Raw genomic sequence first — 55,592 nt, forward strand, 5'->3', positions numbered from 1 at the left:
GTTGCGGATCTCCAGCGCATCGCCCACGGTCTTCAGCGGCAGCGAGTGCTCGGCCATGCCCGGAATCAGGTCCAGCCGCGCGCGGTTGCCGAAGGCCAGCACGAGGTGGTCGTAGGGCATGGTGCGCGGGCCGCTCAAGGTGTTGCAGGCCAGGGTCTTGCCCACGGTGTCCACGTCCGTCACGCGGCCCATGACGAAGCGGCGGCCGGGCCCCGGCGGCAGCATCTCGCGCAAGGGGGCCACCACCTGCTCCGGAAAGATGGATGCGCCCACGGCCTCGGGCAGCATCGGATTGAAGGTGGTGGTGCTCTCTTCCGAGATCAGCGTCAGGTCGGTGGATTCGCCCAGCTGGGCGTGCAGTGAACGCGCCAGGCTGGTGCCTGCGAAGCCGCCCCCCACGATGACGATGGACGTGCGACGGGTCATGTCGATGCTCCCTTTGGTGTGAATGCGCAGTGGTCGTTGGAACCCACCGATTGCTTACACCCCCTAGGGATGGACGTAAGGAGCAGGCGCCTTGCGCGACTGAGCCTGCATCCATCACTTCATTCAGGAGGACTCCATGTTCAAAGGCAAGACCGCACTCGTCACCGGCTCGACATCGGGCATCGGCCTGGGCATCGCCCAGCGCCTGGCGCGCGAAGGCGCCAACGTCATCCTCAACGGCTTCGGCGATGCGGACGAAATCGCCGCCCTGCGCCGAAGCATCGCGCAGGAGACCGGCGTGGACGTGCAGTACGACGGCGCCGACATGTCGCGCGCCGAGGCCATCGAGGCCATGATGGCCCGCGCCATCGACCGCTTCGGCGCCGTGGACCTGCTCATCAACAACGCGGGCATCCAGCACGTGGCTGCGGTGGATGAGTTCCCGCTGGACAAGTGGAACGCCATCCTCGCCATCAACCTGAGCGCGGCCTTCCACACCACGAGGCTGGCACTGCCGCTGATGCGCGAGCGCGGCTTCGGCCGCATCGTGAACGTGGCCTCGGCGCATGCACTGGTGGCCAGCCCGTTCAAGTCAGCCTACGTGGCGGCCAAGCATGGCATTGCGGGCTTCACCAAGGCCGTGGCGCTGGAAGCCGCCGAGCACGGGGTGACGGTGAATGCCGTGTGCCCCGGCTACGTGCTCACGCCCCTGGTGCAAAAGCAGATTCCCGACACGGCCCGTGCACGCGGCATCACCGAAGAGGAGGTGGTGCGCGACGTGCTGCTGCATGCACAGCCGACGAAGAAGTTCGTCACCGTCGAGCAGGTGGCGGCATTCACCGCATTCCTGTGCTCGGCAGACGCGGCGTCCATCACCGGCGCGGTGCTGCCCATCGAGGGCGGCTGGACGGCACACTGAACCAAGGGAGCGAACGACCATGAAAATCGACCACATCCTCGGCCTGCCATCCATGCCGCTGGCCTCGCCGTCCTACCCCAAGGGACCGTACCGCTTCGTCGACCGCGAATACCTCATCATCACCTACGAGTCCGACCCGCAGGCGATCCGCGATGCACTGCCCGAACCGCTGGAGCCCGACGGCAGCAACACCGTGCTCTACGAGTTCATCCGCATGCCAGACTCTGCGGGCTTTGGCGACTACACCGAATCGGGCATCGTCATTCCGGCGCTGCTCAAGGGCGAGCACGTCAACTTCACGGCGCAGATGTACCTGGACGATGAACCGCCCATTGCGGGCGGGCGCGAGATCTGGGGCTTTCCGAAGAAGCATGCCCACCCCAAGCTGGCCGTGGCGCAGGACACCCTGACCGGCACGCTGGACTACGCCGGCGTGCAAGTGGCCGTGGGCACCATGGGCTACAAGCACCAGCACCTGCTGTACGACGTGCGGGGCCGCAAGGCTTGCTCCTCTGCGTCCATCATCGAGAAGATGAGCAAGACCCAGGTCAACCTCAAGCTCATTCCCGACGTCGACGGCAGCCTGGCGATTGCGCAGCTGGTGGGGTACAGGCTCACCGACATCCAGGTGCAAGGCGCCTGGTCCGGTCCGGCGAGGCTGCACCTCGTGCCGCACGTGAACGCACCCGTGGCGGACCTGCCGGTGCGGCGCGTGCTCGGCGGGCTGCATTTCATCGCGGACCTCACCTTGCCGTATGGTGAGGTGCTGCACGACTATCGGAAAGACATGATGGACATCGACCAACCGATCGAACGCGCGGGGGTGGCGGCATGAATGCTGCACGCTATCGCGATGCCGTGGCCCGGTCCCGCAAGCCGTCGGCCATGCATGCAGACCTGCCCGGCCAAGTGGTGCTGGTGCTGCAAGGCGGCGGCGCCCTGGGCGCCTACCAGGTGGGCGTGTACGAGGCGCTGCATGAAGCAGGCATCGAGCCCGACTGGGTGATCGGCACGTCCATCGGCGCCATCAACGCGGCGCTGATCGTGGGCAATGAACCATCGCACCGGCTGGAGCGGCTGCATGCGTTCTGGGACCATGTGGAGCAGGCCAATGCGGCGACGGATCCGTTGGCATGGCTTGGCCTGGGACGCGTTGCGGCCAACCTCGCCACGCTGTCGCGCGGCATCCCGTCGTTCTTCACGCCCAGCCTGGCGGCATGGCGGGGCTCGCAGGCGCGCGTGGGCATCGACTCGGCGGCGTACTACAGCACCGAGCCGCTGAAGGAGACCCTGCATCAACTGGTGGACTTCGAGCTCGTCAACCAGGGCAAGGCACGGCTCACCGTGGGCGCGGTGAACGCGCTGAGCGGCGAGATGCGCTACTTCGACAGCAGCACGCAGCCGCTTCGCGTCGAGCACGTGATGGCGTCGGGCGCCCTGCCCCCGGCCTTCCCGGCGGTGCGCATCGACGGCGAGCCGTACTGGGACGGCGGCATCTACTCCAACACGCCCATCGAGGCCGTGCTGGACGACGTGCCGCGGCGTGACTCGGTCATCTTCGCGGTGAACGTGTGGCACCAGCAAGGGCCGGAACCGCAATCGATCTGGGAGGTGATGGGCCGGCAGAAGGACATCCAGTATGCGAGCCGGGCGGACAGCCACATCGCCAGGCAAAAGCAGATCCATCGGCTGCGGCACGTGATCCGCGAGTTGTGTGGGCAGATTCCGGCGGCCAAGCGCAATGAGGCGCAGGTCAAGGAGCTGATGTCATGGGGATGCGGGACCACGATGCACGTGGCGCATCTCGTGGCGCCGCGGGTGGATGGAGAGGATCACACCAAGGACATCGACTTCACGCCCAGCGGGATCCATGAGCGGTGGCGGGCGGGCTACCAGGACACGCTGAAGATGATTGCGGCCTCGCCGTGGAATGAGCCGGTGGACCCGATCGAGGGGGTGATCGTGCACACGATGGAGTCGATCGCCGGCGTTTGAATCAGAATCCGGCATTCCCATCGCACATCACCACCCCCATGCCCCGCCTCGACGACCCCCTGCACGACCGCGAAATCGGAGAGCGCGACAGCACGCTCGACACCACCCGCATCGACGACGTCCGCATCAGTGCCGTCCGTCCTCTCATGACGCCCGCGCTGCTGCAGGAGCGCGTGCCCGTGCGCGACGACACGCTGGCGCTCGTCGAAGCCAGCCGCGCGGCGATCGCGGACGTGCTGCACGGCCGCGACGACCGCCTCGTCGTGGTCGTCGGGCCTTGCTCGATCCACGACCATGACCAGGCCATCGAGTACGGACATCGGCTGAAGGCGGTGGCCGACGAGTTGCGGCAGGACCTGCTGATCGTCATGCGCGCCTACTTCGAGAAGCCGCGCACGACGGTGGGCTGGAAAGGTTCCATCAACGACCCGCACCTGGACGGCACCTTCGCGATCAACGAAGGGCTGGAGCGGGCCCGCCGACTGCTGCTGGACCTCACCACGCTGGGCCTGCCGGTGGGCACGGAATTCCTTGACCTTCTCAGCCCGCAGTTCATTGCCGACCTGATCGCCTGGGGCGCCATCGGGGCACGCACCACCGAGAGCCAGAGCCACCGCCAGCTGGCATCGGGCCTGAGCTGCCCGGTGGGGTTCAAGAACGGTACCGATGGCGGCGTCAAGGTCGCGTCCGATGCGATCCTGGCCGCGCGGGCGCCGCATGCCTTCATGGGCATGACGAAGATGGGCATGGCCGCCATCTTCGAAACGCGCGGCAATGACGACTGCCACATCATCCTGCGCGGCGGCAAGACGCCGAACTACGATGCCGCCCATGTGGCGGCGGCGTGCGACGTGCTGCGCAGCGCAGGCCTTCGCGAGCAGGTGATGATCGACCTGTCTCACGGGAACAGCAGCAAGGAGCACCGACGCCAGATCGAGGTCGCGCGCAACGTCGGCGAGCAGATCGCGGCGGGCGACCGGCGGATCACCGGAGTGATGATCGAAAGCCATCTCGAAGAAGGCCGGCAGGACCTGGTGCCGGGCGTGCCGCTGAAGCACGGCGTGTCCATCACCGATGCGTGCATTTCATTCGGGCAGACGGTGCCGGTGCTGCGGGAATTGGCACTGGCCGTGCAGAGGCGTCGGACGGGTCGCGCAGTGTGAGGGTCGGCCATCGCCTAAACAGCCCCCGCCATCAAGGAGCTTTCATGACGCCAAGAAAACCGGCACTGTTCCTCGTCGCTTCGTGCTTGCTGGCCCTGTCAAGCGTGTGCCTGGGGCAGGTTGCAAACCGCCCAACCATGGACAAGTCTCCTGCCATGAACGATTCCACGCTTCAGTTCGCGCAGCAAATGGATCGTGTCATGCAAAAGGCAACGCTCGACACCGTGCAGGACGAACTGGTGATGCTTTGCGGTCTTCTCCTGCAAGACGTATTGGCGGACCAGAAGTTGCGCAACGCGGATGTCACGGCCTACAAAGAGAGAACCCTGGCCGTTCTTTGTTCAGACCCGCAAGCCGGCTGCCAACAGGCCAAGACCCACATGGACGCGATCGTGGACTTGTACCGCCGACCCGCTGCGGATGATGATCAAAAGGTGCATGCAGCCGTGGTCGGCCTCATGTCAGAAGTCGTCTCCTGGCTCGACCGCCATCCGGCGGCCATTGCCTCCAACCCACGACCTGCCAGTTAAACATTGACCGAGCATTGATGCACGAACAACGGCTCACCATGAACAGGCACTGGTTGCCCCGTCCGTGACTCCCTGAGACACAAGCACGATGCAGCATGACCACAACAACGCCTTCCGCCTCGGCGCAGCAATGCTCTCCACTGTTGCAGGCTCGATCCTCGGGTTGCTGGTCGGCGCCGTCCTGCTCTATGCAGGACTGACGGATTCCTTGTCACTCCCGATCGCAGGGGGTGCCTTGGCGGGCGTGCTGGCCGGCGCGGCGCTGCCATCGGGCGCGATGGACTTTGTCGAAGCGCTGGTCCACTTCCTGATCGGCATTCTCTCTGCGGCCTCCCGCTCCGTTCTCGATGATGCGGACTCCAGCCTCTTCGAGGGCCAATCAGAGAACTCCGACTGGCTCCGTTGGGCGTTCGCCTTCGGGGCCATGTTCGCCGTCGTGACCTGGATACTTCTGAGAATCAGATAGCCATGCACCAAGCCGCGACCATGCGCCGTATCCGACGAGAAGACATCAGACGCGGCACGATTCGCGCCCGAGGTCGTTGACATAGCCAGGCAATCACATGAAGCACATCAATGGGACTGGCATGCATCACGAGTCGCGAAGACGAGCCCAGTTCTCTGCCGAATATCGCATCAGCCTTTCGGGAATCTCGTACTCAGGCAGCATCACCTTGGACGGGTGCAGACCGGCCGCGTTCAGGGGTCACATGAGCTGGACCCCTGGGACGATTTGGCCCGCTCGCGCCGTCGAGCGCGACGTGCGCGAGACGATTCAATATCTCGATGTCGAGAAGCTGCTGATAGGTGCGCCCGAATGACTGCGTGACAACTCAGACCGGCTGCCCAATCAGGTCATGCCCCTGCGTCCCCACGATCCGCGCCTTCGTGAACTCCCCCACCTTGAGCGTTTTCGAAGCCTTCTCCGGCGGCAGCAACTTCACCACGCCATCGATCTCGGGCGCATCGGCATAGGTGCGACCGACGCCGCCCTTGCGGCCGAGCGCGGGCGCTGAATCGACGAGCACTTGCATCGTCGCGCCCACACGCTCGCGCAGCTTGGCGGCAGACACCTCTTCGGCCACCTGCATGAACCGCGCACGACGCTCTTCCCGCACCTCGGCCGGCAGCATGCCGGGCAAGTCGTTCGCCGTCGCTCCTTCCACCGGCGAGTAGGCAAAACATCCCGCCCGGTCGATCCGCGCCTCGCGCATGAACTGCAGCAGGTGTTCGAACTCCGCTTCCGTCTCACCCGGGAAGCCGGCGATGAAGGTGCTGCGCACCACGATCTCCGGGCAGGCCTCGCGCCACCGGAGCAGGCGCTCCAGGTTCTTCTCGCCGTTGGCCGGCCGCTTCATGCGCTTGAGCACGTCCGGATGCGAATGCTGGAACGGCACGTCCAGGTAAGGCAGCACGCGGCCGGAGGCCATCATCGGCAAGATCTCGTCCACGTGCGGGTACGGGTACACGTAGTGCATGCGCACCCAGGCGCCGTGCTTCTCGGCCAGGTCACCCAGCTTCTCGGCCAGGTCGAACAGTCGCGTCTTGACGGGCTTGCCGTCCCAGAAGCCGGTGCGGTACTTCACGTCCACGCCGTAGGCGCTCGTGTCCTGGCTGATGACCAGCAGTTCCTTCACGCCCGCCTCGAACAGCCGCTGCGCCTCGCCCAGCACGTCGCCGATGGGCCGCGACACCAGGTCGCCGCGCATGCTGGGAATGATGCAGAACGAGCAGCGGTGGTTGCAGCCTTCGCTGATCTTCAGGTAGGCATAGTGCTTGGGCGTGAGCTTGATGCCCTGCGCTGGCACCAGGTCCACGAAGGGGTCGTGGGGCTTGGGCACGTGCAGGTGCACGGCGTCCATCACCTCGTTGGTGGCGTGCGGGCCGGTCACGGCGAGCACGCTGGGGTGCATCTGCTTGACGAGGTTGCCGCCGGCATCGCCCGCCTTGGCGCCCAGGCAGCCGGTGACGATCACCTTGCCGTTCTCGGCCAGCGCCTCGCCGATGGTGTCCAGGCTTTCCTTCACCGCGTCGTCGATGAAGCCGCATGTGTTGACGATGACGAGGTCCGCGCCCGCGAAGGTCTTGGACGTGTCGTAGCCCTCGGCGCGCAGCTGGGTGAGGATGAGTTCGGAGTCGGTCAGGGCCTTGGGGCAGCCCAGGGAGACGAAGCCGATCTTGGGGGCGGATGTGGCCGGGGACGGCTGGGCCACGGAGGTGTCTTGGGTCATAACCGGCGATTTTCGCCGATGCCGGGGCGGCTGGCCGGGCGCAGACCGTGAAATCCGGACAAGGACGACGTTTGGTCGTCCTTGCCGGGTTCGTTTAGAGAATTGGCACCCTGATCACGTGAAACACCTCCTTCAGCAGTGCGTCACAGACCTCCTCGGCCCTCTGCACGATGGCTGCGGCATCCGGATGCTGCATGGACTCCAGAGCCAGGGCTTCCGAAAGCGCGCCAGCACTGGACCCTTGCTCCACCAAATAGCCATGCTGAGGCTTCTGGCTGCACTTGCGGGACAGGATTTCCAGCACCTGAACGTAACGGCCTAGCGCTTCCTTCATGTGCACCATCACAGCCAGTGCCGCCACCGGCGACGCAGAAGCCAAACCCGACACACGTGCTACCACGTTGTCTATGCCCGCGTAGTTGTAGCCAACAACATGACAGTCGGCCACGAATTGGCTCAGCAGGTGGTCGTCCCTGACTTCAACCTCCATGCACTTCAAAGCGATGTTCCGCGCCTCTTCCGAACGGCACTCACCGGAGTGCTTGAGCCACTGCGGAAACTTGCCCTGGAACGCTTGCGCGAGCTTGGCAATGACTTTGCCGGCTTCATGGCTTGGTAACTCGCTTGCATCGATGTCCATGATGCATCTCCTCTCTTCTCTTTGATTTATTTACCAGGGCCTCACGACAGCCCCGATCCCTTCCGAGCAGAGCTCGGCGTGTCTCCACCCACGAATGGGCGGAAGGTCCACAAACCCGGAGGTTTCGCCGCCTGGCTCATCAGTGCGGACGCGCCGATTGGACCAGCGAGGCTCCCGCCTGGCCGTTCATATATGCCCACCGAGGCACGCCATTTCGGTCGCGCAAAAACGAAAAGGGCGCCGAGTGGCGCCCTTCGCACAAATGCGCCGACCTCAACGCTTGGGCGGCGTGAACCCCGGCATGCCCGGGAACAGGCTTTCCGCCTGCTTGGCCATCTGCTCTTGCATCTGCACGAACATCTGCTTGGATTGCTCCAGGTAGTTGCCCATCAACCCCTGGACGACGGGCGCCTGGCCGTTGAGGAACTGCGCCCACAGCTCAGGCGACATCACCTTTGGGTCGTACAGCCCTTTCGACTGCTCGGTCAGCTTGCTCTGGATGTCGGTGAAGGTCTGGAGGTTCTTCTCCAGGTACGAGCCCATCATGCCCTGCATGGCGTGGCCGTAGAAGCGGATGATCTGCGCCAGCATGGTCGTGTTGAACATGGGCACGCCGCCGGTTTCCTCCTCCAGGATGATCTGCAGCAGGATGCTGCGGGTGAGGTCTTCGGAGGTCTTGGCGTCGCGCACGACGAAGTCCTGGCCGTTGAGGACCATCTTCTTCACGTCGGCCAGCGTGATGTAGCTGCTGGTCTCGGTGTCGTACAGGCGGCGGTTGGGGTATTTCTTGAGGATGCGCGGGCCGCCGGATTCGGCTTCCCCGCCTTCGCCGGAGGTCTTGGCAGACGCTCGCCGGGACTGGACCATGAACGGGACTCCTTGTGCAGGTGCACAACGATTCTAGGAGCCAGCCGCGGCGCGGGCTCAAGGGGTTTTCCCAGCGGTGCGAGGGGCGCCCCTTCCAGGGCGTCTCCTAGCGCGCCGAAACCTGCCGGATGAAGGCGTCCACCGAGTCGGTGTAGGCGCCCGGCAAGCCCAGGCGTTCGTTGATCTCGCTGTGCGACAGGTCTTCCTTTTGCAGCTGCACCCGGCCACCCAGCCCGTTGGCCTTGTCCATGAAGGCCTGGGCCTGGGCACAGGAATCGGCGCGGCGGGCGGAACACACCAGCAGCATGGGCGGCGGCGCGGCCTTCAGGCGCCGGATGGGCGAGGCATCCACCCACAGCGCCCGGTCGGTGCCGAAGGTCTTGTCGAAGAGACGGAAATGGCGGGCTTCCATGATGGTCACCACGTCGAAGGCGGCGCCGTCCAGCGGCACGGTACCCAGCCAGGGCCTCGCGCCCTGCCGGGTGGCGATGGACGGATCCGCATTGAGCATGGACACGAGGTGCGCACCGGCCGAGTGGCCCATCAGCACCACCCGCGCCGGGTTCACGCCCCACGAAGCCGCCTGCCCCTGCACGAAGGCCAGCGCGCGGGCCACGTCGTCGGCCTGCTCCACCGGGTTGGCCACCGGCACCATGCGGTAGTTGATGGAGACGAAGACGTGCCCCTGCGGCACCCAGTGCGGCACCTTGTTGGTGGTGACACGGGCGTAGGCCTTGTCGCCGCGCGCCCATCCCCCGCCGTGCACCATGAAGATGAGCACCGCGTCAGGCGCCACCTTGGCCGGCCGGAAGAGGTCCAGCCGCTGGGCCGGGTCGCTGCCGTAGGCGATGTCGCGCTCCAGCGTGACGCCCGGCGGCAACGCGGCCTCGCCCGAGGCGTGCATGCCGTCGCCCATCTCGTCGTCCTGGTGCTGGGCCGCCTCGCGGCGCTGCTCGGCGCGTTCGCGCAGCTTGTCGCGGATGAGCCCGGCCTGCGACGGCAGGCTCCACGCGCAGACTGCGGTCACCACGGCAGCCAGCACCATCCGCACGGCGACAATCGATGTGTTCGTTCCCATGTCCCGCAAACTCCTTTCCGGGATTGTTGCCACACCCGAGCGCCTCGTGATGACCTTCACCTTCCAGAAACACTGGCTGCCGCAACTGGACCACATCGCCCGCCGCGCAGGCGAGGCGATCATGCAGATTTACCGGGGCGACATCCACGTGCAACGAAAGGCAGACGAATCGCCCGTCACGCAGGCCGACGTCCTGGCGGAGGAGATCATCCTGGAGGGCCTGGCTGCGCTGGCGCCGGAGATTCCCGTCGTCGCCGAGGAAGCCGTCGCCGCCGGCCGCGTACCCGACGTGTCGAAGGCCCGCAGCTTCTGGCTGGTCGACCCGCTGGACGGCACGCGCGAGTTCGTGAACCGCAACGGCGAGTTCACCGTCAACATCGCCTTCATCGAGGACGGCGAGCCGGTGGCCGGCGTGGTGTTCGCCCCGGCGATCGGCCGGGCGTTCTGCGGCTGGGTCGGCGAAGGCGCCAGCGTTCACGATGCCGCCGGCGAGCGCTCCATCCGCTGCCGGCCCGCACCGCCGCGGGGGCTGACCGTGCTGGCCAGCCGGTCCCACGGCGACAAGGCAGCACTCGCGGCCTTCCTCGCGGACCTGCCGGTGCACACCACGATGGAAGCGGGCTCCTCGCTGAAGCTGTGCCTGCTGGCCGAAGGCCGGGCCGATCTCTACCCCCGCTTCGGCCGAACCATGGAATGGGACATCGCCGCCGGCCAGGCGGTGCTGGCCGCGGCTGGCGGCAGCGTGCGGACGATGTCCGGCGCGGCCCTGCGCTACGGCAAGCCCGGGTTCGAAAACCCGGATTTCGTGGCGCGCGGCCTGCCCGGCTGATGCGGCGCCCAGGTGCGGTGCGAGGGAACGCCACCGCATCCCCTCGCGGTGATTGCCAGAACGCCCAGGCCGTGCAAAATCGCCGCTCTTGAACATCCGCCGGCGCGCCCTGTCCATCGGGCTGCGCCGGCCACGAACACCACGGCATCGCGGCAAGCACGCCAAGACGCCCAGCGGGAGGGGACCACGTGAAGAAGATCGCCAGCGCCGTGCTGGTGCGGCAGCTGCCGCGCGAGCGCACCTGCACGGTCGAGCTCATCGAACTCGACCTGCCGGCTCGCACGGGTGCAGACCCCGCGGCGCGCTGCATCGTCACCGTGCGGCAGGAGCTGCAGGAATCCTCGCTCACCGCCACGCCCTGCCTGCAGGCCGAGGCTGAACGGCGCATGCGGGACTTCATCCGCCGGCGGCTGGCAGCCGGCGAGCGGCTGATGCGCCATGAAGGCCTCGCCGGGCTGGACGCGCTCACGCCGCAAGCCCGCATCACCGCGCCCACGCCAGCCTCCACGCCGCAGCCGGTGCCGACCCCCATCACTGCCCTCGTGGCCCGCTTCCAGCCCGCCCGCTGGAAGCTCGAATCCGCCGAGCGCCGTGCACGTGCCGCCTGGCGCGTGGCCGAATGCAGCGACGCCTCGTCGCCCGCGAGCCCCGCCCAGCAGGCGCTGCGCAGCCTTGTACCGCGCCTGGTCGAACTGCTGGACAGCGGCAACGACCTGCTCGACCTGTGCCTGGCGGTCGCGATCGGCCGCCTGGGCGACCCGGGCGCCACCGAGGCCATGCAGGCGTTGTCGCAGCGCGGACGCAGCCCCGCCACCTGCCGCGCCGCACGCCAGGCCTGGCTCATGCTGCTCACGCCCGAGGCACGCGAAGCCCACGCCGACACGCTGCTGCCGAGCTGGGAAGCCGAGCTGGAGAGCGAGAAGTCCGGCGTCGATCTGGTCGACCAGATCGACGCCGGCCTGGAAGCCCGCTCCTCGGACTGGGCCTCGCTGCTGCTGGACTGGTACGACATCGCCTTCGTGCGGCCCGGCCCGCGCGCCGTGCTGCTGCGGCTGCTGAAGGCGCTGCCGCTGGAGGTGGGCACCTTCCAGGGCGTGCGCTACGTCTACAAGGCCGCGGAAATGCGCCGCGATGCGCAGGTGGTCGGCCTCTTGCACGCCCGCTTCGAGAACACCACGGCGATGCAGGGCGCCTCCGGGTCACGAGACTACCGCTCGCCCAAGACGGGCGGCTGGCTCAAGCGCGCCACCGGCGGCGCCCGCTCACCGGCCCGCGCCTTCGGCGGGCGCACGCGCGACTACCTGCGGCTTCGCGGCTGGCGCACCGTCCGCCGCCTGGCCGCCCTCTCGCATCCGCATGCGCCCGAGCTGGCGGTGGACATGCTGCTGGGCCTGGTGGACGACGAACAGCCGCCACCGCGCGAGGAGCAGCGCTGGGAGTACATCGACCGGCAATACCAGCGCTCGTCGCGCCTGCATCACCGTGGCGCGGGCTGGATGCTGCTGCCCAAGCTGCTGCTGGCGAACATGCCCGACCTGCACACCAGCGCCCGCGCCAAGCGCTGGTGGACGCTGCAGCCGCTGGACGCCTCGCGTCCCATGCCCGAGCGCACCGAAGCGCTGCGCGCGATGTGGGATGCGCATCCCGAAGCCTTGCTGCGCCTGGCCATGGAAAGCCGCAGCGCGCTCGTGAATGCCGTGGCAGCCCGCGCATTGCAGGACCATGCGAACTTCGTGCGCGAGCAGGACGCGGCCGTGCTCGAAGTCCTGCTGCAGCGCCCGTACGCACCGACGGCCGCGCTCGGCTTCGATGCCGCGCGCGCCCACGTCGAAGACACCACCGACACCGCCGTTCAGGTGCCATGGCTCAAGCTCATGTCGGCCAGCACGCATGCGGCCGCGCGCGACTACGCGCTGCTGCACATCGCGGGCGATCCGGCATCGTTCGCCAGGCATGCGGACCTCGTCGTCGCCCTGCTCTTCTCGGTGCACGAACGCGCGCGCAAGCAAGGCCACGGGCTGGCGCTGCTGGCTGCGCCCGATTCGTTGCTGAACGAATTGCTGGACGCGATGCTCGCCGCCGATGCGGCGGACCCGGGCCTGGCAGAAGGCGCGGCGCTGGCGGAGCAACTGCTGCAAGGCCCGCTTCAGCAGGCGGCGGCGTCATGGCAAGGCCTGGGCTCGCTGCTTCCTCTGCTGGACCACCCCGCCGTGCCGGTGCTGCGCCTGGCCGTGAGCTGGTTGCTGATGCACCCGGCCGGCGTGGCGCTGGTGCCGCCGGTGCTACTCACGAGGCTGCTCGGCGCGGAAGATGCAGACCGCCGTGCCTGCGGCGCGCGCATCCTCGCGGCCTTGTCGGACGACGTGCTGCGCCAGCAGGTCGAGTTGCTGTGCACCCTGGCCCTGAGCGGACATGCCGGCGTGCGCGCCGCCATCGCGCCTGCACTGCTGCGGCTGGCTTTGGCCGATGAACAGGTCGGCCGTGCCGTCGCCTCGCGCCTGCATGACGGCCTGTTCCAGACCGAGGCCGGCGAAGGACAGCACGACGACATCCTGCGTTGGCTCACTGCTGACCTGCAGGCCTACGCGCCCGCGCGGGATGCATCCGGCACATGGCGAGCCCTGCAAGCCCGCAGCGGCGGCGCCCAGCGCTACGGCGCCTGGGCGCTGGCGTCGCTGGCCATCACAGACTTCAGCCTGCGCCAGCTCGCCACGCTGGCACGCCATGCCGATGCCGGAGTGCGCCAGTGGTCCATGCAGGCGATCGACCAGACGCTGTCGGCCGCGCCCACGCCGAAGCAATCCGCCGACCTCCTGCCGCTGGCCGACGCCGCATTCGACGACACCCGCGCCTACACGCAACAGCTCTTCGGCGAACGCCTGCCCGACGACTCGCTGGACGTGGAGCTGCTCATCGCCTGGGTCGACCATCCGCAAGCGTGGGTGCAGGCCCTGGGCCGCAGCCGCCTCGTGCGCCGCATGAGTGCCGCCGATGCGAGCCTGTGCCTCACGCGGCTGAGCCAGCACCCCGGCACGCAGGTGCAGCTCTTCGTGACGCAGTGGCTGCTGGAGTTGCCCTCGGACGATGCGCCGCGCCTCGCGCAGCAGCTGCGTGCGCTGACGCCCTACTTCCTCACCGTGCTGAGCCAGGTGCATCGCGGCCGCGTGGCGAAGTCGCGCATCACCGACTTCCTGCGCGCACAGATCGCCGCGCCCGAGACCGCCGCCGTGGTGGCCGAGATCTTCGCGCGGCAGGTGGTCACCGCCAGCCTCACCGACAAGCCGCAGTACGTGGCGGGGCTGCGCGACATCGCGGCGCGGCACCCGCAGATCGAGCTGCCCTTCCTGGCCTGGAAGGCCCCTGCCCTGCACAGCGCCTGACCCACCATGCAATTCCGCTACAAGTACTACGGCAGCACCTCGGTGGACGACACGGCCGCCTCGCAGGCCTTCAGCTTCGCGCCCGACACGCTGCGTCCGCCCACGTATTTCGACGGCCTGCTGCGCCGCGATTCGCATGCGCACCTCATGTTCCGCGAAGCACTGTCGGCCCTGCACTCGGTGGTGGTGAGCGACCTGCGCTACCGCGGCCGCGACCAGACCGCCTACAAGCAGTGGCTGGAGGCCAACGAGAGCAGCCTGCTCGCGCAGTTCATGGCCCAGGCGCAGGCGCTCAAGGCCAAGGCCGGCGAGATCACCTCCGAGCTGAAGAAGCTGCGCGAGAAGAAATCCTCGGTGCTGGAGCCCTTCTACCTGGCACGTCGCAAGTACTTCGAGTGGCTGTACCAGGCCAACCGCGATGCGTGGTTCGTGCTCGACCCCGTCATCACCGTGCACCCGGACCGACTTCTGTTCGAGGCCTTCAGCCAGGACGAATCCAGCTACTGCGCGGTGAGCGTCAGGCACGACGTGTTCGACCGCACTGGCGAGATGGCCTGCGGCACGACCAACATCGACTACTCGGCGAGCCTGTACGACGAGTTCCAGAAGATCCGCGACTACAAGGCCACGAGCTTCAAGGTGGATCCGTCGGGCTTCACGGTGGCCACCGGTGACGACCCGGCCTTCCACGAAGAGAAGATCGACCTGCCCGACAGCTGGGTGCGCGGCTTCCTGCAGGTGTCCAGCGCGATGACGCTGCCCGCCACGGTGGTGGAGCTGCACCCGATGGACCTGCACAACCTGTGCAGCGCCTTGCGCCAGCGCAAGGAACGCGCCGGGCCGCGCTCGCTGCGCTTCGAGCTGCAGCCCGGCCAGCCGGCGCGCATCGTGCTGGAGCCGTGGCAGCTGGAGCTGACCGCGCGGCGCAGCGCCATCGTCGGCACGCCGCTGACCGAGCCGCGCACGGTGCGGCTGTGGGGCCGCCGGCGGCTGCTCACCCTTGAACGCCTCATCGCACTGGCCACCCGCGTGCGCGTGCACCTGCTGGGCTCGGGCATGCCCAGCTTTTGGGTGGTGGAGATGGGCGACGTCACCGTCACCCTGGGCCTGTCCGGCTGGACGGCCAACGACTGGTCCGCGGCCGGCCGCTTCGACCTGCTGCAGGCGCGGCATGACGTGAGCGATGCGACCAAGCGCGGCGTGGCGCAGGCCTTGCAATCCACCTGGCTTGCCACGCCGGCCGAGCTTGCCTCGCGCACCGGCCTGCCGCAGGCCGACGTGGATGCCGCGATGACGCTGTGGGTGCAGGCCGGCCGCGCGGTGTTCGACCTGCCCACCGGCCGCTACGCCTGGCGCGAGCTGTCGCGCGAGCCGCTGCCGCTGGACACGCTGCGCTTCGCGAGTCCTGAGGAGGAACAGGCGCTGGCGCTCATCCATGCCCGCGGCGTCCGGTTGAAGGACATCGTGCCGCAAGGCGAGCGCATCCGCATCAGCGGTACGGTGAAGGACCGTGGCCGCGAGCATGAGCCCGTGCTCGTGCTCAATGCCGATCAGCAGCTGCAGGACGGGCAATGCAGCTGCAACTTCTTCAGCCAGAACCGCCTGCGTCGCGGCCCCTGCGCCCACATGCTGGCGCTGCGGCAACTGGCACAGCCCCAGCTGGCAGAACAACAACAAGTCCGGGAGGCCGCATGACGAAAGCTGCGGTTACACTGAATTCGAGTGCAGCGCGTTGGCTCTTGCAATCCGGGCGGTGTTTCGCCGCCCTTGTTGACTGCCGTTCTACGCGCCACGGGTGCCGTCTTCACTGTGCCGGGCTGCCACCCATCGCGCAATGCCGATGTGGCTCGCTTCGAGCGCATTGGCGCGATGGGTGGCGCCCGGCGTCGAGTGGACAGCCCCCGTCCCTCAAGCCTTTCAGGCTCTTCGATGAGAAGCGCGCTGCACTCGATTCCTTCCCTCACCTGAGCCGACCTGCTGCTGGGAGCGTTGCATGAGCGCCGCGCGGCCGCCCGAAGGCGCTCGCACCGCAGCCCGCAGGGCGGAGGTCTCCCAATGAGCGAACGCGTACCGACCCGGGCGGAACTGCTTGCGCGCATTGCGCTGAGCAGCAAGGACGCGGTCGTCCTCTCCGAGATGCAGCGGCTGGGCTTCTGGCCCCAGAACGCCACGCAGCCGACCATCGAGGCCGCGCTCATCGAGCGCGAGGTCGAACTCCAGAAAGCGCTGAGCGAGCTGCAGGACGAGCTGCGCGTCAAGGGCGATCCGCAAGCCGCCTTGCAGGCCATGCGCAAGGAACGCATGGCCCGTGCACGCGAGCAGCGCGAAGCCAACGCCCAGGCGCGCGAACGGCAGCGCCACGAGCGCGCCATGCGCTGGCACGAAGCGCGCAAGACCGAGGCGGGCTACCTGGGCGACGGCGTGTCCGGCGGCTTGCAGGTGGATGCCGAAGCGGCAGCCGTCAAGGCGCGGCTCCAATCGCGCAACCTGCCCGCATTGAGCACGCCGCTCGAACTCGCGCAGGCCATGGGCCTCACCCTGCCCGAGCTGAAGTTCCTGTGCTTCCACCGCGAAGTGGCGCGCACCACGCACTACCGCCGCTTCAGCCTGCCCAAGAAGACCGGCGGCGTGCGCACCATCTCCGCCCCCATGCCGCGGCTCAAGCGCGCGCAGTACTGGGTGCTGGACAACCTGCTCGCCAAGGTGCCCTGCCACGACGCGGCGCACGGCTTCCTGCCGGGACGCAGCATCGTCACCAACGCCGCACCGCATTGCGCGAAGGCCGTGGTCATCAACCTCGACCTGAAGGACTTCTTCCCGAGCATCCATTTCCCGCGCATCAAGGGCGTGTTCCAGGGGCTGGGCTACGGCGAATCGGTGGCCAGCCTGCTGGCCCTGCTGTGCAGCGAAAACGCCTGCGACGAGCTGGAGGTGGATGGCGAGCGCTTCTTCGTCGGCGGCAAGGGCCGCGACCGCGTGCTGCCGCAAGGCGCGCCGACGAGCCCGATGCTCACCAACATCCTGTGCCGCAAGCTCGACCGCCGGCTGCAAGGCCTGGCGAGCAAGCTCGGCTTCGCCTACACGCGCTACGCGGACGACCTCACCTTCTCGGCGCCTGCCGAAAGCGCCGACAAGGTCGGCCGCCTGCTGCGCCAGGTGCACCACGTGCTGCACGACGAAGGCTTCACCCCGCATCCGGACAAGCAGCGCGTGATGCGCCGCGGCGCCCGGCAGGAGGTGACGGGCGTGGTCGTGAACGCCAAGCCTTCGGTCTCGCGCGAGGAGCGACGCAAGCTGCGCGCCGCCTTGCACCGCGCTGGCCAACAAGGTGTGGAGGCCGCGACCTGGCAAGGCCATGCGGCCACGCGCGATGTGCTGGTGGGCTACGCACGCTTCGTGAAGATGGTGGACGCCCGCCAGGGCCAGCCGCTGTTGCAGCAGGCATTGGCGTTGCCGGGCGCGAACGCTTCGTTGGCCGCCGGCAAGCCGGACGTCTTCCGCATCCAGGCCGCCAAGGGCGAAGCGCCTGCGCGCAAGCAGGGCGCCTGGTGGCAACCCGCACCGTCGCCTGAACCGCAACTCGCGTTGACGGCGATGCAGATCAAGACGGCGCGCCAGGAGCGGCTCAACGCCGAACGTGCCGCGCGCAACGAGGCCAAGCGCCAGGAACAGATTGCCCGAGGCGAAGCTCCCGCGCCGCGCAGGCCGCAGCCATCCGCCGAGGCCATGGCGTCGGCGGCCCAGATGACCGGCGCCGTGCACAAGCCCATCGCCTGGTGGCGCTATGCCATCCAGCTCGTCATCGTCATCCGCCTGGCCGTGGGCCTCAAGAGCCCGCTGGTGTTCATGCTGGGCATGCTGTGGGTGGGCTATGCGGTGATGACGCGGCAGCTGGGTTGGTGGCGCTTTGCGATCGCCATCCTCGGCATCGCCATCCTGGGCAGTGTGCTGAACGTCTGAGCACAGCCCCGAACGGCCCGTCCGTTCGGGGCGCACCCCCCGGCCACTGGACATTCGTCCGATGTTCGGCGAGACCACCTTCCCGGACAGTGGAGCCTTCTCCACCAACCGGAAGCACTCCCATGACACCGAACCGCCTCCTCCAAGCCCTCACGGCATCGCTGGCCCTGTCGGCTGTATCGCTCGCCCACAGCGCGGACGCCCGGCCCAACGTCGTGATCGTCCACGGCGCCTTTGCCGACGGCTCCGACTGGGCCAAGGTCATCCCGCTGCTGCAGGCCAAGGGCCTGCACGTCACCGCCGTGCAGAACCCGCTGACCTCGCTGGAGGACGACGTCGCCGCCACCAAGCGGGCCATCGACGCGCAGCCGGGCAAGGTGGTGCTGGTCGGCCACTCCTGGGGCGGCACCGTGATCACCGAAGCCGGCACCAGCGACAAGGTCTCGGCGCTGGTCTACGTCGCGGCCTTCGCGCCCGATGTCGGACAGGCCGTCGGTGAACTCGGCAAGCCCTACGCGCCGCCCCCGGGGCTGGCCTTCCTCAAGGCCGATGCATCGGGCTTCCTCAGCCTGACGCAGGAAGGCATGAGCAAGCATTTCGCGCAGGACCTGCCAGCGTCCCAGACGGCGGTGATGTTCGCGACGCAGGGGCCGATCCATTCGAAGGCCTTCGAGCAGAAGGTGAGCGTGGCCGCGTGGAAGACCAAGCCCAACTGGTACATCGTCGCGACCGATGACCACATGATCCAGCCGGCCCAGCAGCGCGACATGGCCAAGCGCATCGGCGCGCACGTCACGCAGCTCAAGACCAGCCATGTGCCGCAGCAGGTGCAGCCGGCGAAGGTGGCAGCCGCCATCCTTGAAGCCGTGAACCAGACGCGGTAAGGTCCGCGCCGTCCGCATCCCGCCATCGCCGTTCGCCTTTCGCCTTTCGCAGCCTCCATGGACCGCTCCGTCTCCCATGTCCCCGTCCTCGACGTGATCGGCGCCCTGGCGTTCGTCGGCGACCTCAGCATGGGGCAGCCGGTGGACCATTCCCTGCGGACGGCCTGGCTGGCCTGCCAGCTCGCCGCGGCGGCCGGCGGTGATGCCTCCACCGGCAGCAGCGCGGCCACGGTCGCGCTGCTGCGCTGGTCGGGCTGCACCGCCAACGCACCGGAGTTCTCCGAACTGCTGGGCGACGACGTGCAGGGCCGCCGGGTGATGCTGGCGGAAACCTCGGCGGCGGAGGCAGCGCGATTCGCCGGCACCGTCACGCAGATGACCCGCATCCACTGCGAGGTGTCCGGCGACATCGCGCGCACGCTGGACCTCTCGACCGAGGTCGAGACCTCGCTGCGCTGCATCTTCGAGAACCACGACGGCACCGGCCAGCCGAGAGGCCTGCCGGCCGAACTCATCCCCCACGAAGTCTTCTTCGTGAGCCTCGCGGGCGACCTCGAAATCCTGTCGCGCACCTACGGCTTCAACGACGCGCTGCGCTACATCGCCGAGCGGGCCGACCGCCGCTACCCGGCATCACTGGTGAAGGCCGCCACCATCCAGGCCGCGCAGTGGATGGACGCGCTGGACCAGGGTGCCGCCTCGCTGGGCGCACTCGGGCAGGTCATTCCCCGGTCGGACCAGCCGGCGCCGCTCGAACTGCTCGCCGACGTCATCGACCTCAAGGTGCCATGGATGGCCGGCCTGTCACGCCGTGTCGCGTCCACCGCCCTGCACTGCGCGCAGGTGCTTGGCCTGGACGATTTGCAGCAGCATCGCGTCTACCGGGCGGGGCTGATCCACGGCATCGGCCGTGCATCCGTGCCGAACTCGGTGTGGGAATCGCCGGGCAAGGCCAGCGAGGCCGACACGGAGCGGCTGCGCCTGGTGCCGTACTGGACCGACCGCGCCGCACGCCGCATCGACGCGCTGAAGGAAGAAGCCGGGCTGGCGTCGTTCATCGAGGAGCGGCTGGATGGCTCAGGCGGCTTCCGTGGCGTGTCTGCATCGGCCATCGGCATCGAGGCGCGCGTGCTCGCCGCGGCGCTTCGATGGGTGTGGCTGCAGACTGAGCGGCCTGCGGCTGCGGCCCTGAGCGCCGATGAGTCCATGGCCCGTTTGCGGCAGGAAGCGCAAGCCGGTGCATTCGATGCCAGCGTGGTCGCCGCGCTGGCTGGTGAGGCGGCCGCAACGGTTCCCGCGCGGCAGGCCGAAGAGACGACATCGGGCCTGCTCACCCAACGCGAACTGGAAGTCCTGCGCCGCATCGGTGGCGGCGAGAGCAACAAGGAAGCGGCGCGCACGCTGGGCATCAGCCCGAGCACGGTGCGCGCCCACCTGGAAAGCATCTTCCGCAAGCTGGAGTGCACCACGCGTGCCGCGGCGACGCTGAAGGCCTTCACGCTCGGGCTGCTGTGAACCAAACCGTTTGTCTTTTTGCCGGGACCCGTTCACCAATCAAATAGCAACTCACGAGCCCCTCCAAATAATTTCAAAATAAAAACATCTAAACGTGATATTTAGATGACAGGGTATGAAGCACGATGATCGCAAGAAAACTTGCGATAACCGGATTTATTTTCGCAAAGTATTCATCGGAGTCCGGCATAGAAATCGTCGTTATATTCCCTCTCCCATCACCAGTCCGCGAATGAAAAAAGCGGTTCCTAATAGTCTTCAGGAATTCAGGAATTTCCGAGAATTTGATTTCAACTTCTTGTGCAGCCTGATCAACACTTGCAAATGATTTGAATTTTTCACAGGTCAAATCATAATAACTCGCCCCGTGTCCGCTCGAACAAGAAAATGATATTCTCTGAACAACCTGAAGCTTAATTGAATCTATAAACTTACCTTGCCCCAAGAATTTCTTGAACAACCCCAATTCCCCTTCCGCGTCCGCATGAAGAATCGCCTTTAAGTCTTTGAACGTCCCGATGTAGTCAGTCTGAGTTGCAGCATAGAGCAACGGCACAGTATATGAAATTCTTTCCAAGATTCGATATAAAAAAACAAACGCGCTCGTATTCTTATCCTGAAATGCGTGCAAATGAAAATTCAGGAATTCCGAAAGAATTTCCTTATAGAATTCTCGATTATCGCCACGCGTAACCTTGACGAATCGCTCAACGGTACCACCAAGAGAGTAACTGACCAAAAAATCCTTAAATGCGATCGCCGGGGTTCTATTCTGTACAGTTGCCGGCAACGACGAATAGTCCGTAACTTGTTTTGCTCGGATACTTCCTCGACAGACAGTCGCCGTCCCCAAAAGTAGGCGAACCAAGAGATACTGGTACGAGTTGTCGGCATTCTTAGGAAGCCTTCCCAAGCCGTCAAGAGCCGAGCCGGATATTTGGACCGCCACGCTCAGATCCGATCAGAAATCTTGTCCAGCAACTCAAACTCATCCAACTTACTCAGGCTGGAATAGTTTTGGATGTAGTAGGCAACCAACTCTCGACGAACCTTCCCCAGATTGACCTTGCTAACATTAATTGAAGAGAACGCCTGCTCAAAATTTTCAATCGAATGCACAACCTTTTCTGTTTTTATGGACTTCAGCACCGACGCGGACGTTTTAGCTCCTACGCAGAATCCCACAAAGTTGTTTTGAACCCTGATCCAATCACGCAAATAGTCTGACTTGCCAAATTTGTTAACCAAATCAACCACATCCATAAATTCGACATTGCTAGTCGGAATATCAGAATCAATGATCTTCGATGCGATGAGTTCATCCATCTTCTCTTCGATTATTTTTTGATTATCAATATTCACCGAACCGCTCAGGTATGCAACGTACCCTTTAACAAAATCCGCTTTCTTAAACGATTCCGGCGCTCGAACCCGCCCCTTACCTTTTTCGGCAACAAGCTTCAGATCGATGCCATCGAAATCAAAAAAAGCATCGGCCAGCACGTCAATTTGATGACGAGCGGACATTGGTTTTTGCCCATTGTTCAAAGTAATCATTCGATAAAGCAATCTATCGCGCGAACTGGCAATGATGAAATTTACATGTATCGGACGATTGAAATCAAAATCATTGTTAGAGGCAGCTCGTCGCAGCGTATTCAGTCGCTGAATCCCGTCAAGAACAAAAGCGCTGTCAACATTTTCAGAGATGAACGCCTCGATAGCGGATTTGCTGCGTCTCCGAGCTGGAAACGAATGAATTAGGGCGATAGTAATTGGCGGCATTACGCAGCCCCTAACAATATCATCCTCCAGACGACTGTAGAATTTTGTATTCAGCGCATCTCGCTGGATATCAAGACGCCCAATTAGGGGGACAAAATTTTCAATGGCAAATTCATAATTTGTCGCAGCGGCAACCACAAAGCCATCAATAACAGAGTCGGTATCAAGGGTGAAGAAATTTAGGCTCATGTGGTGATTTCCTTAAGAGTTCTTGTGAGTTTGCGGATGGTAACGAGGTAAAGATATTGGGTCAAAGACTGATGAGTGTGGCTGAGTTCCCAACCTAGAGCAATGGCGCACAACCCAGGACTACATCTCAAACTACTTTGGCTTGGGCGCGAATTGAGTCGCTCGAAGGCGACAAGCCGACAGTCAACCAACTGTGCCGCTGCCCTGCAGCCTTCACGCTCGGGCTGCTCTGACGGTTCGCGTAACGGTTGCATGCGCTGGCTAATTGATGTGCCGGCGGCCGCCTCTTACCCTTTGCGCACAAGTTCAACACTTCGGAGACGCAACATGGGACTCCGCGCCAAGGTGTGCGCATCGCTGCTCACTCTCGTCGCCTGCGTGGCCGCGGCCGAGACGCCGGCCAAGGTCAAGAACGTCGTCCTCGTCCACGGGCTCTACGCCGACGGATCGAGCTGGGCGAAGGTGGTGCCCATCCTGCAGAAGGCGGGACTGCATGTGACCGCCGTCCAGAACCCGACGACCTCGCTGGCCGACGACGTGGAAGCCACGCGCCGTGCCCTGGCCCAGCAGGACGGTCCCACCATCCTCGTCGGCCACTCGTATGGCGGCATGGTCATCTCCGAGGCTGGAACCGATGCCAAGGTCTCGGCACTCGTGTACGTCGCCGCCCGCGCACCCGACGCCGGCGAGGACTACCCGGCGCTGGCCAAGACCTTCCCCCCGGCGCCTGCGGGCAAGGGCCTCGCCTGGGGCGGCGACGGATTCGGCAGGCTGTCGGAAGAAGCCTTCGTGCGCGACTTCGCGGGGGACCTGGACCCCGCCCAGGCTCGCGTGTACTACGCGGTCCAGCAGCCGGTGGGCCGGGCGGTCACGACCGCCAAGACCACCGTGGCCGCATGGCGGGCCAAGCCGTCCTGGTACGTCGTGTCGAAGCAGGACCGGACCATCGACCCCGACTTCCAGCGGTTCATGGCCAAGCGCATGAACGCGACCACGACCGAAGTCGACGCGAGCCATGTGTCGATGATTTCACGGCCGGAGGAAATCGCCCAGGTGATCCTCGCCGCGTCGCGTGCAGAGCCCAAGCCGTGATGCGCGGTCGGTCGCTATGATGGCCGAGCCATGCTCAATCGCATCGACGAAGAGATCACGTTCCGCAAGCTCGAGATCCTGCTGGCCTTCATGGAGAGCGGGAACCTGGCGCGCGCGGCGGAGCGGCTGGGCATCAGCGCGGTCAGCGTGCACCGCGCGCTCCACTCGCTGGAGACGGGCACGCGGTGCAGCCTGTTCCGGCTCGAAGGCCGCAACCTGCAACCCAACGATGCCGCCCACGCCCTGGCCGATGTCGCCCGCGAAGTGCTGCAGGCCATGTCGCATGGCATCCGGGTGACGCGCGAGATCGCCGGCTACGCCGCCGACCGCATCCGCATCGGTTCGCTCTACTCGCTGACCAGCGTCACGGTGCCGGCCATCATCATGGGCCTGCGCCTGCGCAAGCCCGACATCCAGACTGAACTCGTGCTCGGCTCCAACAGCGAGCTGCTTCGCAAGCTGCGCGAAGGCATCGTGGACGCGGCCGTCATGGGCCTGCCCGAGGGAGCGGGCGACATCGAGTCGCAGCTGCTGTTCGAGGACGACATCTTCTTCGCCGCGCCGGCGCAGTCGACCTATGCGCAGCAGGCGGACGTCGACCTGAGCGCCTGCACCGACGAACGCTTCGTGTCACTGAACGAAGGCTACGTGACGCACGACCGCTTCATCGATGCCTTCCGCGTGGCCGGCTTCGACCCGAACGTGGTCATGCGGACCAACGACATCTTCTCGCTGATGAACCTCGTGAGCGGCGGCATCGGCTGCACGCTGCTGCCGGGCCGCATCCGCAGTGTGCTGCCGCGCAACGTCTGCCTCGTGCCCTTGCAGCCGCGCTTCCAGATGCGCCAGAAGATCAGCGTCATGTTCCTGCGCACGCGCGAGCGTGACCCGAACCTGCTGTCGCTGCTGGCCGCCTGCCGCAGCCACGCGGCCGACCTGCAGGGTTAACCCACGACCATTGCAGCGGGCGTAAACGTCGTCCGACAAGGTTGATTGATCGCCAGAGGGCCCGCTTCCAAACTGCGGCCAACCGCCACCGAAGGCGGATTTCTGGAGACAAGTCATGAGCCTGACACGACGTCAATGGATGGGGGCTGCTGCCGCAACAGCCGCCGCAGGATGGTCCAGCGCATTCGCCCAATCGGGCACCACCCTGAAGATCTCGCACCAGTTCCCGAGCGGCTCGCTCACCGAGGGTGACTTCCGTGACCGGCTGTGCCGCACCTTCGCGGCCGAACTGGACAAGCGCACCAGTGGTGCACTGAAGGCCTCGGTCTACCCGGGCTCGTCGCTGATGAAGACCAACGCCCAGTTCTCGGCCCTGCGCAAGGGCGCGCTGGACATGAGCCTGGTGCCGCTGTCGTATGCCGGCGGCGAAGTGGCCGAGACCAACGCCGGCCTCATGCCCGCGCTCGTGCCCAGCTACGCACAGGGCGCCGCATGGAAGACGGCCGAGGTCGGCAAGCTGCTGTCCAAGGTGCTGGACGACAAGGGCGTGCTCATCGTGAGCTGGGTCTGGCAGGCCGGCGGCGTCGCCAGCCGTGCCAGGCCGCTGGTGACACCCGAAGACGCCAAGGGCATGAAGGTGCGTGGCGGCAGCCGCGAGATGGACATGATGCTCAAGACGGCCGGCGCGTCCGTCATCACCTTGCCGTCGAACGAAATCTATGCCGCGATGCAGACCGGCGCGATGGACGCGGCGATGACCTCGTCGACCAGCTTCATCTCCTTCAAGCTGGAAGAGATCGCCAAGCACCTCACCTCCGGCCGCCAGCGCACCTACTGGTTCATGTTCGAGCCGCTGCTGATTTCCAAGGAAGTGTTCGGCAAGCTCACCAAGGCCCAGCAGGACATCGTCATGGGGCTCGGCGCAGAACTCGAGGTGTTCGCGCGTGACGCCGCCAAGGCCGACGACAAAGCCGCGGCCGACATCTACGCCAAGGCCGGCGCCAAGGTCTACGACATGGACGAGCCGACGCTGAAGAAGTGGCAGGCCATCGCACGCGACACGGCGTGGAAGGACTTCGCCGAGAAGAACGAGTCGTGCGCCGCGATCATCAAGGCTGCGCAGAAATTGCTATGAGCCACGGTTTAGACATGCGGCCTGCGGTGGCAGGCATCGACCCCGACACACCCGCGCTGCTGCGTCCGCTGGCCAAGGCACTGGGCGTGGCCAACCAGGCGATGGTCGTGCTCGGCATGCTGGCGCTGCTGCTGGCCTCCTGCGTGCTCACCTACAGCGTCGTCTCGCGCTACGTGACCAAGGCCTCCACCGACTGGCAGGATGAAGCCGCCGTGTTCTGCCTCGTGGGCGCCACCTTCCTGTGCGGCGCCTTCGTGCAGGCCTTGCGCGGGCACGTGGGCATCGAGGCCATGGCCGGAATGCTGCCGCGCGCCTTGAACCGCCTGCGCCTGGCGCTGGTGGACCTGATGTGCACCGCCTTCTGCACCTTCTTCGCCTGGAAGTCGTGGACGCTGTTCCACGAGGCCTGGGCCGAAGGCCAGACCACCTCGTCGTCCTGGGCGCCGCCGCTGTGGATTCCCTACGTGCTGATGTCGCTTGGCATGACGCTGCTCAGCCTGCAGCTGCTCGTGCAACTCGCCGCCCGCCTCAACGGGCTCTTCAGGAAGTCGCAAGGAGTGGGGGCATGAGCATGCTCGTCCTCGGATCGCTGTTCGGCGTCGTCACGCTGCTGTTCATGTTCTCCGGCGCGCCCATCGCGTTCGCGCTGGGCAGCGTGGCGGTGCTGTTCATGGCCCTCTTCATGCCGGCGTCGGCGCTCGACACCGTCACGCAGAACGTCTACGAGGAGATGGCCAGCATCACGCTGCTGTCGATCCCGCTGTTCATCCTCAAGGGCGCGGCCATCGGCAAATCGCGGGCAGGCCAGGACCTGTATGCCGCCATGCACGTGTGGATGGGCCGCATCCCCGGCGGCCTGGGCATCGCCAACGTGTTCGCCTGCGCGCTGTTCGCCGCCATGGCGGGTTCGAGCCCGGCCACCTGCTCGGCCATCGGCAGCGCGGGCATCCCGGAGATGCGCAAGCGCGGCTACTCGCCGGGCTTCGCGGCCGGCATCATCGCCGCCGGCGGCACACTGGGCATCCTGCTGCCGCCGTCGATCACGATGATCCTGTACGCCGTGGCGGCCGAGCAGTCGCTGGGCCGGCTCTTCCTCGCGGGCATCGCGCCGGGCGTGCTGCTGGTGGCGCTGTTCGCGGGCTACGCCGCGCTTCGCTATCGCAAGGAGCGCACCCTGGCCGAGGCCGAGTACCGGCGCTCCGGCACCGCATCCGCCCTGCTGGCCACCGAGACCTTCACCAACCGCCAGAAGTTCGAGATGCTGCCGCGCGTCGTGCCCTTCGTGCTGCTGCTGATCGGCGTGATGGTGGCGCTCTACGGCGGCTTCGCAACGCCTTCGGAGACCGCCGGCCTGGGCGCCCTGCTGGCCCTGTTGCTCATCGCCACGATCTACGGCGTCTGGCGCCCGCGGGACGTCGCGCCCATCCTCTCGTCGACGCTGAAGGAGTCGACCATGCTGATGTTCATCATCGGCATGTCGCTGCTGTTCTCGTACGTGATGAGCTACCTGCACATCAGTCAGGCGGCGGCGGAATGGATCGTCGGCACGCACCTGTCCAAGTGGGTGCTGCTGGCCGCGGTGCTGCTGATGGTCATCGTGCTGGGCTTCTTCCTGCCGCCGGTCAGCATCATCCTCATGACGGCGCCCATCATCCTGCCGCCGCTGAAGGCGGCCGGGTTCGACCTCATCTGGTTCGGCGTGCTGATGACCATCGTGATGGAGACCGGCCTCATCCACCCGCCGGTGGGCCTGAACATCTTCGTCATCAAGAACATCGCGCCTGACATCGCCCTGCGCGACATCATCTGGGGCGTGCTGCCCTTCGTGGTGCTGATGCTGCTGGCCGTGCTGCTCATCTGCATCTTCCCCGGCATCGCGACCGCCCTGCCCGACGCCACCATGGGCGCGGTGACGGCCGCAGGCCACTAGGAGCCGCCGATGAATGCCGCGAACGCCGCCACGCACTCCTGGAACCGCCGCGCCCGCCAGCGTGCCGAGCGCCTGGGCCGCGCGGCACGGGTGCTGGGCCATCAACTGCAGGGCTGCCACGTCGACACCGGCGCGGCCGTGCCGTTGCTGCAAGCCATCCTCGAACCCGGGGACCGCGTCTGCCTGGAGGGCAACAACCAGAAGCAGGCGGACTTCCTCGCGCAGTCCCTCGCGCAGGTGGATGCGCAGCGCGTGCACGACCTGCACATGGTGCAGTCGGTGCTTGCCCTGCCCGAGCACCTGGACCTGTTTGAGAACGGCATCGCGCGGCGGCTGGACTTCTCCTTCTCGGGGCCGCAAGGCGCCCGCCTGGCGAAGCTGGTAGCCGCCGGCGGCATCGAGATCGGCGCGATCCACACCTACCTGGAGCTGTTCGCGCGCTACTTCGTCGACCTGACGCCCAAGGTGGCCCTCGTGGCCGCCCACGCCGCGGATGCAGCGGGCAATCTCTACACCGGGCCCAACACCGAGGACACGCCGGCCATCGTCGAGGCCACTGCGTTCTCGGGCGGCATCGTCATCGCGCAGGTCAATGAGCGGGTGCCGGTGGGCAGCACGCTGCCGCGCATCGACATCCCGGCCGACTGGGTGGACTTCGTCATCCAGGCGCCGCGGCCCAACCTCATCGAGCCGCTGTTCACGCGAGACCCGGCGCAGATCAGCGAGATCCAGGTGCTGATGGCAATGATGGCCATCAAGGGCATCTATGCCGAATACGGCGTGCAGCGGCTCAACCATGGCATCGGCTTCGACACCGCGGCCATCGAGCTGCTGCTGCCCACGTACGGCGAGTCGCTGGGCCTCAAGGGGAAGATCTGCCGGCATTGGGCCTTGAACCCGCATCCGGCGCTCATCCCCGCCATCGAGGCCGGCTGGGTCGAGTCCATCCACTCCTTCGGCTCGGAGCTTGGCATGGAGGACTACATCCGCGCCCGTTCCGATGTCTTCTTCACCGGCGCCGACGGCAGCCTGCGCAGCAACCGCGCTTTCTGCCAGGCCGCGGGCCACTATGCCTGCGACCTGTTCATCGGGTCCACGCTGCAGATCGACCTGCAAGGCAACAGCTCCACCGCCACGCTGGGCCGCATCACCGGCTTCGGCGGCGCGCCCAACATGGGCGCCGACGCACGCGGACGCCGCCACGCGAGCCCGGCGTGGCTGAAAGCCGGCCGCCAAGCCCGCGCCGGCCTGGCGGGCGCCGCCGGCACGCCGCGCGGCCAGAAGCTGGTGGTGCAGATGGTGGAGACCTTCCGCGAGCACATGCAGCCGGCCTTCGTCGACAGGCTGGATGCGTGGACGCTGCAGGAGCAGGCCGGCATGGCCTTGCCGCCCATCATGATCTACGGCGAGGACATGACCCACATCCTCACGGAGGAAGGCATCGCCAACCTGCTCATGTGCCGCAGCGACGATGAACGCGAGCAGGCGATCCGCGGCGTGGCGGGCTACACCGCCGTGGGCCTCGGGCGTGATGCGCGCATGGTCGAGAACCTGCGCGACCGCGGCGTCATCCGCCGGCCGGCCGACCTGGGCATCGACGTGCGCGATGCGACGCGCAACCTGCTTGCCGCGCGCAGCATGCGCGACCTCGTGCGTGCATCGCAGGGCCTGTACAGCCCGCCCAAACGCTTTCGCAACTGGTGACACGAAAGTTGCCCATGAATCACCCAGGCATCGAAACCCTCGACTACACCTTGACGGGCACCCGTGCCGTCGGGCCCTTCACGCCGGTGCTGGTCGGCGTCGTGGGGTCGGGCAACCTGGAGGTGCTGCTGGAGCCCTCGCCCGGAGACGCCTTGCGCGTCCACATCGAGACCTCGGCCCGAGGCTTCGGTCCGATCTGGGCCGCGGTGGTGAACGACTTCCATCGCCGCCATCCGCTGGCCGGGGTGATGCTGTCCATCCACGACATGGGCGCCACGCCCGCCGTCGTCAGCCTGCGGCTGGACCAGGCCGCGCAGGAGCTGTTGCCATGATTTCCTATGCCGAGTGTTCCGCACGCGACCGGCTGGCGCACGTCGTCGATGCCGGCAGCTTCCGCGAATGGCTGCCGCCCTCTGATCGCCTGACCAGCCCGCACCTGGGCCAGCTCGGCCTGCCTGCGGCCTTCGATGATGGCGTTGCCATCGGCCGCGCCAGCCTGGCGGGCCGCGAGATCTTCGTGGCCGCGCAGGAAGGCGAGTTCATGGGCGGCGGCGTCGGCGAGGTGCATGGCGCCAAGCTCGTCGGCCTGCTGCGGCGCGCGCTGCGTGACCGGCCTCATGCGGTGCTTCTGCTGGCCGAGTCGGGCGGCGTGCGGCTGCACGAAGCCAATGCCGGACTCATCGCCGTGTCCGAGGTGATGCGCGCGCTGCTGGACGTGCGCGCCGCGGGCATCCCGGTCATCGTGCTGATCGGCGGCGCCAACGGCTGCTTCGGCGGGATGGGCATCGTCGCTCGCTGCGCCGATCACGTCGTGATGAGCGACATCGGCCGGCTGGCGATGTCCGGACCGGAGGTCATCGAGGCATCGCACGGTGTCGAGGAGTTCGATTCACGCGACCGGGCGCTCGTGTGGCGCACGACCGGTGGCAAGCACCGCTGGCTGTGCGGCGACTGCGACGCGCTGGTCGAGGACGACGTCGGCGAGTTTCGCCAAGCTGCCATCGCCGCGCTCGACGCTGCGCGGCCGATCACCTTGGCTGCGCTGGAGGACGAGCATGGCCGGCTGGCATCGCGCATGGATTTCGAGGGCGATGATGCGACCGCCCTGTGGGCTCGCCTGGGCATAGCCGACGCTTCGCGCGTGCCCGACCTCGACGTGGCTGCCGTGCGTGCGCTGGGAGTGCATTGATGGACTGGAACCTGTTGGCCTCCCAGCTCTTCGGCGACGAGCACGGCATCGCCCGCGAGGGCGATTTCCTGCATGGCACGGTGGTGTTCGATGGTGAACCGCTTGCGGTCATCGGGACGACGGCGCATGCGCCGATCGGCGTGCAGCTGGCGTTGCGGCAGGCTCGTGCGGTGCTGGATGCCATGACCCATCAACCAGGACGCCCCATCCTGCTGCTGATCGACACGCAAGGCCAGCAGCTGCGGCGGCGCGATGAATTGCTTGGCATCAACCGCGCGATGGCGCACCTGGGCATGTGCATCGATCTTGCTCGACGACGGGGCCACCGGGTGATCGGCCTCGTGTACGACCAGGCGCTGTCCGGGGGGTTCATCACTTCGGGTCTCATCGCCGACGCCTGCCACGCGTTGCCCGAGGCCGAGATCCGCGTGATGCGGCTGCCTGCGATGGCGCGAGTCACGAAGCTTCCCGAACCGCTGCTGGCGCGCTTGTCCGAGTCGAACCCCGTCTTCGCGCCGGGCGTGGACAACTACATCGCGATGGGCGGCGTGCGCCGGCTCTGGCGCGGTGACCTGGCGCAGGCGTTGCGAGAGGCATTGGCTGATGCATCGCCTCGCGATCGGCGCGCCGAGGATGGCGCCATGCGTGGCGGCCGGCGCATGGCGGCGGCTGTCGTGCAGCGCGTGCTTGACGCAGGGTGAGCGGCCATGACGATGCATCGCCACCAGATGGCCCGGCTGTCGAGTGCCGGTTGGCAGCGGCTGTTGAACCTGCCCTGGGACACCGAGGCGCATGACTGCCTGCACCACTGGGCGGACCAGCAGCTGCCGCTCGTGGTCACCCGCCAGGCCGACGATGACGCCATCTCGCTGGGGCTGAGCGCGCCGCGCCGCTGGCGCCATCGCCGGCTGGCAATTCGCGTGCAGCGGGCCGAGGTGCTGTTCTTCGACGAGTTTCCGCTTCTTGAAAAACTCGTCCCGCAGCTGCCCCACAGCGCCCGCACGCCGGCACGGCAACTCGCTTCATCGCTGCGCGCCTGCGATGCGACAGCGCGGGTCTACGGCAGCCACGGCTGGCAATACCTCACCGGTCTTCAGCACGTGCATGAGTCCTCCGACATCGATGTCTGGGTGAGCGTGACGGGGCCGGACCACGCCGACGCCGTGGCCGCTGCACTGGACGCCTTCGCAGCACCGACGCGCCGCCTCGATGGCGAGCTGGTGTTCGATGGCGACGCCGCCGTCGCGTGGCGCGAGTGGATGGCCTGGCGAAACGGCCGGGCTCGGGGACTGCTCGTGAAGCGGCTGCGGGGCGTCGCCATGCCGGCCTCGCTGGCGCTGCTCGATGCATCGGAGCTGATCGCATGAGACTGCGATCAGCCCTCGCCTCGCATGCGCCGACTGCGCAGGAGATTGGCCGCGCTGCCACGCTCGCGCTGCACGACGAACTCGCCCTGTCGCCCAAGCCCGGCCTCGTGACGCCCACCGACAGGGGCAGCCATGACGACATGGATGCCCACACCTTCATGCGCAGCCTGTTCGCGTTGCGTGGCTACTTCGTGCGCATCGCTGAGCTGGGCGCTGCGGGCGCTCCCTTCGAGGCGCTTGAGCAGTGCGGGATCGCCGCCGAGGCACGCATGCTGGCAGCGACAGGCGGCATCAACACACACCGCGGCTCGATCTTCATGCTCGGCCTGCTGTGCGCCTCGGCCGGCGCACTGGCCGCGCAAGGCTGCCGCCCCACGCCCGCCTTGTTGCGTCAGACGCTGGCCACCTGCTGGGGCGATGCGTTGTCAGTTCGCGCGCTGCGGCCGTCGAAGCTGCCGGGTGGGATGGCGGCAAGTCGACTGGGCCTTCGCAGCGCTTCAGCGGAAGCGGCTCTCGGATTCCCGACGCTGTTCGAAACGGCCGAACCCGCGCTGCGCCACGCGCGACGCCGCGGCCTGCCCACCGCGCAGGCACACCTGGACACGCTGTTTGCGGTGATCAGCGTCCTCGACGACAGCAACCTGGCTCACCGTGGCGGATTGGAAGGCCTGCACTTCGCGCAGGCAGCCGCACGCGACTTCCTCGCGGCCGGAGGTGCAGCTGCACCGAAGGGCCTGCAGACCTCCGCCGCCATCGGCAAGGAATTCGTGCGCCGACGCCTGTCACCCGGCGGTGCGGCCGACACGCTGGCAGCTGCCTGCTGGCTCGAACGCATGGGCTGATGGGGCTGGCGCTGCTCTTCCCCGGCCAGGGTGCGCAGCATCAGCAGATGCTGCCTTGGCTGGACGACCATCCCGAGGCCAGGCCGGTACTCGATGCGATGGCTCGTCACTTGGGAACGGACTGGCGCGACACCCTTGGTGACGTCCGCCGGGTGCATGCCAATCGTGTCGCCCAGTTGCTGCTGACGGGCACCGGCATCGCAGCGTGGCAGGTCCTGGCAGCGCAATTGCCCACGCCCACGGTCGTCGCCGGCTACAGCGTTGGTGAACTCGCCGCCTTCGCCGCGGCCGGTGTCTTCGATGCGGTCACGGCGCTCGATCTCGCTGCCGCCCGCGCGCAAGCGATGGACGACAGCGTCGCCGGGCGGGATACGGGCCTGCTGGCCGTGCAAGGTCCACACGCACTCGCCCTGGCCGAAGCTGCGGCAGACCTGTCGATCGCAATCCGCATCAGCGACGAACGGGTCATCGTCGGCGGCGACGCAGCGGCATTGGAGACCGCCGCCGAGCCCTGGGGTGCTGCCGGCCTGCGCTGCCAACGACTGCCCATCGGCATCGCATCACACACGCGGGCGATGGCTGCAGCCGCAGCGGCGTTCGCGCAACGCCTCGCAGCCGCCGACCTCCGTCCCGCTCAGGCCGCCGTGGTCTGCAACCTCACAGGCGCGGCCAGCCGACATGCGGCCGCGCTTGCGTCGGCCTTGTCTGGCCAGCTGGCGCACACCGTGCGCTGGGACGACTGCATGGACAGCATCGCCGAACGCAGGCCGCGTTGCGTGCTGGAAGTCGGCCCCGGCACGGCGCTGGCCGCGATGTGGCGCGAGCGTCACCCCGGCATTCCGGTGCGCTCGGTCGAAGACTTCCAAGGGCCTGAAGGGGTATCGCGTTGGGTGCTCCGACAACTTGTCTAGACCAGTTTCCTGGCACAGAACGCGAAAGTGAGATACGGCACCGACACCCGCTCACGCCCGCGAAGCTCAGGCTCCTGTGCGATGAGCTCGCGAAGTTCCGCCTCGACCTGCCGGCGTTCCTCGGCGGCCAGGGCGCTGATGAAGCTGGTCGACAGCACCCGCCGGACGATCACGTCATCGGGTGCGCCCATGCTCGGATTCTCGAACTGCCACTCCTGAAGCTCACCGAAGGCCGGATGCGGGAAGGCACTGCGCCAGGTTCCCTTGTAGAACCGGGGGACTTCACCTTCATGCCGATCCACGATCGCGTCCATCCGAGCAACCCAGGGCACCTGGGCATCGCGCAGGTTCCACACGAGCGCCAGGCGACCACCCGGCTTGAGCACCCGGGCCATTTCCGACAAGGCCTCGGGGCTCGCGAACCAGTGAAAGGCCTGGGCACAGACCACGACATCGGCCGAAGCAGAGTCCAGAGGCATCTGCGTGGCGGTCCCTTGCACGGCCTTCGCCTGCGGCAGGTCTTGCGAGAGGAGCGAGAGCATCTGCGCCACAGGTTCGACGGCTGTCACGTCGGCACCGCCATCGACCAGGAGCCGGGTGAATTTTCCCGTGCCGGCGCCCAGATCGATCACAGCGGCGCCCGGACCGACACCCAGCGTCGTTCGAAGCCATTCGTGCAAGGCGGCGGGATATCCGGGCCGCCCCTTGGCATAGGTGTCGGCGCCTGCCGCATAGCCTGTGGCCGCCACCTGGTGAATCGAGCGAGAGGACTTGTCTGATGGCTGGCTCATGGGTGTCTCCAGGTTTCGCTGCGTCGGATCGTAGGCCACCCGCCTCACCGTGCACGGGCCAAGGCCTGCGCATCGGCGCCCGCAGCGAAGTGAAGACGTTCGGACGGGTCGTTCGCCGCCTGCCAGACCACCTCGGCCACGTCCTTCTCCGTCGTGACCGCAGTGGGGTTGGCGAAGGCCGCAAAGATGGGTTGTGCGAACCCCATGTAGGTCTCGGGAATCAGGCCCTGCATGCGTGCGGCGCCGTTGTCGGCGAAACGTGTCGTGGGTGCGTAGCCGGGTTCGACGAGCTTGACGCGCACGTTGAAGGCGGCGAGTTCGAACGCGACGGATCCCGTCAGTCCGGTGATCGCCATCTTGCTGGCGGTGTAGACGCCTGCCAGCGGCATGGCGGCCAAGGTCACGCTGGACGTGACGTTGACGATGACGCCAGCCCGGCGCTGGCGAAATTGCGGGATGACCGCCTGCATCATCGCCATGACGCCGAAGGTGTTGGTGTCGAACACCTCGCGCGCCGTTTCCATGGAGGTCGCCTCGAAGGCGCCGACGACACCGACGCCGGCGTTGTTGACGAGAACGTCGATCGGACCGGCGGCCTCGACGGCAGCAGCGATGCTGCCGGGCTGCGTCACATCGAGTGGCAGCACATGAAGCCGGTCGGATCGGGGCAGGAGTCCTTCGCGCGGCGTGCGCATGGTGGCCACGACGCGCCAGCCCTTGGCGAGGAAATGGCGGGCGGTCTCGAGGCCGTAGCCGGAAGAGCAGCCAGTGATGAGCACGGTGTTCATGAGGGGTCCTTTCAGTGGTTGATCGCGAAGGACTCCACGATAGGACGCAGACCCGGCATCATCTACCAGCGAGCGTCTTGCTTGTTTTAGCGAACGTCCATGAGTGATCCTCTCACCGAAGTCGTCAGGCTCCTGCAGCCACGCGCTGTCTTCGCCAACATCATCAGCGGCAAGGGCCATTGGGCGGTGCGCTATTCCGAGTATGGGCAGCCGAGCTTCTGCATCATGCTGACGGGGAGCTGCCTGCTGAAGGTCGATGGACACGAGCCGCTGACACTCAGCGCGGGTGACTTCGTGCTGCTGCCGACGACCCCGCCTTTCACGATCTCCAGCTTCGGCCCCGCGCCGACGATCCACATCGATCCCAAGGTCGTGCCCGGAGGCAACGGCGAGCGGCGCCACGGAGACCTGCAGGGCGAACCGGACATGCGCTCGCTCGGTGGGGCGTTCCTGTTCGATCGTGCCGCCCCGGACCTGCTCATCTCGTTGCTGCCAACGGTGGTCCATGTGCAAGGCTCCGACCGGCTGGCGCGTCTCGTGCGGATGGTGGGCGAAGAGTACGAGGATCACAAGCCAGGCCATGAGTTCATGCTGTCCAGCCTGGTCGGGATGATGCTCATCGAGGCCATGCGTTCGACGACTGCGGGCAGCGCGCCACCTGGGCTGCTGCGAGGCCTGGGCGATGAACGGCTGGCGCCTGCCCTCCAGCAGTTGCACGCGAGCGTCGATCAGGACTGGACGGTGGCGCAGCTGGCGGACATCGCTGCGCTTTCCCGCTCGGCGTTCTACGAGCGCTTCGTGCGCACGGTCGGGGTCGCGCCGATGGAGTACCTGTTGCAGTGGCGCATGGAGATCGCCAAGGGTCTCCTTCGCCACGAAGGGCTCGCCGTCGCCGAAGTTGCAGATCGCGTGGGATATGGATCGACCAGCACGTTCAGCGTGGCGTTCTCCCGGCATGTCGGGCAGACGCCGAGCCGCTATGCGCGCTCGGACAGCTGAAGCTTGTAGGCAAGAAAAAAGCACCTGGCGACAACCGCCAGGTGCTTGATTCATCTACCGAATTTGGTAGGCGCGATTGGACTCGAACCAACGACCCCCACCATGTCAAGGTGGTGCTCTAACCAGCTGAGCTACGCGCCTGCGAAGCCTTGCAGTATAGCAGGAAAAATCCGCATCACTTTCGACGGGCCGAGCGGACGCCGGAGATGCGGCCCACCGCAGCCAACACCTGCCCCAGACGAGCCGCGTCGGCCACCTCGATGGTGAAGGTCATCCACGCCGTGCCGCCCTTGGCATCGCGCACCGTCTGCGTCTTCACGCCGGTGACGTTCATCTTCTCCTTGGCGAAGACTTCGGAGATGTCGCGCAGCAGGCCCTGGCGGTCGGCGGCTTCCACCAGCACATCCACCGGGTAGAGCGCACCCTTGTCGCCGCGAGGCGCCCCCCACTCCACGGTGATCACGCGCTCGGGCGAACGCGCAGCCATCTCGCGGAAGTTGCTGCAGTCGCTGCGGTGGATGGCCACGCCCCGCCCGCGCGTGACGTAGCCGCCGATCGGGTCCGGCGGCGCGGGCCGGCAGCAGCGCGACAAGGTCGTCAGCAGCGATTCGACGCCCACCACCAGCACGCCGCCCTTGGGCGACTCGCCCTCGGACCGCGAGCGCTTGAGCGCGATGACTTCGTCCACCGTCGGCTGCGGCTCGGCCGGGCGCAGCAGCGTCTCGATGTGGCGCAGCGAGAACTCGTCCTTTCCCACCACCTCGAAGAGCGCATCGGCATTCTTGAAGCCAAGCTGCGACGCGAGGTCGTCCAGCTTCATCGCCGTCTTGCCTTCGCGCTGCAACAGCTTTTCCACCGCCTCGCGGCCGCGTGCGATGGTGCCCGCCAGCGCCAGCGCGTTGAACCAGCCGCGCACCTTGGCCTTGGAGCGCTGGCTCTTGAGGAAGCCCAGTTCGGGGTTGAGCCAGTCCAGCGACGGACCGCCCTCCTTCAGCGCCGTCACCTCCACCGTCTGCCCGCTTTGCAGCATGGTGTTCAGCGGCACCATCGTCCCGTCGATCTTCGCGCCGCGGCAGCGGTGGCCGAGGTCGGTGTGCACGGCGTAGGCGAAGTCGATGGGCGTGGCGCCCGCGGGCAACTCGACGATGGCGGCATCCGGCGTGAAGACGTAGATGCGGTCGTCGAAGACCGCATCGCCTTCGGGTGTGGCCGCCTCGCCCTTCTCGACGAAATCGCGTTCCCACGCCAGCAGTTGCCGCAGCACCGACTTTCGCGCCTCGGCCACCTGGGCATCGAAGTCGCCGCCGGCCGACACGCCCGCGTAGCCCTTCACGCCCGCCTCCTTGTATGCCCAGTGCGCGGCCACGCCGTGCTCGGCATGCTCGTGCATGCCGCGTGTGCGGATCTGAACCTCCACCGCGCGGTCGTCCTCGTCGAGCACGACGGTGTGCAGCGACTGGTAGCCGTTGGGCTTGGGCTTGGCGATGTAGTCGTCGAACTCGCCGGGCACGGAGCGGTACAGCTCGTGCAGCACGCTCAGCGTGGTGTAGCACTCCGGCACGTCGGCCACGATCACGCGCATGGCCCGCACGTCGAACACGCGGGCAAAGTCCAGCCCCTTGCCCTGCATCTTCTTCCAGATGCTGTACAGGTGCTTGGGGCGTCCCTGCACCTCGGCGTGGATGCCATGAGACTTCAGTTCCTCGGCCAACCGCTGGCGGAAGGCCTCCACCCGCTGCTCGCGCTCGACGCGCTTCTCGTCCAGCAGCTTGGCGATGTGCTTGTACTTGTCCGGCTGCGAGAAGCGGAAGGACAGGTCCTCCAGCTCCCACTTGATCTGCCAGATGCCCAGCCGATTGGCCAGTGGCGCGAACACCTGCATGGACTCCTCGGCCAGCGCCTGGGGGCAAGGCTGCTTGGACGCCGCGAAGTAGCGCAGGGTCTGAAGCCGCGACGCCAGCCGCAGCAGCACCACGCGCAGATCGCGCGAGAAGGCCAGCAGCATCTTGCGCACACGCTCGGTCTGCAACGCTCGCTGCTCCTCGCCCATCTTGGCCTCGCGAGCGGCGCGCTGGATCTGCACCAGCTTGCGGGTGTGCGTGACCAGGCTCGCATGCGAAGGGCCGAAAGCCTTGGCGACGACCTCCTCAGGCCTTTGCAGGAAGTCGCCGGCGTAGACCAGGTAGGCCGCGGCGCGCATCGATGGCGCGGCGCCAATGCCTTGCAGGATGGCGGCGACGCCGTCGGCATGGGCGAGCGCGTCCTCACCCGTGTCCATCGGCTGGCCGGCCAGCAGAGGCTCGGCGAAGGCGCGGGCACGGACGAGCTGCGCGGCCTCGTCGGCCGCATGCTCGTCCACCAGTTGAACGATGGGCGCGGCCTCGGCGGCGCGCGCGTCCAGCAGTCCTGTCTTCATGGGGCGAGCAGGAACTCCCTCACCACGGCCACCTGCTCGGGCACGACCAGCATGGGCGCGTGGCCCACGTTGGCGAATTCGTGCAGACGAGCCTTCGGGCCGCGCTGGGTCATGGCCAGTGCGGTGTCGCGGTTGAGCAGGTCCGAGTCGGCGCCGCGCAGCAGCAGCGTCGGGCATTTCAGCGAGTCGTAGGCCATCCACAGCGCGGCCTCGCCGGCCTTGGCGAGTTCGGGCGTCATGGCCTTGAAAGGCACGGCGATGTTCGGGTCGTAGTGCGGCTTGAAGCCGTCGCCATCGGGCTTGAGCATGGGCCGCGTGAGCGCAAGCCACTGCTCGCGCGTGTGCGTGCCGAATCCGGTGGAGATGCTGAGCATGTAGTCGGCCGCCTCTTCGAGCGACGACCAGCGCATCGGCAGCCCCAGGTAGGCGCCGATGCGCGCGATGGCCTCGGCCTGGATGGTGGGCCCGACGTCGTTCAGCACCAGGCGCTTGACGGGTGTTTTCGGCAGCGAGGCCAGCCCCAGGCCGATGAGCCCGCCCATGGAGGTACCGACCCAGGACACGCTCTCGACATCCAGCCGCGCGATGAGCGTGACCATGTCCGCCACGTAGGCAGGCAGCTGGTAGCCACTCGGATCGACCAGCCAGTCGGACTGCCCACGGCCCACCACGTCGGGGGCGATCACGCGGAAGTCCTGGCTGAGCTCCGAGGCCAGGCTGTCGAAGTCACGTCCCTGCCGCGACAGCCCGTGCACGCAAACCACCACCTTCGGGTTGGCCGCATCGCCCCATTCCCAATACGCCATGCGGTGCAGGCCCTTGCTATCAAGGCATTGCACGTGCTGCAGGCGGGGCTCTTGCTTGGTCGTCATGGGGATGCCTCGGGGCCTCTTTGATAATGCAACGGCACTGTATCAACTCGGAGAGCTTTCATGATCAAAGCAAAAACCGCACTCGTGACGGGATCGACGAGCGGCATCGGCTTGGGCATCGCGCTCAGCCTGGCCCGGCAAGGCGCGAACATCGTGCTCAACGGCTTCGGCGACGTCGCCGGCCCGAAGGCGCAGGTGGAGGCGCTGGGCGTGAAGGTGGGCTACCACGGCGCCGACATGAGCAAGCCGGCGGACATCGCGCAGATGATGGATTACGTGCGGAACGAATTCGGCGGCGCGGACATCCTCGTCAACAACGCGGGCATCCAGCACGTGGCCAAGGTCGAGGACTTCCCGCCCGAGAAGTGGGACGCGATCATCGCCATCAACCTCTCGTCGGCCTTCCACACCACGCGGCTGGCGATTCCCGGCATGCGGGCGAAGAACTGGGGGCGGGTCATCAACGTCGCGTCGACGCACGGTCTTGTGGCGTCGGCGCAGAAGTCGGCCTACGTGGCGTCCAAGCATGGCATCGTGGGCTTCACCAAGGCGGTGGCGCTGGAGACGGCGACCACCGGTGTCACAGTGAACGCCATCTGCCCCGGATGGGTGCTCACGCCTTTGGTGCAGAAGCAGATCGATGACCGTGCGGCGCGCGAAGGCATCACGGTGGACAAGGCCAAGGTCGACCTGCTGGGCGAGAAGCAGCCATCGCTGCAGTTCACCACGCCCGAGCAACTGGGCGAGCTGGCGGTCTTCCTGTGCTCGCCGGCCGCCGACAACGTTCGCGGCGTGGCCTGGAACGTGGACGGTGGCTGGGCGGCGCAATAGGCCGCCCGCATGTTCACTTGGTCAGCTGCACCGTGCCCGTCACGGTGACGATGACCTGCGCCTTGCCGGCCTCCACCGGCAGGGACGAGTCCTCCGCCGACTTGGCCATGGCCTGCACGCGCATCATCGGGATGGGATTGCCCTGCTGCTCGTTGGCCTGCACGTTCACCTCGCGGATCACGTAGCCGCTGTAGCCGAACTGCTTGGCGATTTCGGCCGCCTTGGCCTTGTAGGCGGCGATCGCCCGGGCCGACACGTCGGACTCGTTCTTTTCCCGCGCCTCGCGAGACAGGCCGAAGCTGACGCGGCCGATGGTCAAGGTGGTGATGCGGCCCACCAGTTGGCCGAGTGCCGGCATGTCCTTGCCTTCCAGCAACAGCTCGGCCGTGCCCTGCCAGCCGGAGATCTGGCCCTTGTTGCCGTATCGCGGATAGAGAGAGAAGTTACCCGTTCGAACATCGACCTGGCCGGGCTTGGCCGCCTTTTTCGCCTCGGCCAGCGCGGCGTCCAGCGCCTGCTTCAGGGCGACCTGGACGACGTTGGCATCGGTGCCGTCGCGGCTGGTGGTCAAGGTGACGGACATCAGGTCCTTGGCCACCTCCAGGTCGGCGCTGGCCGTGAGGCTGACGACGCCCGTGGGCTGGGGCACATCGGCAGCCTGGACGGCGGCGGCGGCCCCCAGGGACATGATCACAAACGCCTTGCAAAGCGGGTTCATCCGGGCTCCTTCGGGATCGGGGTTCTCTCGTGGCAGGCGTGCGAGCCTACCAGCGCAGGCTGCCTCTTTAGCCCCGTTACATGTCAAGACGTTTCGAGTCGCAAGCCTCGGAACGCAAGACTTGTAACAGAGAGTCAAAACAGACGTTTTGGGTTCGCAAACCTGCGCACAATGCCTCTGTTACAAATACGGAGTCTCATCATGACCACCGCACCCACCGCCCGCGCCGACCGCGTGGTCGTTGTCGATGACGATGCGCGCATTCGCGATCTGCTGCGCCGCTATCTCACCCAGGAAGGCTTCGAAGTCCTGCTGGCCGAAGACGCCAAGGCGCTCAACCGCGTCCTCACCCGCGAGACCGTGGACCTCATCGTGCTGGACCTGATGCTGCCCGGCGAAGACGGCCTGTCCATCTGCCGCCGCCTGCGCGCCGCCAACGACGTCACGCCCATCATCATGTTGACGGCCAAGGTGGAAGACGTGGACCGCATCGTCGGCCTGGAAGTCGGCGCCGACGACTACCTGCCCAAGCCCTTCAACCCCCGCGAATTGCTGGCCCGCATCCACGCCGTGCTGCGCCGCCGCCCTTCGCTGGAAGCCCCGGGCGCTCCGGCCAAGGAGGCACTGACCGTGACCTTCGGCCCCTTCGAGTTCGACCTGGCGCTGCGCCGCCTGTCCAAGGAAGGCGAACAGATCGCGCTCACCACCGGCGAGTTCTCCATGCTCAAGGCCCTGGTGCGCCACCCGCGCCAGCCGCTGTCGCGCGACAAGCTGGCCCAGCTGGCCCGCGGCCGCGAGTTCGAGCCCTTCGACCGCAGCCTGGACGTGCAGATCTCGCGCCTGCGCAAGATGATCGAGCCGGATCCGGCCCAGCCGCGGTATATCCAGACCGTGTGGGGGGTTGGCTACGTCTTCGTCCCGGACGGCACCGCATGATCGCCTGAATCACGCGCATGTCTGATAGATTCGCCGGGCATTCACTGCCCGGCTTTTTCATTCATCAATGGCCAAGAATCATGTCGCGCTGAGCCTGTTCTGGCGCACCTTCTTTCTCTTGGCCATCCTGCTTGCCGGCGGCGTGTTCGCCTGGACGCAGACCTTCCGCGCGATGGAGTTCGAGCCGCGCGCGGTGCAGGCGGCGCAACAGATCGCCAGCCTCGTGAACCTCTCGCGCGTGGCCTTGCGCAACACGGACGGCATCAACCGGGTCGCGCTCATCAAGAGCTTGCAGAACCAGGAGTCGACACGCCTGCAGCCACGCGAGCCCAGCGACAAGTGGGAACCCTACGAGGTGGACCGCTTCACCCGCGCCATCGGCCAGGAACTGCGCTCGCGCCTGGGCGCAGACACGCTGGTGGCCAGCGAGGTGAACGGCTCACCGGGCTTGTGGGTGGGCTTTTCCTTCGACGACCGCGACCCCTACTGGCTGCAGGCCGACCCGACGCGCATGCAGCCGATCAGCTGGACCACGCTGGTGGTCTGGGCCGGCGTGGCGCTGGTGGCGACGGTGCTGGGGTCGGTGGCGATTGCGCGGCTCATCAACCAGCCTTTGCGCGACCTGTCGTTCGCGGCCAGCCGCATCCGCGAAGGTGAATTCGATTCCCGGCTCGACGAGAACACGCTCACCAGCGAGATCCGCCAGGTGAACATGGGCTTCAACCGAATGGCGCGAGAGCTCGCCAAGGTGGAGGAAGACCGCGCGGTCATGCTCGCGGGCATCTCCCACGACCTTCGCACGCCACTGGCGCGGCTGCGCCTGGAAGCCGAGATGAGCGTCGAGGACGAGGAAGCCAAGCGCAACATGGCGATGGACATCGACCAGCTCGACGCCATCATCGACAAGTTCATGGACTATGCGCGCCCCGGCGAGGTCAAGCTCACGCCGGTGCACCTGTCCAGCCTGGTCGACAAGGAAATGGCGGCATTCCGCGACCCGAGCCAGATCCGCATCACCTCGCGCGTGGCCATCGACACCAAGGTCATGGCCGACGAGACGGAACTGGGACGCGTGCTGCAGAACCTGTTCGAGAACGCGCGGCGCTATGGGCGTTCGACGGACACCGGCATCGCGCGGGTGACGGTGAGCTACGCGCGGACCGGCCCATGGGTGATCCTCAGCGTGCGCGACCAGGGGCCGGGCGTGGACCCGAAGAAGCTCGGGCAGCTCACGACGCCGTTTTTCCGCGGCGACGCTGCGCGCACGGCGGCCACCGGCGCCGGCCTGGGCCTGGCCATCGTGGAAAAGGCGGTGCAGCGCATGGGCGGCACCTTCGAGGTCAACAACGCGGCCGAAGGCGGCCTGGTCGCCCACATCCGCCTGAAGAAGGCCCCTTGAGCCTCACGGCTTGAACAGCAGGCAGACCGCCCTCGCCTCGATCGCCTTGCCCTCGCCAACCGGGCCCATCTTCTCGGCCGTCTTGGCCTTCACGCTCACCTGCTCGACCGCGACGCCCATCGCCGTGGACAGGCGCTGGCGCATCGCGAGGATGTGAGGCGCCATCTTCGGCGCCTGGGCGATGATGGTGCTGTCCACGTTGCCGATCTGCCAGCCTGCCGCCTTCACGCGGCGCGCGGCTTCGGCTAGCAAGGCCAGCGAATCCGCGCCCTTGAAGCGTTCGTCGGTGTCGGGGAAGTGGTAGCCGATGTCGCCCAACGCGCACGCACCGAACAGCGCGTCGGTGATCGAATGGCACAGGGCGTCGGCATCGGAATGCCCCAGCAGCCCATGGGTGTGAGGAATCTCCACGCCGCCCAGGATGAGCGGGCGGCCTTCGACCAACTGGTGCGTGTCCCAGCCCTCGCCGATGCGCATGCGGGCTTGCGGCGGACGGCTGCTCATGCGCGAGTCCTCAGCAGCCTTTCGGCCAGGTCGAAGTCATTGGCATAGGTCACCTTGAAGTTCTCCAGCGAGCCGGTCACCAGCCGTGGCGACAGGCCGCGCGCCTCGATCGCGCTGGCCTCATCCGTCACCTGTGCTCCAGCGCCTTCGAGCGCCTGCCGCAGCAGTCCGATGCGGAACATCTGCGGCGTCTGGGCCTGCCACTTGCGGGCACGGTCGACGGTCAAGGACACGCGGCCCTCACGTTCTTCTTTCAGGGTGTCGGGCACCGGCAGCGCCAGCAGCCCACCCACCTCATCGCCGGCGCAGGCGTCGATCAGCGCATCCACCCATTCGGGCCGGATCAGGCAGCGCGCCGCGTCGTGCACCAGAACCCAGTCATTCGCTGTCGCGCCGTGGGCGATCAGCTCGGCCAGCCCGTTGGCCACCGACTCCGCCCGGCTCGCCCCGCCCTTGCGGCACACCCAGCCGGGAAAGCCGGGCACCTGCCACTCGAATTCGTCATCCTCCGGGCTCAACACCACCAGCACCTGGTGCAGCCGCTTCACCCGCGACAAGGCGGCCAGCGTGTGCCCCACCACCGTGGACCCGGCGAGCCGGGCGTATTGCTTGGGGCCCACCGTGCCGGCACGCGAACCAACACCGGCGCAGGGCACGAGGGCATAGAAGAGGGAGGGCTGAGTGCTGGTCATCGGCAGTCGGGAATGCGGGCGAATTCTATAATTCGTCCCACTTTGCATCGCCCCGCGGGACGCGCCTCTCGGGGCGATTTGCTTTGGCACCACGGTTTTCCTTCCCTCGATGCAGATTCCTTCGATCGCCCCCGGCAAACGATTCACCCTGCCCCGTCCCATCGGCTCGGCCGATGCGATGCTGTTGGCGCGCTTCGCGAGTGAACAGGCCGCTGCAAAGAAGCTCACCGCCATCGTCACCGCCGAGCCGGCGGACACGCAGCGGCTGGAAGGCGAGCTGGCCTTCTTCGCGCCGCAGTTGCGCATCGCCGTCTTCCCCGACTGGGAGACCCTGCCCTACGACACCTTCTCGCCGCACCAGGACCTCATTTCCGAGCGCCTGGCCACGCTGTGGCGCATCCGCCAGGGCGAGGTGGACGTGGTGCTCATGCCCGCCTCCACCGCCCTCGTGCGCCTGGCGCCGCCCAGCTTCCTCGCGGGCTACACCTTCCACTTCAAGCAGAAGGAAAAGCTCAACGAGGCGGCACTGAAGGCCCAGCTCACGCTGGCGGGCTACGCGCACGTGAGCCAGGTGGTGTCGCCCGGCGAATACGCGGTGCGCGGCGGGCTGATCGACCTCTTCCCCATGGGCTCGCCCGTGCCCTACCGGGTAGACCTCTTCGGCGACGAGGTGGATTCCATCCGCACCTTCGACCCCGATTCGCAGCGCAGCCTCTACCCCGTGCCCGAGGTGCGCCTGCTGCCCGGCCGCGAGTTCCCGATGGACGAGGACTCGCGCACCGCCTTCCGCGCCCGCTGGCGCGAGAAGATGGAGGGCGACCCGACCAAGGTGCGGCTGTACAAGGACATCGCCTCGGGCATCGCCACCGCGGGCATCGAGTACTACCTGCCGCTGTTTTTCGATTCAACGGCAACCCTTTTCGAATACCTGGGCGAGACGGCCAGCATTGCGCTGCACGGCGAGATCGACGAGGCGCTCAAGCGCTTCTGGGTCGACACCCGCGAACGCCATCGCTTCCTGCAGCACGACAAGGAGCGGCCCATCCTCCCGCCCGAGGAGCTGTTCCTCAAGACCGAGGACTTCTTCGCCCTGGCCAACGCCCACGCTGTGCTGGCGGTGCGTGGCAAGGAGCCGGTGGACTGGGCACGCCCGCTGCCCGACCTGAGCGTGGACCGCGGCGCGCCGGAGCCGCTGAAGAAGCTGCAGCTGCACGTGGGCCAGACGCCGCATCGCGTGCTCATCGTGGCCGAGAGCGAAGGCCGGCGCGAAAGCCTGCTGGAGCTCTTGCGCGACAACAAGATCGAACCGCCCAGCGTGTCCACGCTGGCCGAGTTCGAGGCCGGCGACGAGCGCTTCGCCATCACGGCCGCGCCGCTGGCCGAAGGCTTCTTCTGGCACGAGCCGGAGCAGGGCAAGGCGGTCCAGTTCGTCACCGAGACCGAGCTCTTCGCCACCTCGCCCAGCGCCCGCCGGCGCCGCAAGCAGGAGCAGGTCAGCGACGTCAATGCGCTCATCAAGGACCTGTCGGAGCTGAAGGTCGGCGACCCGGTGGTGCATGCCAACCACGGCATCGGCCGCTACGTGGGCCTGATGAACATCGACTTGGGCGATGGCCCGAGCGAGTTCCTGCACCTGGAATACGCCGACAAGGCCACGCTGTACGTGCCGGTGGCGCAGTTGCACCTCATCAGCCGCTACACCGGCGTGAGCGCGGACGAGGCGCCGCTGCACAAGCTGGGCTCGGGCCAGTGGGACAAGGCCAAGCGCAAGGCGGCCGAGCAGGTGCGCGACACGGCAGCCGAACTGCTGAACCTGTATGCGCGCAGAGCCGCCCGCGAGGGCTACGCCTTCCGATTCCAGCCACACGACTACGAGGCCTTCGCCGCGAGCTTCGGCTTCGAGGAGACACCCGACCAGCAGGCCGCCATCCACGCCGTCATCCAGGACATGGTGAGCCCCAAGCCCATGGACCGCCTCGTCTGTGGCGACGTGGGCTTCGGCAAGACGGAGGTGGCCCTGCGCGCCGCCTTCGTCGCAGTGACAGGCGGCAAGCAGGTGGCCATCCTCGCGCCGACCACGCTGCTGGCCGAGCAGCATTTCCAGAACATCTCCGACCGTTTCGGCAAGTGGCCGGTGAAGGTGGCCGAGCTCTCGCGCTTCCGCTCGGCCAAGGAGATCAAGGCCGCGATGGAAGGCATCGAGGACGGCACCATCGACATCGTGGTCGGCACGCACAAGCTCTTGAGCCAGACGGTGAAGTTCAAGCGGCTGGGGCTGCTCGTCATTGACGAGGAACACCGCTTCGGCGTGCGGCACAAGGAAGCCATCAAGGCCATGCGCGCCGAGGTGGACGTGCTCACGCTGACCGCCACGCCCATCCCCCGCACGCTGGGCATGGCGCTGGAAGGCCTGCGCGACCTGAGCGTCATCGCCACCGCGCCGCAGCGGCGCCTGGCGATCAAGACCTTCGTGCGCACCGAGAACAGCGGCACCATCCGCGAGGCGGTGTTGCGCGAGTTGAAGCGCGGCGGGCAGGTCTACTTCCTGCACAACGAGGTGGAGACCATCGAGAACCGGCGCGAGAAGCTGCAGGAGCTGCTGCCCGAGGCTCGCATCGGCGTGGCCCACGGCCAGATGCCCGAGCGCCAGCTGGAAGCGGTGATGCGCGACTTCGTGGCCCAGCGCTACAACGTGCTGCTGTGCTCGACCATCATCGAGACCGGCATCGACGTGCCGAGCGCCAACACCATCGTCATGAGCCGTGCCGACAAGTTCGGCCTGGCGCAGCTGCACCAGTTGCGCGGCCGCGTCGGCCGCTCGCACCACCAGGCCTACGCCTACCTGCTCGTGCCCGACGTCGAAGGCCTCACCAAGCAGGCGGCGCAGCGCCTGGAGGCCATCCAGCAGATGGAAGAGCTGGGCTCGGGCTTCTACCTCGCGATGCACGACCTGGAGATCCGCGGTGCCGGCGAGGTGCTGGGCGAGAACCAGAGCGGCAACATGCAGGAGGTGGGCTTCCAGCTCTACAACGACATGCTGTCCGAAGCCGTGCGTTCGCTGAAGGCCGGCCGCGAGCCCGACCTGCTCTCGCCGCTGAGCGCCGCCACCGAGATCAACCTGCACGCGCCCGCCCTGCTGCCCGACAGCTACTGCGGCGACGTGCACACGCGGCTGTCGCTGTACAAGCGGCTGGCCACGGCGGAGAAGTCCGAGCACATCGATGCGATGCTGGAGGAGATCACCGACCGCTTCGGCAAGCTGCCGCCGCAGGGCCAGACGCTGTTCGACGTGCACCGCCTTCGCGTGCTGGCCAAGCCCTACGGCGTCGTCAAGGTCGATGCCTCGCCCAAGCTGATGGTGATCAGCTTCCGCCCCAACCCGCCGGTGGATGCGATGCGCATCATCGAGCTGGTGCAGAAGAACCGGCACATCAAGCTCGCGGGCAACGACAAGCTGCGCATCGAGAAGGACACGCCCGAGCCCAAGGACCGGGCGCAGTTGATTCGCGATGTGCTGCGCGCGCTGGGGACGCCGAAGGCCGAGGCTTAGCGCCGCATCACTCGAATGCCGCGTGGAAGCCAAAGGGCATCACCTGCGGCATCGCGAGCGTGGCCATGCTCTGCATGGTGGATGCATCCACCACCGCGATGACGCTGCCCACGTCCTCGTCGGCCAGCGTGGGCACCAGCAGCACGCCGTCGTCTTCCACCGCGCTGCCGGGACGCGGCACGAAGATGGGTTCGAGCTGGAAGGCATTGGCGCGGCGCCACATGCGGTGCTCGCCGGTGGCGAGGTCGATGCGCAAGGTGCGGTCGAACAGCGCGCCGTCGCCGTCGGTGTTCACGCCGGTGCCCCAGGCCACGGTAGCCTGCGACTGCGCCCAGCGGTCGGGGTGCACCTGGGGCTGGTCGATCGGCACGCCGAACTCCTCGATGACGGCCTGCGTCTTGCCACGCTGCAACCGGTAGCGGCGCAAGGCGGGGCGCGAGCTGAGCGGACGTCCTTCGCGGCGGGCGTCGATTCCCAGGTCTTCGATCAGGCGTGCATCGTCGAACACCGACAGCTCCAGCACCGTCTCGTCGCCACGCTCGTACGCCTGAACCGCATGGAAGGCCAGCATGGCCGGCACCTGCCAGCTCGTGACCTTGCCGTCCGTCAGCGAGATGGCGTGGATCATCGACCCCAGCTCCGGCTGCCACTTGAAGTTGCGGATGTAGGCCTTGCCCGTGAAGACGAAGCCCAGCGCCTGCGCCCGCAGCGCCGTCTCCCAGACGAGGGCATGGCGAGGCGTCATCGCGAAGGCGTGCAGATAGCCCGAGGCCGGTACCTTGATCTCGCCGACCACCTCACGCTTCATCACCGCGGGGCGGATGCGAAAGAGCTTGTAGATGCACTTGGGGCCAAGCTCCACGCCCACGTTCCAGTGGTTGCCTTGCGCATCACCGATGCCATGCGCCGACATGAGGTGGATCTTCGCCTGGTCATCGAAGTGGATCGGGCCGGTGGTGTCCAGCGTCGCCGCATCGAAGCCGACCATGCGCGGCGTCTCGGTGGTGGCCACCCATTGCCGGCCGATGCGCGACATCACCACCGCGGCGTTGTCGGTGACGCGCGGCGAGACGATGCCCGACAGCCGGCGCAGCAGCCCCGGTGGATCGTCGGTGCCGAAGCCACCCATCGCGGGCTTGCCGGCGGCGATGCTCGCGCGGTAGTCCTCGCTTTGCAGGTAGCGGCTGCGGTAGCTCACGCCCTCGTCGGTGAAATGCACGGCATGCAGCATGGCCAGGCCGTCGAACCAGTGCTCGTAGCGGCCCTGCGGCAGGTCCCACAAGGCCGGGCCGTTGAGCAGGAAGCGGCCACGAAGCCAGTTGGGCAAGGTGCCCGCGACCTCCACCGTCGTCTCGCCGAACTCTTTCGCGCCGGACTGGAAGCCGCGCAGGCGCCCGCGGCGGTGCTCGGCGATATCGAGCGGAAACTGGAGCACGGCGGCCATGGGTAGTCCTTTCTGCGGGCGGAAGCGATCGAGCGATCTACGTCGAATCGGCTGCCCCGGATGCATCCATCGTCGGCCCTAAAATCGCCGTCCGCTTCCGAGATTTCCCCCATGTCGACTTCCACGCCAGACGGCCTCGTCCTCCGAGGCTTCACGCCACCGCTTCGCCTTGCCGATTTCAAGCTGATCGCCTTCGACATGGACTCGACGCTGATCAACATCGAATGCGTCGACGAGATCGCCGCCGCCGCGGGCCGCAAGGAAGAGGTGGCCGCCATCACCGAGGCCGCCATGCGCGGAGAGATCACCGACTACAAGGAGAGCCTGCGCCAGCGCGTGGCCCTGCTCAAGGGCGTGCCGGTGAGCGCGCTGCACGAGGTGTTCGACCAGCGGCTGCAGCTCAACCCGGGCGCCGAGGCACTGGTGCGTGCCGCCCAGGCCGCGGGCCTGAAGACGCTGCTGGTGTCGGGCGGCTTCACGTTCTTCACCGACCGCATCCGCGACAGGCTGGGCATCGACTACACCCGCTCCAACGTGCTGGGCGTGGAAGACGGCCTGCTCACCGGCCGCATGGTGGACCAGCCCTGGGGCGACATCTGCGACGGCGAGGAGAAGAAGAAGATGCTGCTGGCCACTTGCGCGCTGCTGCACATAGCCCCGAAGCAGGCCATTGCCATGGGCGACGGCGCCAACGACCTGCCGATGATGGGCGTGTCAGGCCTGTCCGTGGCCTACCACGCCAAGCCCAAGGTGCGCGACCAGGCCATGGTGGCCATCAACGACGGTGGGCTGGATCGCCTGCTGGAGGTGGCGAGGCCGTGAGGTCGCGGCCGTCGCCGCCGCGCAGCACGCGACCGTGCACGCGGTTCTGGTAGACGGCCACCGTCTCGCGCAGCTTGGCCAGGTGCTCGTGCTGCTCGCGCAGGTGCCTGGCGAGCTGGTCGGTGTGCTGCTCCAGCAGCTGAAGGCGCTGCTGCAAGGTGGCATCGCCCTGCCCCCGCAGCGAGGCATAACGCTCCATCTCGCGGATGGACATGCCCGTCTCGCGCAGGTGGTGCAGGAAACTCACCCATTGAGAATCCTGAGGGCCGTAGACGCGGTGGCCGTTCTCGTCGCGCGCCACGTCGCCCATGAGGCCGGCGCGCTCGTAGTAGCGCAGGGTGTGCGCGCTCAGGCCGGTCTGCTCAGAGAACTCACGGATGTTCACGCTGCGGCATGCCTTTCATGGAACTGCTGATGAGGGGCACGCGGCATCGGTGTGGCCTTATTTGGGTTCAGGCATGACGACCATGCCGTCCTCGTCGGCGTAGAGCCAGTCGCCGGGGCGCACCCACACGCCGTCGATCTGCACCGGCACGTCGCGCTCGCCGGCATTGCGCTTCTCGGTGGGCAGCGGCATCAGCGCCAGGGCGCGGATGCCGACTTCGGCCGCAACCAGCTCGGCGCTGTCGCGCACGCAGCCGTGCACCACCACGCCGGCCCACCCGTTGCGCTCGGCCGCGGCGGCGAGGTTGCCCCCAACCAGGGCGCGGCGAAGGGAGCCGCCGCCATCCACCACCAGCACGCGCTGGCGGCCAGGTTCGTCAAGCGCGGCCTTGACCAGCGAGTTGTCCTCGAAACACTTGATGGTGCTCACCGGGCCGGCAAAGCGCTTGCGGGCGCCGAAATCCTTGAACACGGGCGGCAGCACGCGGAACGCACCGCTGCCGTCGTTCTTGTGGACGTCACAGAGGTCGCAGGTGGAGAAATCGGGCGTGGTCATGGCAGGACTCGCTGTGGTGGGATGGTAGGGGCTCGCGACCGTTGGCGCGGGAATCAATGCTTGCAACGTGTAAGCGTAGCGCGCGCTGCCAGGACGACCGTGGAGAAGCCGATCTAGGCGCTGCGGCGCTTGCGCACGGCCGGCTTGACATTCTCTTGCCGTGCCGGCGCCATCGATTGATGCTCACGCACCGTGTTGAGGATGATGGCCGTCGATGTCTCCGTGAGGTTGCACAGCTTGCTCACCACCGAGTCCAGGTGCGCGACGTCGATCACCGCGATCTCGATCACCCAGCTGTCTTCGCCGGTCACGTTGTAGGCATTGACGACCTCGGGCGTCGACATCACCAGCTTGACCACGCGAGCGTATTCCGCGCGGCCTGCGCGGATGACCGCACGGATGCCGTAGCCCAGCTTGGTGAGGTCCACCGTTGCGCGGTAGCCCGTGATGACCCCGCATGATTCCAGCTTGCGCACGCGCTCGGTGACGGCCGGTTGGCTCAGGTGCACGCGGCGGCCGAGTTCGGCCATGGTCAGGCGCGCATCGGCCTGCAGTTCGGCGAGGATGCGGGTGTCGTGGGCGTCGAGCTCAATGTTCAAGGTGAAAGCCTCGTTTTGCCAGGAATCTCAAGGTCATCGTACGGTGAAAACCGTGGCTTTCCCATGGAATCAACCCCCACACCTTCATACGATGTATCGCTCGTTGAGCCTTCCCTCGATTTGACGCAGCCCACGACGACGACCATGACCACCCTTGCCTCCCGCACGCCCACCACCACCCCGCTGTCCGGCCTGCTCCTGCTGTGCCTGGCCGCCACCTGGCTGGTGTGGGGCTCCACCTACCTCGCCATCAAGTTCGCCCTGCTGAGCTTCCCGCCCTTCTTCCAGATGGGCTCGCGATTCCTCTTCGCCGGCGTGGTGCTGATGGCCTGGATGCGCTGGCGCGGCGCGCCCTGGCCCAACGCGGTGCAATGGCGCAACGCGGCCATCGTCGGCGCGCTGATGCTGGGCGGCGGCATGGGCTGCACCGCCTATGCGGAAGTGACGGTCGGCTCGGGCCTGGTGGTGGCTTTCATCGCCGTGTGCCCGCTGATGATCGCGGCGCTCAACCTGCTCTACGGCGTCAAGCCCGGCCGGCTGGAGCTGGCGGGCATCCTCGTCGGCCTGGCCGGGGTGCTGATGCTCACGCAGGGCGCCGGCTTCCAGGCATCGCCGACGGGGCTGATCGCCATCATCGTCGCCTGCACCACCTGGTCGGTGGGCAGCGTGCTCAGCCAGCGCAACCTGCCGCTCGCCCCCGGTGCGACGGGCTTCGCAAGCGAGATGATCTGCGGCGGCGTGGTGATGCTCGGCATGTCGGCCATCGCCGGCGAGACGCCGCACTGGCCGCCGCAGCCGGCAGCCGTGGCGGCCTGGTGCTACCTCGTGGTGTTCGGCTCGCTGATCGCGTTCAACGCCTACATGGTGCTGCTGGCCCATGCCCCGGCGGGGCTGGCATCGAGCTACACGTTCGTCAACCCGGTGATCGCCATGCTGTTGGGCGTGGCCGTGGCCAACGAGGTCGTGACCAGCTTCGAATGGATGGCGGCCGGCGTGGTGTTGGTCGGGGTGGTGCTGATGCTTCGCGGGGCGAAGCGCTGACACCCCCGCTGACTACTCCGAGGCCTTGCGCTTTTGCGCCGCGGAGCGGATCGCTCCCAGCGTCGTCCGGCTCGTGATCACATCCGACGACAGGCGCAGGTGCAGCAGCGTCGGCTTGCCGCTGGCCAGCGCCGCGGCGAAGGCCGGCTCGAACTGCTCCGTGCGATCGATCGTCTCCGCACGCCAGCCATAGGCACGCGCCAGTGCCGCGAAATCCGGATTGAACAGGTCCGTCCCGCTCACCCGGGCCGGATACTCCCGCTCCTGGTGCATGCGAATCGTCCCGTAGGTCCCGTTGTCCACCACGATGCTGATGAGCTTGGTGGCACCGTAGGCCGTGGCCGTCGCCAGCTCCTGCCCCGTCATCAGGAAGTCGCCGTCCCCCGCCACGTTCACCGCCGTGCGCTGCGGATACAGCAGCGACGCCGCCACCGCGGCCGGCACGCCGTAGCCCATCGCGCCCGACGTCGGCGCCAGCTGGGTCTTGCCATGCTTCTTCAGCCCCACGTACTGGCAGAAGCGATGCAGCCAGCCCGCGTAGTTGCCTGCCCCGTTGGTGTAGACGGTGTCTTCGGGCGCCAGCCGCTGCACGGCCTTGATGACCTCGGCCATGTCCAGCGGCTCCACCGGCGCGGGCACGAGGTTGGCCTCGTAGTCGGCATGCGCTGCGCGGGTCCATTCGGTCCAGGGCAGCGTGGTCGGCGGCGCCAGCGTCTCCAGCGCCTTGGCGGCGTTCGACATCGACGACTGCAGCAGCAGGTCGGCCGCGTACACCCGCCCCAGCTCCTCGGGGCCGGCGTGGATGTGGATCAGCTTCTGCACCGGCTGCGGCGCCTTCAGCAGCGTGTAGCCACCGGTCGTCATCTCCCCCAGGCGCGGCCCGATGGCGATGACGAGGTCCGCCTCTTCGATCCGCTTGGCCAGCTTCGGATTGATGCCGATGCCCACATCACCCGCGTAGTTCGGATGCCGGTTGTCCAGCGTGTCCTGGAATCGGAATGCGCAACCCACGGGCAGTTGCCAGCCCTCGACAAAGCGTTCCAGCGCATTGCACGCCGCCTCGTCCCAACCGCTTCCGCCCACGATCACGAACGGCTGCCGGGCCTCCAGCAGCATCGAGCGCACCTCGCGCAGCGCGCCCGGCGCGGGCCAGGCCTGCGCCGGCTCCACGCGCGGCAGCACCGGTGCGCTGGTCATCTGCGTGAGCATGTCTTCCGGCAGAGACAGCACCACCGGCCCGGGCCGGCCCTGCATGGCGGTGTGGAAGGCGCGCGCCACGTACTCCGGCAGGCGATTCGGGTCGTGGATCTCGCCGACCCACTTGGCGAAGCCCAGCGTCCCCGGCCCGAACATCTGCCGGTAGTCCACCTCCTGGAAGGCCTCGCGGTCGCGCTGGTCGCTGGCCACCTGGCCGATGAACAGCACCATCGGCGTGCTGTCCTGGAAAGCGGTGTGCAAGCCGATGCTGGCATTGGTCGCACCCGGACCACGCGTCACGAAGCACACGCCCGGGCGGCCGGTCAGCTTGCCTTGCGCCTCGGCCATGAAGGACGCGCCGCCCTCCTGCCGGCAGGCAATGAAGCGGATGTGGTCACGATGCTCGTGGAAGCCGTCCAGGACGGCCAGGTAACTCTCGCCAGGAACGCCAAAGACGGTGTCCACGCCCTGGGCGACGAGGGCCTCGACCAGCGCGTGGCCGGCCAGGCGGGGGGATGAGGTAGCAGTCATGGCCGGGAGTTTGCCTGCGCCGCAGCTGAGTTTTATTCGGTTGACCGGCCACCGCACGAATACCGAGGGTTCACACCAAGGGGGGAGCCCCAAATGTCCTGCGGGCCGGATAGACTCGCGCCGTCCGCACTACCCGAGCGTTCCAGGACATGAACACTCCGACCAAGGTATTGGTCACCCTGGCCCTGCTGGCCGGTTTCGGTTCCGCAGTGGTTTTCTCCCTCAGAAACCAGCATCAGCAACAGATCGAGCACCAGGCCGCCGTCGAGGAAGCGTCCGTCGAGCAGCTCAATGGGTTCATCGCCCTGGACGTGGAGGAGTTCTTCAAGGACCCGCGCGTCATGAAGGTGCTGGCCGCCAACAAGCTGCCCGTCAAGCCCACGCGCATCGGCAGCCGCGAAATGGCCGACAAGGTCGCCGCGGGCGCCAAGGCCGACTTCTATTTCCCTTCCGGCGTGGTGGCTGCCAACCAGATCGCCGACGCCGCGCGCCAGGCCAAGATCACCACCGCGCAGTACGCGCCGTTTTACACGCCCATGGTCATCGCCTCCTGGGAGCCGGTGGCGAAGATCCTGGTGGACAACGGCATCGCCAAGCCACTGCAGCCCAAGGTCTACGCCGTGGACATGGACAAGCTCACGCAGGCCATGTTGGCACGCAAGCGCTGGAAGGACCTGAAGAACGCCGGCGCCTACGACGTGAGCCGCAGCGTGCTCGTGTCGACCACCGACGTGCGCCGCAGCAACTCGGCCGCCATGTACCTCGCCCTCACCAGCGGCGCCCTCAACGGCGACATGGTGACCGACCGCGAGACCGCCCGGAAGGTGGCGGTCAAGCTGGCCGAACTCTTCAAGCGGCAGGGCTACCAGGAGAACTACGTCAACGGCAACTTCGAGGACTACATCTCCCAGGGCATCGGCAAGACGCCGCTGGCCTGGATCTACGAGAACCAGATGGTGACCTACGCGCTGGCCAAGAAGGGCGTGGCGGCAGACATGGTGCTGATGTACCCG

52 protein-coding genes and 1 tRNA gene (2 of these 53 cut by a window edge) are annotated in these 55,592 nt (G+C 66.9%); 33 read left to right on the plus strand and 20 right to left on the minus strand.

Features of this window, described 5'->3' with window-relative positions; all coding sequences use genetic code 11:
* Positions 1 to 426 carry the 5' end (the start) of an NAD(P)/FAD-dependent oxidoreductase gene (locus tag DZC73_RS15140; protein ID WP_124541200.1) on the minus strand. 897 nt of this gene lie to the left of the window's left edge, so 426 of the gene's 1,323 nt are visible here — the first part of the coding sequence; the start codon lies at positions 424 to 426; the stop codon falls past the left edge of the window.
* 136 nt (positions 427 to 562) lie between these two features.
* Between DZC73_RS15140 and DZC73_RS15145 the strand changes: the two genes are divergently transcribed.
* The 7 genes from DZC73_RS15145 to DZC73_RS15175 all read left to right on the plus strand — a co-directional run bounded on the left by DZC73_RS15145 (position 563) and on the right by DZC73_RS15175 (position 5,854).
* Positions 563 to 1,345 carry a 3-hydroxybutyrate dehydrogenase gene (locus DZC73_RS15145; RefSeq protein WP_124541201.1) on the plus strand — a complete coding sequence of 261 codons (783 nt, stop codon included), beginning with the start codon at positions 563 to 565 and terminating at the stop codon, positions 1,343 to 1,345.
* Between the two features lie 19 nt (positions 1,346 to 1,364).
* Positions 1,365 to 2,180 carry an acetoacetate decarboxylase gene (locus tag DZC73_RS15150; RefSeq protein ID WP_124541202.1) on the plus strand — a complete coding sequence of 272 codons (816 nt, stop codon included), beginning with the start codon at positions 1,365 to 1,367 and terminating at the stop codon, positions 2,178 to 2,180.
* A gap of 50 nt (positions 2,181 to 2,230) precedes the next feature.
* Entirely contained in the window at positions 2,231 to 3,340 is a 1,110-nt protein-coding gene (locus tag DZC73_RS15155) for a patatin-like phospholipase family protein (protein ID WP_124541649.1), read from the plus strand.
* A 38-nt stretch (positions 3,341 to 3,378) separates the two neighbouring features.
* Positions 3,379 to 4,503, plus strand: coding sequence for a 3-deoxy-7-phosphoheptulonate synthase (locus DZC73_RS15160; protein ID WP_124541203.1), 1,125 nt, complete (start codon positions 3,379 to 3,381; stop codon positions 4,501 to 4,503).
* 44 nt (positions 4,504 to 4,547) lie between these two features.
* Complete coding sequence (locus tag DZC73_RS15165; RefSeq protein ID WP_124541204.1) at positions 4,548 to 5,033, plus strand: hypothetical protein; 486 nt, start codon at positions 4,548 to 4,550, stop codon at positions 5,031 to 5,033.
* A gap of 88 nt (positions 5,034 to 5,121) precedes the next feature.
* Positions 5,122 to 5,499: a hypothetical protein gene (locus DZC73_RS15170; protein WP_124541205.1), complete on the plus strand. Its 378-nt coding sequence runs from the start codon at positions 5,122 to 5,124 to the stop codon at positions 5,497 to 5,499.
* A 97-nt stretch (positions 5,500 to 5,596) separates the two neighbouring features.
* Positions 5,597 to 5,854, plus strand: a complete 258-nt coding sequence (locus DZC73_RS15175) for a hypothetical protein (protein ID WP_124541206.1) — start codon at positions 5,597 to 5,599, stop codon at positions 5,852 to 5,854.
* A 12-nt stretch (positions 5,855 to 5,866) separates the two neighbouring features.
* On the opposite strand, the gene rimO is transcribed toward DZC73_RS15175, so the two are convergent.
* The 4 genes from rimO to DZC73_RS15195 all read right to left on the minus strand — a co-directional run bounded on the left by rimO (position 5,867) and on the right by DZC73_RS15195 (position 9,849).
* Positions 5,867 to 7,264 (minus strand): 30S ribosomal protein S12 methylthiotransferase RimO, encoded by a 1,398-nt coding sequence (gene rimO / locus DZC73_RS15180; RefSeq protein ID WP_124541207.1) that lies wholly within the window; start codon positions 7,262 to 7,264, stop codon positions 5,867 to 5,869.
* A gap of 94 nt (positions 7,265 to 7,358) precedes the next feature.
* Positions 7,359 to 7,904 carry a hypothetical protein gene (locus DZC73_RS15185; RefSeq protein WP_124541208.1) on the minus strand — a complete coding sequence of 182 codons (546 nt, stop codon included), beginning with the start codon at positions 7,902 to 7,904 and terminating at the stop codon, positions 7,359 to 7,361.
* A 273-nt stretch (positions 7,905 to 8,177) separates the two neighbouring features.
* Positions 8,178 to 8,771: a polyhydroxyalkanoate synthesis repressor PhaR gene (gene phaR, locus DZC73_RS15190; RefSeq protein WP_124541209.1), complete on the minus strand. Its 594-nt coding sequence runs from the start codon at positions 8,769 to 8,771 to the stop codon at positions 8,178 to 8,180.
* A gap of 106 nt (positions 8,772 to 8,877) precedes the next feature.
* Positions 8,878 to 9,849, minus strand: coding sequence for an alpha/beta hydrolase (locus DZC73_RS15195; protein ID WP_124541210.1), 972 nt, complete (start codon positions 9,847 to 9,849; stop codon positions 8,878 to 8,880).
* 49 nt (positions 9,850 to 9,898) lie between these two features.
* Between DZC73_RS15195 and cysQ the strand changes: the two genes are divergently transcribed.
* The 6 genes from cysQ to DZC73_RS15225 all read left to right on the plus strand — a co-directional run bounded on the left by cysQ (position 9,899) and on the right by DZC73_RS15225 (position 20,417).
* A complete protein-coding gene (cysQ, locus tag DZC73_RS15200; protein ID WP_124541211.1) occupies positions 9,899 to 10,678 on the plus strand; it encodes a 3'(2'),5'-bisphosphate nucleotidase CysQ in 780 nt (259 codons plus the stop codon).
* A gap of 188 nt (positions 10,679 to 10,866) precedes the next feature.
* Positions 10,867 to 14,058: a hypothetical protein gene (locus DZC73_RS15205; RefSeq protein WP_124541212.1), complete on the plus strand. Its 3,192-nt coding sequence runs from the start codon at positions 10,867 to 10,869 to the stop codon at positions 14,056 to 14,058.
* Positions 14,059 to 14,064: 6 nt separating this feature from the next.
* The gene (locus DZC73_RS15210; protein ID WP_124541213.1) at positions 14,065 to 15,753 is read left to right on the plus strand and encodes an SWIM zinc finger family protein; all 1,689 of its coding nucleotides are present in this window, start codon (positions 14,065 to 14,067) and stop codon (positions 15,751 to 15,753) included.
* A gap of 360 nt (positions 15,754 to 16,113) precedes the next feature.
* Positions 16,114 to 18,018 (plus strand): reverse transcriptase family protein, encoded by a 1,905-nt coding sequence (locus tag DZC73_RS15215; RefSeq protein ID WP_124541214.1) that lies wholly within the window; start codon positions 16,114 to 16,116, stop codon positions 18,016 to 18,018.
* Positions 18,019 to 18,140: 122 nt separating this feature from the next.
* Positions 18,141 to 18,902: an alpha/beta fold hydrolase gene (locus DZC73_RS15220; protein ID WP_124541215.1), complete on the plus strand. Its 762-nt coding sequence runs from the start codon at positions 18,141 to 18,143 to the stop codon at positions 18,900 to 18,902.
* A 57-nt stretch (positions 18,903 to 18,959) separates the two neighbouring features.
* Positions 18,960 to 20,417, plus strand: coding sequence for an HD domain-containing phosphohydrolase (locus DZC73_RS15225; RefSeq protein WP_124541216.1), 1,458 nt, complete (start codon positions 18,960 to 18,962; stop codon positions 20,415 to 20,417).
* Positions 20,418 to 20,505: 88 nt separating this feature from the next.
* On the opposite strand, the gene DZC73_RS15230 is transcribed toward DZC73_RS15225, so the two are convergent.
* The gene (locus tag DZC73_RS15230) at positions 20,506 to 21,366 is read right to left on the minus strand and encodes a hypothetical protein (protein WP_124541217.1); all 861 of its coding nucleotides are present in this window, start codon (positions 21,364 to 21,366) and stop codon (positions 20,506 to 20,508) included.
* Positions 21,367 to 21,368: 2 nt separating this feature from the next.
* On the minus strand, positions 21,369 to 22,391 hold the full coding sequence (locus DZC73_RS15235; RefSeq protein ID WP_124541218.1) for a hypothetical protein: 1,023 nt from the start codon (positions 22,389 to 22,391) through the stop codon (positions 21,369 to 21,371).
* 327 nt (positions 22,392 to 22,718) lie between these two features.
* On the opposite strand from DZC73_RS15235, the gene DZC73_RS15240 reads away from it, so the two are divergent.
* From DZC73_RS15240 to DZC73_RS15295, 12 genes are all read left to right on the plus strand, one after another.
* A complete protein-coding gene (locus tag DZC73_RS15240; RefSeq protein WP_124541219.1) occupies positions 22,719 to 23,483 on the plus strand; it encodes an alpha/beta fold hydrolase in 765 nt (254 codons plus the stop codon).
* Positions 23,484 to 23,513: 30 nt separating this feature from the next.
* On the plus strand, positions 23,514 to 24,431 hold the full coding sequence (locus tag DZC73_RS15245) for a LysR substrate-binding domain-containing protein (protein WP_124541220.1): 918 nt from the start codon (positions 23,514 to 23,516) through the stop codon (positions 24,429 to 24,431).
* Positions 24,432 to 24,546: 115 nt separating this feature from the next.
* Positions 24,547 to 25,566, plus strand: a complete 1,020-nt coding sequence (gene dctP / locus DZC73_RS15250; RefSeq protein ID WP_124541221.1) for a TRAP transporter substrate-binding protein DctP — start codon at positions 24,547 to 24,549, stop codon at positions 25,564 to 25,566.
* Positions 25,563 to 26,135: a TRAP transporter small permease gene (locus DZC73_RS15255; protein ID WP_124541222.1), complete on the plus strand. Its 573-nt coding sequence runs from the start codon at positions 25,563 to 25,565 to the stop codon at positions 26,133 to 26,135. The genes dctP and DZC73_RS15255 overlap by 4 nt, the downstream gene beginning before the upstream one ends.
* A complete protein-coding gene (locus tag DZC73_RS15260; protein ID WP_124541223.1) occupies positions 26,132 to 27,496 on the plus strand; it encodes a TRAP transporter large permease in 1,365 nt (454 codons plus the stop codon). The genes DZC73_RS15255 and DZC73_RS15260 overlap by 4 nt, the downstream gene beginning before the upstream one ends.
* Before the next feature lie 9 nt (positions 27,497 to 27,505).
* Positions 27,506 to 29,200 (plus strand): malonate decarboxylase subunit alpha, encoded by a 1,695-nt coding sequence (gene mdcA / locus DZC73_RS15265; RefSeq protein WP_124541224.1) that lies wholly within the window; start codon positions 27,506 to 27,508, stop codon positions 29,198 to 29,200.
* 14 nt (positions 29,201 to 29,214) lie between these two features.
* A complete protein-coding gene (gene mdcC, locus DZC73_RS15270) occupies positions 29,215 to 29,532 on the plus strand; it encodes a malonate decarboxylase acyl carrier protein (RefSeq protein WP_124541225.1) in 318 nt (105 codons plus the stop codon).
* Positions 29,529 to 30,389 carry a biotin-independent malonate decarboxylase subunit beta gene (locus tag DZC73_RS15275; protein ID WP_124541226.1) on the plus strand — a complete coding sequence of 287 codons (861 nt, stop codon included), beginning with the start codon at positions 29,529 to 29,531 and terminating at the stop codon, positions 30,387 to 30,389. Before mdcC ends, DZC73_RS15275 begins: the two co-directional genes overlap by 4 nt.
* A complete protein-coding gene (locus tag DZC73_RS15280) occupies positions 30,389 to 31,090 on the plus strand; it encodes a biotin-independent malonate decarboxylase subunit gamma (RefSeq protein ID WP_124541227.1) in 702 nt (233 codons plus the stop codon). The genes DZC73_RS15275 and DZC73_RS15280 overlap by 1 nt, the downstream gene beginning before the upstream one ends.
* 6 nt (positions 31,091 to 31,096) lie before the next feature.
* Positions 31,097 to 31,756 (plus strand): malonate decarboxylase holo-[acyl-carrier-protein] synthase, encoded by a 660-nt coding sequence (mdcG, locus tag DZC73_RS15285; RefSeq protein ID WP_124541228.1) that lies wholly within the window; start codon positions 31,097 to 31,099, stop codon positions 31,754 to 31,756.
* A complete protein-coding gene (mdcB, locus tag DZC73_RS15290; protein WP_124541229.1) occupies positions 31,753 to 32,598 on the plus strand; it encodes a triphosphoribosyl-dephospho-CoA synthase MdcB in 846 nt (281 codons plus the stop codon). The genes mdcG and mdcB overlap by 4 nt, the downstream gene beginning before the upstream one ends.
* Complete coding sequence (locus tag DZC73_RS15295) at positions 32,598 to 33,509, plus strand: acyltransferase domain-containing protein (protein WP_124541230.1); 912 nt, start codon at positions 32,598 to 32,600, stop codon at positions 33,507 to 33,509. Before mdcB ends, DZC73_RS15295 begins: the two co-directional genes overlap by 1 nt.
* Here DZC73_RS15295 and DZC73_RS15300 read toward each other — a convergent pair.
* Positions 33,506 to 34,300, minus strand: a complete 795-nt coding sequence (locus DZC73_RS15300) for a class I SAM-dependent methyltransferase (protein ID WP_124541231.1) — start codon at positions 34,298 to 34,300, stop codon at positions 33,506 to 33,508. The genes DZC73_RS15295 and DZC73_RS15300 overlap by 4 nt on opposite strands.
* Before the next feature lie 44 nt (positions 34,301 to 34,344).
* Positions 34,345 to 35,088 carry an SDR family oxidoreductase gene (locus tag DZC73_RS15305; protein ID WP_124541232.1) on the minus strand — a complete coding sequence of 248 codons (744 nt, stop codon included), beginning with the start codon at positions 35,086 to 35,088 and terminating at the stop codon, positions 34,345 to 34,347.
* Positions 35,089 to 35,187: 99 nt separating this feature from the next.
* On the opposite strand from DZC73_RS15305, the gene DZC73_RS15310 reads away from it, so the two are divergent.
* On the plus strand, positions 35,188 to 36,087 hold the full coding sequence (locus tag DZC73_RS15310) for an AraC family transcriptional regulator (protein ID WP_124541233.1): 900 nt from the start codon (positions 35,188 to 35,190) through the stop codon (positions 36,085 to 36,087).
* 64 nt (positions 36,088 to 36,151) lie between these two features.
* Here DZC73_RS15310 and DZC73_RS15315 read toward each other — a convergent pair.
* The 3 genes from DZC73_RS15315 to DZC73_RS15325 all read right to left on the minus strand — a co-directional run bounded on the left by DZC73_RS15315 (position 36,152) and on the right by DZC73_RS15325 (position 39,375).
* Positions 36,152 to 36,228: transfer RNA gene (locus tag DZC73_RS15315), tRNA-Val, on the minus strand.
* Between the two features lie 34 nt (positions 36,229 to 36,262).
* Entirely contained in the window at positions 36,263 to 38,503 is a 2,241-nt protein-coding gene (locus DZC73_RS15320) for a RelA/SpoT family protein (RefSeq protein WP_124541234.1), read from the minus strand.
* Complete coding sequence (locus DZC73_RS15325; RefSeq protein ID WP_124541235.1) at positions 38,500 to 39,375, minus strand: alpha/beta fold hydrolase; 876 nt, start codon at positions 39,373 to 39,375, stop codon at positions 38,500 to 38,502. The genes DZC73_RS15320 and DZC73_RS15325 overlap by 4 nt, the downstream gene beginning before the upstream one ends.
* Positions 39,376 to 39,435: 60 nt before the next feature.
* Here DZC73_RS15325 and DZC73_RS15330 point away from each other — a divergent pair, with 60 nt between their 5' ends.
* Entirely contained in the window at positions 39,436 to 40,206 is a 771-nt protein-coding gene (locus tag DZC73_RS15330; protein WP_124541236.1) for a 3-hydroxybutyrate dehydrogenase, read from the plus strand.
* Positions 40,207 to 40,219: 13 nt separating this feature from the next.
* Here the strand turns inward: DZC73_RS15330 and DZC73_RS15335 are convergent, their stop codons facing one another.
* Positions 40,220 to 40,894 (minus strand): SIMPL domain-containing protein, encoded by a 675-nt coding sequence (locus DZC73_RS15335; RefSeq protein WP_235835145.1) that lies wholly within the window; start codon positions 40,892 to 40,894, stop codon positions 40,220 to 40,222.
* A 231-nt stretch (positions 40,895 to 41,125) separates the two neighbouring features.
* Between DZC73_RS15335 and ompR the strand changes: the two genes are divergently transcribed.
* Positions 41,126 to 41,860, plus strand: a complete 735-nt coding sequence (gene ompR / locus DZC73_RS15340) for an osmolarity response regulator transcription factor OmpR (protein ID WP_124541238.1) — start codon at positions 41,126 to 41,128, stop codon at positions 41,858 to 41,860.
* Between the two features lie 67 nt (positions 41,861 to 41,927).
* On the plus strand, positions 41,928 to 43,259 hold the full coding sequence (locus DZC73_RS15345; RefSeq protein ID WP_124541239.1) for a sensor histidine kinase: 1,332 nt from the start codon (positions 41,928 to 41,930) through the stop codon (positions 43,257 to 43,259).
* A gap of 3 nt (positions 43,260 to 43,262) precedes the next feature.
* Here the strand turns inward: DZC73_RS15345 and ispF are convergent, their stop codons facing one another.
* Both ispF and ispD read right to left on the minus strand, forming a co-directional pair.
* Positions 43,263 to 43,763, minus strand: coding sequence for a 2-C-methyl-D-erythritol 2,4-cyclodiphosphate synthase (gene ispF, locus DZC73_RS15350; RefSeq protein WP_235835146.1), 501 nt, complete (start codon positions 43,761 to 43,763; stop codon positions 43,263 to 43,265).
* Positions 43,760 to 44,455: a 2-C-methyl-D-erythritol 4-phosphate cytidylyltransferase gene (gene ispD / locus DZC73_RS15355; protein ID WP_124541240.1), complete on the minus strand. Its 696-nt coding sequence runs from the start codon at positions 44,453 to 44,455 to the stop codon at positions 43,760 to 43,762. Before ispD ends, ispF begins: the two co-directional genes overlap by 4 nt.
* 109 nt (positions 44,456 to 44,564) lie before the next feature.
* On the opposite strand from ispD, the gene mfd reads away from it, so the two are divergent.
* Complete coding sequence (gene mfd, locus DZC73_RS15360) at positions 44,565 to 48,005, plus strand: transcription-repair coupling factor (RefSeq protein ID WP_124541241.1); 3,441 nt, start codon at positions 44,565 to 44,567, stop codon at positions 48,003 to 48,005.
* 7 nt (positions 48,006 to 48,012) lie between these two features.
* Here the strand turns inward: mfd and DZC73_RS15365 are convergent, their stop codons facing one another.
* On the minus strand, positions 48,013 to 49,449 hold the full coding sequence (locus DZC73_RS15365) for a carotenoid oxygenase family protein (protein WP_161974604.1): 1,437 nt from the start codon (positions 49,447 to 49,449) through the stop codon (positions 48,013 to 48,015).
* Between the two features lie 111 nt (positions 49,450 to 49,560).
* Between DZC73_RS15365 and serB the strand changes: the two genes are divergently transcribed.
* Positions 49,561 to 50,271: a phosphoserine phosphatase SerB gene (gene serB / locus DZC73_RS15370; protein WP_124541243.1), complete on the plus strand. Its 711-nt coding sequence runs from the start codon at positions 49,561 to 49,563 to the stop codon at positions 50,269 to 50,271.
* On the opposite strand, the gene DZC73_RS15375 is transcribed toward serB, so the two are convergent.
* From DZC73_RS15375 to DZC73_RS15385, 3 genes are all read right to left on the minus strand, one after another.
* Positions 50,225 to 50,656, minus strand: a complete 432-nt coding sequence (locus tag DZC73_RS15375) for a MerR family transcriptional regulator (RefSeq protein WP_124541244.1) — start codon at positions 50,654 to 50,656, stop codon at positions 50,225 to 50,227. The genes serB and DZC73_RS15375 overlap by 47 nt on opposite strands.
* A gap of 57 nt (positions 50,657 to 50,713) precedes the next feature.
* Positions 50,714 to 51,211 carry a ribonuclease E activity regulator RraA gene (gene rraA, locus DZC73_RS15380; RefSeq protein ID WP_124541245.1) on the minus strand — a complete coding sequence of 166 codons (498 nt, stop codon included), beginning with the start codon at positions 51,209 to 51,211 and terminating at the stop codon, positions 50,714 to 50,716.
* 113 nt (positions 51,212 to 51,324) lie between these two features.
* Positions 51,325 to 51,810 (minus strand): Lrp/AsnC family transcriptional regulator, encoded by a 486-nt coding sequence (locus DZC73_RS15385; RefSeq protein ID WP_268879043.1) that lies wholly within the window; start codon positions 51,808 to 51,810, stop codon positions 51,325 to 51,327.
* Positions 51,811 to 51,954: 144 nt separating this feature from the next.
* On the opposite strand from DZC73_RS15385, the gene DZC73_RS15390 reads away from it, so the two are divergent.
* The gene (locus DZC73_RS15390) at positions 51,955 to 52,851 is read left to right on the plus strand and encodes an EamA family transporter (protein ID WP_124541246.1); all 897 of its coding nucleotides are present in this window, start codon (positions 51,955 to 51,957) and stop codon (positions 52,849 to 52,851) included.
* Positions 52,852 to 52,863: 12 nt separating this feature from the next.
* Here DZC73_RS15390 and DZC73_RS15395 read toward each other — a convergent pair whose 3' ends face one another.
* Complete coding sequence (locus DZC73_RS15395) at positions 52,864 to 54,579, minus strand: thiamine pyrophosphate-binding protein (RefSeq protein WP_124541247.1); 1,716 nt, start codon at positions 54,577 to 54,579, stop codon at positions 52,864 to 52,866.
* A 149-nt stretch (positions 54,580 to 54,728) separates the two neighbouring features.
* Between DZC73_RS15395 and DZC73_RS15400 the strand changes: the two genes are divergently transcribed.
* Positions 54,729 to 55,592 carry the 5' portion of a hypothetical protein gene (locus tag DZC73_RS15400; protein WP_124541248.1) on the plus strand. It continues 264 nt past the right edge of the window, so 864 of the gene's 1,128 nt are visible here — the first part of the coding sequence; its start codon is at positions 54,729 to 54,731; the stop codon falls past the right edge of the window.

Source organism: Rhizobacter terrae (genome assembly GCF_003852895.1).
GTDB lineage: Bacteria > Pseudomonadota > Gammaproteobacteria > Burkholderiales > Burkholderiaceae_C > Albitalea > Albitalea terrae.

Excerpts from the sequence above, each read along its gene's own strand:
- DZC73_RS15165 (WP_124541204.1), top strand. The coding sequence starts at position 4,548 with ATGACGCCAAGAAAACCGGCACTGTTCCTCGTCGCTTCGTGCTTGCTG.
- DZC73_RS15335 (WP_235835145.1), bottom strand. The coding sequence starts at position 40,894 with ATGTCCCTGGGGGCCGCCGCCGCCGTCCAGGCTGCCGATGTGCCCCAG.
- serB (WP_124541243.1), top strand. The coding sequence starts at position 49,561 with ATGTCGACTTCCACGCCAGACGGCCTCGTCCTCCGAGGCTTCACGCCA.
- DZC73_RS15280 (WP_124541227.1), top strand. The coding sequence starts at position 30,389 with ATGGACTGGAACCTGTTGGCCTCCCAGCTCTTCGGCGACGAGCACGGC.
- DZC73_RS15225 (WP_124541216.1), top strand. The coding sequence starts at position 18,960 with ATGGACCGCTCCGTCTCCCATGTCCCCGTCCTCGACGTGATCGGCGCC.
- DZC73_RS15365 (WP_161974604.1), bottom strand. The coding sequence starts at position 49,449 with ATGGCCGCCGTGCTCCAGTTTCCGCTCGATATCGCCGAGCACCGCCGC.
- DZC73_RS15255 (WP_124541222.1), top strand. The coding sequence starts at position 25,563 with ATGAGCCACGGTTTAGACATGCGGCCTGCGGTGGCAGGCATCGACCCC.
- DZC73_RS15295 (WP_124541230.1), top strand. The coding sequence starts at position 32,598 with ATGGGGCTGGCGCTGCTCTTCCCCGGCCAGGGTGCGCAGCATCAGCAG.
- DZC73_RS15145 (WP_124541201.1), top strand. The coding sequence starts at position 563 with ATGTTCAAAGGCAAGACCGCACTCGTCACCGGCTCGACATCGGGCATC.
- DZC73_RS15275 (WP_124541226.1), top strand. The coding sequence starts at position 29,529 with ATGATTTCCTATGCCGAGTGTTCCGCACGCGACCGGCTGGCGCACGTC.
- DZC73_RS15305 (WP_124541232.1), bottom strand. The coding sequence starts at position 35,088 with ATGAACACCGTGCTCATCACTGGCTGCTCTTCCGGCTACGGCCTCGAG.
- DZC73_RS15210 (WP_124541213.1), top strand. The coding sequence starts at position 14,065 with ATGCAATTCCGCTACAAGTACTACGGCAGCACCTCGGTGGACGACACG.
- dctP (WP_124541221.1), top strand. The coding sequence starts at position 24,547 with ATGAGCCTGACACGACGTCAATGGATGGGGGCTGCTGCCGCAACAGCC.
- mfd (WP_124541241.1), top strand. The coding sequence starts at position 44,565 with ATGCAGATTCCTTCGATCGCCCCCGGCAAACGATTCACCCTGCCCCGT.
- rraA (WP_124541245.1), bottom strand. The coding sequence starts at position 51,211 with ATGACCACGCCCGATTTCTCCACCTGCGACCTCTGTGACGTCCACAAG.
- DZC73_RS15320 (WP_124541234.1), bottom strand. The coding sequence starts at position 38,503 with ATGAAGACAGGACTGCTGGACGCGCGCGCCGCCGAGGCCGCGCCCATC.
- DZC73_RS15175 (WP_124541206.1), top strand. The coding sequence starts at position 5,597 with ATGAAGCACATCAATGGGACTGGCATGCATCACGAGTCGCGAAGACGA.
- DZC73_RS15260 (WP_124541223.1), top strand. The coding sequence starts at position 26,132 with ATGAGCATGCTCGTCCTCGGATCGCTGTTCGGCGTCGTCACGCTGCTG.
- DZC73_RS15160 (WP_124541203.1), top strand. The coding sequence starts at position 3,379 with ATGCCCCGCCTCGACGACCCCCTGCACGACCGCGAAATCGGAGAGCGC.
- rimO (WP_124541207.1), bottom strand. The coding sequence starts at position 7,264 with ATGACCCAAGACACCTCCGTGGCCCAGCCGTCCCCGGCCACATCCGCC.
- mdcC (WP_124541225.1), top strand. The coding sequence starts at position 29,215 with ATGAATCACCCAGGCATCGAAACCCTCGACTACACCTTGACGGGCACC.
- DZC73_RS15235 (WP_124541218.1), bottom strand. The coding sequence starts at position 22,391 with ATGAGCCTAAATTTCTTCACCCTTGATACCGACTCTGTTATTGATGGC.
- mdcA (WP_124541224.1), top strand. The coding sequence starts at position 27,506 with ATGAATGCCGCGAACGCCGCCACGCACTCCTGGAACCGCCGCGCCCGC.
- DZC73_RS15245 (WP_124541220.1), top strand. The coding sequence starts at position 23,514 with ATGCTCAATCGCATCGACGAAGAGATCACGTTCCGCAAGCTCGAGATC.
- ispF (WP_235835146.1), bottom strand. The coding sequence starts at position 43,763 with ATGAGCAGCCGTCCGCCGCAAGCCCGCATGCGCATCGGCGAGGGCTGG.
- DZC73_RS15300 (WP_124541231.1), bottom strand. The coding sequence starts at position 34,300 with ATGAGCCAGCCATCAGACAAGTCCTCTCGCTCGATTCACCAGGTGGCG.
- DZC73_RS15220 (WP_124541215.1), top strand. The coding sequence starts at position 18,141 with ATGACACCGAACCGCCTCCTCCAAGCCCTCACGGCATCGCTGGCCCTG.
- DZC73_RS15325 (WP_124541235.1), bottom strand. The coding sequence starts at position 39,375 with ATGACGACCAAGCAAGAGCCCCGCCTGCAGCACGTGCAATGCCTTGAT.
- DZC73_RS15330 (WP_124541236.1), top strand. The coding sequence starts at position 39,436 with ATGATCAAAGCAAAAACCGCACTCGTGACGGGATCGACGAGCGGCATC.
- DZC73_RS15185 (WP_124541208.1), bottom strand. The coding sequence starts at position 7,904 with ATGGACATCGATGCAAGCGAGTTACCAAGCCATGAAGCCGGCAAAGTC.
- ompR (WP_124541238.1), top strand. The coding sequence starts at position 41,126 with ATGACCACCGCACCCACCGCCCGCGCCGACCGCGTGGTCGTTGTCGAT.
- DZC73_RS15215 (WP_124541214.1), top strand. The coding sequence starts at position 16,114 with ATGAGCGAACGCGTACCGACCCGGGCGGAACTGCTTGCGCGCATTGCG.
- DZC73_RS15345 (WP_124541239.1), top strand. The coding sequence starts at position 41,928 with ATGGCCAAGAATCATGTCGCGCTGAGCCTGTTCTGGCGCACCTTCTTT.
- phaR (WP_124541209.1), bottom strand. The coding sequence starts at position 8,771 with ATGGTCCAGTCCCGGCGAGCGTCTGCCAAGACCTCCGGCGAAGGCGGG.
- mdcB (WP_124541229.1), top strand. The coding sequence starts at position 31,753 with ATGAGACTGCGATCAGCCCTCGCCTCGCATGCGCCGACTGCGCAGGAG.
- DZC73_RS15155 (WP_124541649.1), top strand. The coding sequence starts at position 2,231 with ATGCATGCAGACCTGCCCGGCCAAGTGGTGCTGGTGCTGCAAGGCGGC.
- cysQ (WP_124541211.1), top strand. The coding sequence starts at position 9,899 with ATGACCTTCACCTTCCAGAAACACTGGCTGCCGCAACTGGACCACATC.
- DZC73_RS15195 (WP_124541210.1), bottom strand. The coding sequence starts at position 9,849 with ATGGGAACGAACACATCGATTGTCGCCGTGCGGATGGTGCTGGCTGCC.
- DZC73_RS15150 (WP_124541202.1), top strand. The coding sequence starts at position 1,365 with ATGAAAATCGACCACATCCTCGGCCTGCCATCCATGCCGCTGGCCTCG.
- DZC73_RS15310 (WP_124541233.1), top strand. The coding sequence starts at position 35,188 with ATGAGTGATCCTCTCACCGAAGTCGTCAGGCTCCTGCAGCCACGCGCT.
- DZC73_RS15170 (WP_124541205.1), top strand. The coding sequence starts at position 5,122 with ATGCAGCATGACCACAACAACGCCTTCCGCCTCGGCGCAGCAATGCTC.
- DZC73_RS15395 (WP_124541247.1), bottom strand. The coding sequence starts at position 54,579 with ATGACTGCTACCTCATCCCCCCGCCTGGCCGGCCACGCGCTGGTCGAG.
- mdcG (WP_124541228.1), top strand. The coding sequence starts at position 31,097 with ATGACGATGCATCGCCACCAGATGGCCCGGCTGTCGAGTGCCGGTTGG.
- DZC73_RS15240 (WP_124541219.1), top strand. The coding sequence starts at position 22,719 with ATGGGACTCCGCGCCAAGGTGTGCGCATCGCTGCTCACTCTCGTCGCC.
- ispD (WP_124541240.1), bottom strand. The coding sequence starts at position 44,455 with ATGACCAGCACTCAGCCCTCCCTCTTCTATGCCCTCGTGCCCTGCGCC.
- DZC73_RS15390 (WP_124541246.1), top strand. The coding sequence starts at position 51,955 with ATGACCACCCTTGCCTCCCGCACGCCCACCACCACCCCGCTGTCCGGC.